Below are 57,671 nucleotides of genomic sequence, written 5' to 3'. Positions count from 1 at the left end.
AGGATCATCCGTGATACCGAGCACGCCGCGGTAACCCAGATTGGCGATGCGCAGCATCAAGGCCGAGATCGTCTCTTCGTCGACCGGCCGATTGCTGTCGGCGAGCGTCCAGACATCCGTCTCGTCCTTGCTCAGGATCCAATCGCGCGTGGCGATACGGTTGATCTGCTCGCCCTCCAATCGCAGGAGCCCGACCTCGATCCAGTCGTCGCGTCGTGCGGAGACGTCGGATAAGGCAAGCCTCAGCTCATGGACGCCCGGCTCCCCCGGAAGTCGCGCGAAGACACGCCGGAAGCCGGGCGAGTCACCGATCAGGAGCCCGCCGATCGGTCCCGTCTCGCTTTCGAGCGTCAGGCGCCGCTCGAAGGCGTCATCGGCGACCCTGAAGCGCTCGCGGGCCTCCTCGCTGGTGGCGATCGGAAGGGTGCGCTTCAGCGCGGCGAGCTCGCCTAGGAATTGCTCGACCTTGGCGCTTTGAACCGGCACGTCGGCCAGATCCGCAATGCGCCAGGTGTCGCCGCGGCGCACAAGGGTCACGGACTCGGTCCCGTCGCCGATCTCAATGTGCAGGCTTTGCACCTGATCGGACATCATGCCGAGCAGCGGTGTGTCTACGGCGCTCGGTGCGAGTGCGCGACCGCTGCCGAGATTCAGGCCGAGCGCGAGCAGAATCTGCAGGACCAGCAACCCGGCCAGCCCCAGGACGATCGGCGCGCGCAGGTCCGGGCGCCAGCCGGTGTCGGATTGAACAGTCATGTCGGTCATTCTCGTCTTAAACTTAAACCGCGCTCGGCGCGGTATGCGATGTTTTTGGATGGGAACGGCCCCGGCAGACTTGACGACCGCCGGAGCTGGCGCGGTTTAAGATATTAAAAATTTACTATGTTAAATCGCGTCCCCACTGAGTGCTGTCAATGCACCAAACGTCGAATTGACTCGTAAGTTAGCATTTTGCTCTGGACGCGGTTTAACCGTGGATCAAGGACGCGGAAGATCGCCCAGAATCGCCTCGTCGGTTCGCTCGCGCCGTGCTCTGGAGCGTTGGTACAGCCAATACACCAGGGCCAGACCGGCGAGCGCCAGGACATAGTTCAGGGTCTCCCAGAAGACGCGACCCTCGCGACCTACCGGCTCGAGCAACCGGTTGAACTGGCCGCGTCCGCGCAGAGTGAGCAGGCCGCGATCCTCCAACGACCAGTCGACCGCGTTCTGGATCAGCTCGAGCGGAGCCAGATAGCGGCTCTGAGTCGCCTCGGTCGCCAAACTGATCGCGGTGTCCGAGAGGAAGGTCGAAGAGCCGATCAGGATCAGGCGCGCCGAAGCGGGCGAGGTCTCCACGACGCCCGAGATGACCGGGGCCTTGTCCTCGACGGGTTCATCCGTCTCGGGGTCGATCGCCTGCGGGTCGGCGTCGTCAGGCCCGCTGTCTTCGGATGCGTCGACTTCGGCCGAATCGTCCAGGAGCGGCGAAGGACGCCCCGCGAAGGCCGAGCCGAAGCGTCCCTCGACCGCGACGGCCAGTACTCGGCTGCCGCGCTCCTCGCCGCGCGGGAAACCGAGACTGCCGTGCGTCTCGAAGTCGGGCTGCATGTCCTCCGAGTCGCTGGTCCATGACCCGGACGAGCTGCGGATCAGCTCGCTTACACGCCGCTCGGCATTCTTCTCGCCATCGACCTGAATCGGCGAGGACCAGTTCATGGTGATCTGGCCGAGGGCCGAGGTGATGCCGGAGTCCTGTGCGAGTCCGTCGCTGCGGACGTCCGGGAAATAGGGATAGTCGAGCGTTTGGATCTCCTCGACCACGAAGCCGCCCAGATCGCGCTGCACCGGGATCGGGAAGGGCGTGTTCTTGGGGTCGAGCACCAGGCTCGGCTCAAGTGTCAGCCCCTGATGGGCGAGCCAGTCCTCCAGCCCGGTCGGGGCGGCTTGCGCCGCGATGGAGCCCCCGGCCAGGTCGAGATCGAAGCTGGATGCGGCCAGGATGAGGGTCCCGCCCTGCATCAGGAACTGGTCGATGGCGAACTGCTGGCGCTCGTCCATGGCCTGGGGTCCGACGACCAGGAGCAGATCGGTATCCTCGGCGACCTGACCGGACGTGAGATCCGTTTCGCGCAGATTGAATCCGCTGCGCAGGGTCTCCTGCAACAATGCGTAGCCGGGTCCGGGGCTGGGCTCGCCGAACATCCCGGGCATCGACGGCGGCGTGTAGAGCGCGATGGTGCGCAAGACCCCCGGCGCGAACCGCTTGATGCCGGCCTCGATGGCGCGTGTCAGACCCGCTCGATCGAGCGATTCGGGGAGCGGAACCGGAACGGCCTGATCGCCGGACTCGAGCACCATGTAGAAGTAGAAGGGCGTGGGATCGAGCAGGCTGACCACCAGCGGCTCGAAGCCGAACTGCTCGGCAATCGTCTGGGCCAGTGTGCCGTCGCCGGCCGCAGGATCTTGGATCTCGGAGCTAAAGCGCTCGCCGCCGTTCGCGGCAAGCTCGGACAGGATCGACTCCAGATCGGCTCGCAGCTCGGGCAAGGGCTCGGGCAGGCGATCGGCCGCCGAGATGAAGCCGCGGAACCGCACCGGTTCGTTGAGATTGGCGAAGAGATCGCCGGCGCCCTGGTAACCGTAAAGAACCTTGCGGATGACGCGGGTCAGGTCGTACTCGGGGTTGCGCAGGCGCACGTCCAGATCGGTCTCGCCCTGGACCTTCACGTCGATCAGGTCCTGAAAGCCGAGCGTCTCGAACTGATCGCCGTACTTGATCAGGATGTCGAAATAGGAATTGACCACGGAGGCCTGATACTTGGTCGCGGTCTGGAAGGCGACCGGGCGAATCCCGTATTGCTCGCCGGCCTCGCGCTCGAACTCGGGCGAGCGCTCGGGGTCGACGAGCTCGACCAGGACCCGGCCGCCGCCGGCGATCTGATACTCACGCAGCAGATCGCGGATCTGGGGAACCAAAGGGGCCAACAAGGGGTGTGTCTCCGCGCTGAAATAGCCGCGGATCAGGAGTGGTTCCTGCAGCTGGCCCAGATAGGTCCGGGTCGCCTCCGAGATCGAGTAGACCCGACCCTCGGTGAGATCCACACGGGCGTTGCCGATGGCGCCGAGCCAGAGGTTCGCGGCCAGCAGGTTGGCGACCACAAGCCCGGTCACCAGGGTCCAGCGTCGATGGTGACGCCGGTTGGCGTCCGATTCGGCCCAGCGCAGGCGCTCCAGGCTGTAGAGGGTGAGGGCGAGGAAGGCGCCGACGATGCTCAGGTAGTAGTAAAGATCGCGCAGATCGATGACGCCTCGGGTGATGGACTCGAAGCGCGAGCCGCTACCGATGAGTCGGAGCAGTTCGCCGCCGTCATGCCCCACCAGATTGGTCAGCGCAGGGGTGCCGATCAGGTAGAGGAGGGCACCGACCAGGGTGGTCCCGATCAGGGCGACAATCGGGTTGTCGGTGCGCGAGGAGACGAAGAGTCCGATCGCCAGATAGGCCGAGGCCAGCAGCAGGGTCGCCAGATAGGCGCCGATCACCGGGCCCCAGTCCATCGGCCCCAGCAACGAGACGGTCAGCGGGATCGGCAGCGTCAGGGCCAAGGCGATCGCGACCAGGGCCAGAGCCGCGAGGAACTTGCCGAGGACCAGATTCAGGGTCGGCACCGGCAGGGTCATGAGTGTTTCGAGTGTCCCGGCGCGCCGCTCCTCGCTCCAGAGCCGCATGGTCAGGGCGGCGCAGAGAAAGATCAGCAATACCGGCATCCAGTCGAACAAGGGGCGCGCATCGGCGATGTTACGCGCGAAAAAGGCATCGACCCAGAAGAAGACGAAGAGCGAGACCGCCAAGAAGGCGCCGATAAAGAGATAGGCGACCGGCGAGCCGAAGAAGGCGCCGAGCTCGCGGCGTGCGACGCGCAGGATGTCAGACATGAGCCACCTCCATCTGCTCCAGGGTCACGGCTCCGAAGAGGTCTTCGAGGTCGCGCCGCTCGGGCGCGAGTCCGTAAAGGTTCCAGGGTTGTCCGCCGAGTGCCTTGGCGACGAGAGGCGCGAGCGCCTGCGGATCCGCGGCGCTCAGGGCGAAATGCCGCAGACCCGCGTCCCCGTCCCAAGTCTCCACGGCCGTCACCCCCTCGATCTCCGCGAGCACCGGACGCGCCTCCTCGGGCGAGCAGTCGAGCGTGACGAGCAGCCGTTTGGGTCGCCCGATGGCATCCAGTGCACTGTCGAGCGCCAGTTGGCCGCCGCGCATGATGAGTACCCGGCTGCACACCGCCTCGACCTCCTGCAGGACATGGGTCGAGATGATCAGGGTCGCGTCCTTGGCCAGCTCGCGGACCAGGCTACGCATCTGCTGGATCTGCGACGGGTCCAGGCCATTGGTCGGCTCGTCCAGGATGAGGATGGCCGGCTCATGCAGGATCGCCTGGGCCACGCCGACGCGTTGGCGATAGCCGCGCGACAGTGTGGCGATGGTCGCGGTCGCCTTGGGGCCGAGATCCGTGCGCTCGATCGCTTGGCGGATGGCGGCGGGACGCCGGTTGTCGGCCATCCCGTGCAGAGCCGCCTGGTAGTCCAGGTAGTCGATCACCCGCATCTCGGGATAGAGCGGGCAGTTCTCCGGCAGATAGCCGATGCGCCGCTGCGCCTCGCGCCGCTGCACGGCGATATCCAGCCCGTCGATCCGGATCGAGCCGCTGCTTGGCTCCAGATAACCGGTCATCATCTTCATGATAGTGGTCTTGCCGGCCCCGTTGTGGCCGAGCAGCCCGACGATCTCGCCGCGGCCGATGTCGAACGACACCGCTTGCACCGCCTTGAGCTCGCCGTAGCTGCGACACAGCTCGCGAACCTCGATCATGATGTCTCCTGCTGAACCGCGTCCTGTGCACTTCGGGCCGGCATCGCCCGGGATCGGCCCTCGGCGATTCCTGGTGTGTCGGAGCGGACGCGGTTCAGGACTTTGAATGGTTGGGAATGGAATCCGCGTCGAGGATCGAGCGATTCGGGACCGCCGAGTCCGGTTTCGGGGATAACCTCGGATCATCTGATCTTGGCGCGGTTGGACGTCCGCCGGGTCCCGGACGATTCTCGGGCGCGAATTTCACCCGAGGTGGGCGCAGGATGCAAGACCTGTCGAGACTGTTCGTTGTCGTTGTCGTAATCGACGATCGATCCGAAAACGACAACGATCTCGAAGGGTCTCGATACAGTTCCTGTCCTGCGTGAGCAAGGCGTTAATCACCGTCACGCTCCAGGGTGATGACTAGGTCGTCCTCCAGGTCCGGATCCATGGCGACTTCGACGACGATTGGGGCGCAACAAACCTGGCAGTCTTCGATGTAGGTCTGGGGAACGGCACTGACGTCGATCGTCAGCTCGATCGGAGCGTCACACCAGGGACAATGCGCGTCGCGGGTCTCAAGGGGGTTCATCGCGTTCCGGGTTCACCAATCTGGGCTGGCCTCTCCGTAGGTTGTGCTGACGATAGGCTGCACAACACCCGCCGGCGGTGCGTTGTGCCTCGCACGGCTCGGCACAACCTACTCGGGCGTCGTAATCCGCCGCCACAGCCGCCCGTCGTTCTTGAGCAGATTCCCCGCCGCGGGCGGGCCCCATGTGCCGGCCGCATAGTTGGGAAAGTCGCGGGCGGGTAGGGCCGACCAGACGTCCTGGACCGATTGGACGATCTCCCAGCCCTTCTCGACCGTGTCGGCGTGCTTGAAGAGCGTGGCGTCGCCACTCATGCAGTCGTAGATGAGTGTTTCGTAACCCGTTGCAGGGGCGTTGCCGAAGTAGTCGGCATAGCAGAAGTCCATGTTGACTGTGCCGACACGCATCCGCGGCCCGGGGATCTTGGCCCCGAAGCTGATCTGGATGCCTTCGTTCGGCTGGATGCGCAGCACCAGCATGTCCGGGTGCATCTGGGCGGTGTCGGCGTCCTTGAACATGATCTTGGGCGCCCGCTTGAACTGAATGACGACCTCCGTGTATTGCGCCGTCAGACGCTTGCCGGTGCGCAGGTAAAAGGGCACCCCGGCCCAACGCCAGTTGTCCATTGTCAGCTTGAGTGCGGCGAAGGTCTCGGTGCGCGAATTGGGATCGACCCCCGGGGAAGATCGGTAGGCGGGCACCTTCTCGCCGTTCGTCATCACACCCTCGCCGTATTGACCACGGACGGCATTGGTCAAAACCTGCTCGGGGGTGAGCGGATGGACGGCGTCCAACACCTTGTTGATCTCGTCGCGCACGGCTTGGGAGTCGAACGAGTTGGGCGGCTCCATCCCGAGAAACCCGAGCAGGACCAAGAGGTGGTTCGGGATCATGTCGCGCAAGGCGCCGGCCGAATCGTAGTAGGGGCCGCGATGCTCGACACCGACTGATTCTGCGACCGTGATCTGGACATGATCGATGTGTTGGCGATTCCAAAGCGGCTCGATGAAGCCGTTTGAAAACCGAAAGACCATGATGTTCTGGACGGTCTCTTTGCCCAGATAGTGGTCGATACGGTAGATCTGGTCCTCGTCCAGGGTCTCGTGGAGCATCCGGTTGAGCGCCTTGGCGCTGTCCAGATCGATGCCGAAGGGCTTTTCGATGATGACGCGACGCCAGTCGTTCTCGCACTCCGCGGTCAGTCCGACGGCGCCGAGCAGACGTGTGATGTCGCCGAAGAGCGATGGCGGAACAGCGAGATAGAAGAGATAGTTCCCGTCGGTTCCCCGCTCTGCATCGATCCCGGACAGGCGCTCGCAGAGATCGACGTAGGCCTCCGGCTCAGTAAAGTTGCCCGGCATGTAGTGAAGACGCTCACATAAACGCGCCCAGGTCTCTGCATCCCAAGCGTTTCCGACGTTTCGCTTCACCTCCTCGGCCATCATCGCCTGAAAGGTCGCGTCGTCCATCTCCAAGCGGTCCAGCCCTACGACCGCGAAGGTGTCCGGAAGCAGGTTCCCGTGGCACAGATGAAAGAGTGCGGGGATCAACTTGCGCTTAGTCAGATCGCCCGCGGCACCGAAGATGATCATGGCGTTCGGCGGGGCGGGCGGTGTGGTTTCGGCGCTCAGACGTTGGGTGGGCAAGGGATCTCTCCTTTTTTTCTTCAAGTTAAACCGCGCCGGCTCCAACGTTTGTCAAGTCTGCCGGGGCCGACCCCATCCAAAAACATCGCATACCCCGCTGGGCGCGGTTTAACGTTCGGGCTTCTCGTGATGACCGCCGAACTGATAGCGCATCGCCGAGAGGATCTGATTGGCGAAATCCGCCTCGCCGCGCGAGCTGAAGCGCTCGAAGAGTGCTGTGGTGAGCAAGGGCGCCGGTGTGCCGGTCTCGATCGCCGCGAGGCAGGTCCAACGGCCCTCGCCCGAGTCCGAGACGCGACCGCCGAATCCTTCGAGCTGCGGGTCCGCGCGCAGCGCCGTCGCCGTCAGATCCAGAAGCCAGGAGGCGACCACGCTGCCGCGACGCCAGACCTCGGCGACCTCGCCGACGTCAATGCGGTACTGATAATGCTCGGGATTGGCCAGCGGCGCGGTCTCGGCATCCACTGTGTGCTCATCCAGCCCGACCCCTGCGTGCTTGAGGATGTTGAAGCCTTCGGCGTACGCGGCCATCAGGGCATACTCGACGCCGTTGTGAACCATCTTCACGAAATGGCCTGCACCGTTGGGGCCGCAGTGCAGATAGCCTTGCTCGGAGCGGCTGAAGTCGCCGCTCCGACCGGCTGTGCGCTCGATCTCGCCCGGGCCGGGCGAGAGGGCGGCGAAGACGGGATCGAGCCGCTCGACCGCCTCGTCCTCCCCGCCGATCATCAGGCAGTAGCCGCGCTCCAGACCCCAGACGCCTCCGCTCGTCCCGCAGTCGACGAAGTGGATCCCCTTGGATGCGAGGCGCTTCGCGTGGGCGATGTCGTCGCGGTAGTTCGAGTTGCCGCCGTCGATGATGGTGTCGTCGGCGGCGAGATGGGGGATCAGGTCGTCGATAACGCGGTCCACGACGGCTGCCGGGACCATGATCCAAATATTGCGAGGTGCTTCGAGCTTGGCGCAGAGATCGGCCATGTCCTGCGCGCCGACAGCGCCTTCGGACACCAGCGCCGCGACTGCGGCGGGATCCCGATCATAGACGACACACCGATGTCCGGCGCGCATGAGTCGAAGCACCATGTTGGCGCCCATTCGGCCGAGGCCGATCATTGCGAGTTGCATGAGGCGTTTCCCCTGTTGGCGGATGAAGGGTCGGAGATTAAACCGCGCCCGGCGCGGTATGCGATGTTGTTGGATGGGATCGGCCCGAACAGACGTGACGACCGTCGGAGTCGGCGCGGTTTAAGATATTAAAAAATATGTTGTTTTAAACCGCGTCCCCGCTGAGGGGCGTGGATTCACCAAACGTCGAGCGCATTCGACAATGAGCATCTCGCTCCGGACGCGGTTTAGGCGGCGCGGCCTTCGAGCACCATCAGGCTGCGCTGTCCGACCGGGACACGCGACCCGGACGACAGGCTCGAATCGGAACGATCCATGATCGAGGGTTCGCGGTTCGTGTCGATCGCCAGGTGCCAGGACCAGCCGTCGATCCGCGGAACGGCAAACTCCAACGGCACCTTTCCCATGTTGAGCATGACGTGCAGAGGCGGCTCGTCGACGGTGATCCCGGCGAGCGTGAAGGCCAAGGATTGCGCTGCGGGATCGTCCCACTCCGGGGAAGCGAGTCCCACCCCATGCCAGGCGATATCCGGCCACGAATGACCGCTTGCGGGCTCGCCGGTCAAGAACCGGCTGCGATGCAGGGTCGGATGGCGCTGGCGAAAGGCGATCATGCGCCGGACGAAGTCGTGCATTCCGCAGTTGTCCTCGAGCAGGCTCCAGTCGAACCAGGAGATGGCATTATTCTGGCAGTAACTGTTGTTGTTGCCCTGTTTGCTCTGCAGCACCTCGTCGCCGGATCGCACCATGGGCACACCCTGGCTCAGCATCAGAATGGCGATGAAGTTGCGGGCCTGGCGTCGACGCAATGCGAGGATCGCGGGGTCGTCGGTCGGGCCTTCGACGCCGCAGTTCCAGCTCAGATTGTCGTTGTGGCCGTCGCGGTTGTCCTCGCCGTTGGCCTCGTTGTGCTTGCGGTTGTAGCTCACCAGATCCCAGAGGGTGAATCCGTCGTGGCAGGTGATGAAGTTGATTGAATTGCTCGGCAGCCGCCCGCGGTTCTGATACAAATCGCTCGAGCCGGCCATCCGAGTCGCCACCTCGGCGATCACGCCAAAATCGCCCTTGACGAAGCTGCGCATCAGATCGCGATAGCGTCCGTTCCACTCCGCCCACCGAAATCCGGGAAAGTCGCCGACCTGATACAGCCCCGCCGCGTCCCAAGCCTCGGCGATGATATGTGAACGACCGAGCGCAGGTGAAAGCTCGGTCGCCCAGAGGATCGGCGCGTGATACTGGGGATGGCCGTCCTCGCCGCGCGCCAAGGCGCTGGCCAGATCGAAACGGAAGCCGTCCACATGCATCTGCCGGACCCAGTAGAGTAGGGCATCGATGAGAAAACGCGTGACGATCGGATGGTTGCAGTTCACCGTGTTGCCGCAGCCGGTGTAGTCGCGATAGATGCGCCGATCGGAGAAATCCAGATGATAGAAGACCTCGTTGCCGATCCCTTTGAAACTGATCGTCGGGCCGCTGTTGCCGCCCTCGGCGGTGTGGTTGAAGACGACATCCAGGATCACGCCGATGCCGGCTCGGTGCAGGGCCTTGATCAGATCGCGAAACTCGTCGCGGGCGCGCGACGGATCGAGCGCGAAACCGGGATGCGGCGCAAAGAAACTGTGGGTGCTGTAGCCCCAATAGTTCTCGAGGCCCATGGCCGCAGTCTTCGGCGGGACGTCTTGGGGATCGAAGGCCATGATCGGCATCAGCTCGACATGGGTGATCCCGAGGTCCTTCAGATAGGGGATTTTTTCGATCACGGCACCGAAGGTGCCGGGATGTGCGACCCCGGACGAGGGATGGCGCGTAAAGCCGCCGGCGTGCATCTCGTAAATGACCGCGGCGTTCAGGGGGATGTGCAGGGGCGTGTCGCCCTCCCAGTCGTAGCGGTCGCGCACCACCTGTGCGCGGATCGCGGTGGCGACGTTGTCGCCGGGGCGGCAGGCGTTCTCGCGATTCCATAGCCGATCATCGACCGTGACGGCCCAGGGGTCGAGGAGCGCCTTCTCGCAATCGATTCGACACCCGATTTCGCGGGTGTCGCAGGCACCCTGGATGCGCCAGTTGTAGAAGACTCCCTCGCCCAGACCTTCGACGAAGATGTGCCAGAAGAAGAAGGTTCGATTGACCTGCCGATCCAGCGCGATGATCTCGTAGGGCTCGGGACTGGCTGCCGTCTCGAAGAGCAGCAGCTCGATCTGCTCGGCATAGCGCGAGAAGATGCAGAAGTTCACCCCGCCATCCGTCGCCCTGGCCCCGGCGTTGTCCCAGCCGCCGGGTTGAACCGAGTATCTTGCCATCGTCGTTCTCCTGACGTGAGGCCATCCGGACGTCGCCCGATGGGACGCCGATCGATGTCTAAACCGCGCCCAGCGCCGTATGCGATGTTTTTGGATGGGATCGGCCCCGGCAGATTTGACGACTGCTGGAGCCGGCGCGGTTTAAGACAATAAAAAATATACTATTTTAAACCGCGTCCCCGCAAAGGCCCGTAGATGCGCCAAACTCCGAGCTCACTCGAAAGTTAGCATGTCGCTCTGGACGCGGTTTAGCGCCGGTCGCTGCCGGGGATCATCTGCTGAATCACGCCCATCGGGTTGACTACGGGGAGCTGGTCGCCTCCGCCGACGATGCCCGAGAGACGCTCCATGCCGACGCGCATCCGACCCATATCCTCGGCGATCGCGGGCAGGGTGGCGACCTGTTGGCCCATGGTGGAAACGTCTCGGGCGAGCGAGGTCATGTCCTGACGCATCCGGCCCATGTCGGCCGACATGGATGCCATCTCGCCCGCCATCAGGGCGACATTCCCGGAGATGTCGTGCATCAGTTTCACCATGTACAGGAATGCGCCGCCGGCGACGAGTGCTGCGGCGAGGACCGCGAGGCGCGGTATGGCGGGGCTCGAATTGCGTGTCATGGCATGCTCCGGTGAGTCACCGAGGAGCCCCGATGATGCCATGCTCGGGCACCTGTTTGCACGGATTGCACGGGATTGGACGGGATGACGAGCGCGCCGCTCGCCCGCGGCGGAGGATATGTGCTCGGGCAGCGACGTCGTGGACGTGAATTGAAGGCCGGACTGTGGGATATTTCGAGCAATGGTCGGCCGCCGTTGCGCTCGACCCGAGTTGAGATTAGGGATAAGAATGACCGACCGGTCGCGTCCGAGCACTCCGTCAAGCTCGGTGCGTCGGCTCCAGGCGCCGGCAACAGGCCGCCGAAACACGCATCGAGGGGTGCCTGAAGAGCACCGAGGGACCAGCACCGAGGAGTCTTGACGCATCCCTATGGATTTCAAACATCATCCGGCCGATTCGACCCAAGTCCACGCGGCGTCCGATGAGGCGCGCGACTGGACGGTCGCCGATCTGATCGACTTCGAGTATTACTTGGATGCCGACGAGCGCGAGCTGCGCGAGCAGCCGTCGGCGCGCAAGACCCTAGCCGAGCGCGATCGCTCGCTCTACCTCGACGCGATCGCGCCCGAGATCGGCGATCAGCCGCCGCACACCCCTGCACATCGGCGCTTTAGCCTGCGCCGATGGCTGGCGGCACGCCGTAATGCAGAGCTTCCGGAGATGCGCGGGGTCCTGCCGGGAGCGGCGTTCGGTAGCGCCGAGCGTCTGGTCACCCTGCTGCTCGCGGTCGTCGGATTCATCCTCGGCATCGGCGTGGCCTCCGCGCTGCTCAGCTACGACGGAACCCGCCCGGTCAGCGTTTCCTGGTATCTGTTTCTGTTGGTCATCGTGCAGTTTCTGCTCGTGGCTTCGCTCGTCACGGCCTGGGGGCTGCGCAAGGCGCGCGGGCGCGGCGCGGGCGCGGCGCCGGGCATCCTGACGCACGTCGTACGTCCGCTCGTTGCCAAGGCTGCGAGCTGGCTTCAGCGCCAACGCATCGGTCATACTGCGGCCGAGATTCAGGATCAGGCGCGTGCCCGGCAGGGGCTTCTCAAATCGCAGTACGCGGTCTATGGCCCGGTCGCCTATCTGCCGTTGCTGATTCCGGCCCAGATCTTCGGGGTTGCCTTCAATATCGGTGTCATCCTGACCACCCTGCTGCTGGAATGGTTCACTGACCTGGCCTTCGGCTGGGGCTCGACCCTGAACGTCCATCCGCAGACGATCTTCGACATGACCCGACTGATCGCGCTGCCTTGGAGCTGGCTGCTCGGAGAGGGCATCGGCTACCCGAGCCTGGAGCAAGTGGCCGGCTCGCGCATCTTTCTCGAGCACTGGGCGAGCGCCACGCCCACCTTCAAACCTGATCCCGTGCATCTGCGATCCTGGGGCTCGTTCCTCGTCCTGGCCGTCACGACCTACGGGCTTCTGCCGAGGTTAATGCTGTGGGGTGGGTCCGTTCTGGCCCGGCGCCTGATCCTGGCGCGCCTGCCCTTCACGCACAGCCGCACCCAGGCGCTCTATGCCCGCATGCTCTCGCCGCGCCTCGATACGACGCCGAGCGGGGGACGCCCGGGCGGCGAGAGGGGCGCCGAGATGCCGATCCCGACCGTGTCGACCTCGCGCAAGCCGCGTCCCGCGGGACCGGATGGCCCGGCCGAGGCGACCCCGACCACCTCGGCGCGTCCTTGGCGCAATGGACTGGTTCGATGGGTCGAGCCGGGGGACGCGGCGCCGACCCCGGCTCCGCCACCTCCGCTCGCGCCTGCGCAGGTGTACGCGCCTGTCGATGCTGGGAAAGCGTCTCCTGCACCGGAGCCCAAGCAGCAACCGGCGCAGCCCCGCGAGGCCGAGGCGTCCTCGACGGTTCGCGACGACGCAATTTCGGTTGTTGCGGAGGGTGTCGTCGCGACGTCCGGTTCAAGTCAGACCGACCGCACTGCCGCGCCATCGGTTCGTCAGGCCAAGCCCGAGCCCGAGCCCGAGCCCGAGCGGCCAGCGGTGCCGGAGCTCGGGCCCGCTGCACCGGTGATCCCCGAGCCCGTGCCAACGGCCGAACAGGCCGAGCAAAAGTCCGCCGAGACGGAAGCCGGGCCCGCGGCGCCTGCGGTCCCCGCAACGCCGCGAGCCGAGCCGAAGCAGGCGAAGGCACAGCCTGCGGTTTCGAAGAGATCGGACTTGAAGGGTCCGGAGAGGCCGTCGGCTAAGCCGCCTGCGCACCCCACGGCCCAGCCACGGATCGCAGAGACGCCGACGCTACCCCCCGAGACGGCCCCGACGCCGGCGGTCGCCGCTCCGACACCACCGACGTCGACACTCGCGCACGTCGCCAGCTTTGCCCCCGACGCCTGTTTGCTTCTGCTGCACGTCGACGTCGACGACATCCTCGAGGACGAGGACCGCCCGCGTCTGGAGCAGATGCTGATGCACCTCTGCGGATGGCGGGTTGCGGCGACGGCGACCGTAGGCGCCGGCAGCGCAATGACCGACGATGCGCTCGGTCTCCTCGATCGCGGCGACTGGCAGGCGCCGCCGCCTCGGGTGGTCGTGATCGAGGACGGCTCGCAGCCCCCGATCACGGAGAGCCTGCGCTTCCTGCGCGAGCTGCGCGTCGCGGCGGGGACACGCGCCCAGATCATGCTCGCCTTGGTCGGCGATCCGACCGACGACGACCGTCTGCCGCCGATGCGCCCGTTCGACTACACGGACTGGCAACGCAAGATCGATCAGATGGCCGACCCCTATCTGCGCTTGGAGATGCTTGCGCCCCCGCACGAGGATGGAGACGACTGATGTCCGGGAAGATTCCAAGACTGGCGATCATGGGACACCCGAATGCCGGTAAGTCCTCCGTGGTCGCGACCCTCACCGAAAACGACCTGATTCAGATCGACAAACGTGCAGGCACCACGACCGAGTCGAACGTCTACCCGGTCATCATCGACGGGCGGCCGGTGATCGAGTTCATCGATACCCCTGGCTTTCAGAATCCCAACGCGATCCTGGAATGGTTTCAAGCCCAAAGCGGCAAGCGCGAGCTGGCGCGGGCATTCGTGGCCGCGCATCGGGCCGACCCCCTCTTTACGCACGACTGCGAGCTCCTCGAGCCGGTTGCCGAGGGTGCGGCCATCATCCTGGTGGTCGATGGCTCCAAGCGCATCAAGGAGAAGGATCGGGTCGAGATCGAGCTGCTGCGTCTGACCGCCCGCCCGCGCATGGCGATCCTCAACAACCTCACCAACAACACGCGCTACATGACCCAGTGGCGCGATGCGCTCGTTAAGGCGTTCAACTCGGTGCGCGACTTCAACGCCCATCGCGCCACCTACGGCGAGCGCGTGCGGTTGTTGCAGGCGCTCAAGAGCATCGATCAGCGTTGGGAGCCGCTCGTCGAGGAGGCCATCCATGCCTTCGAGCACGACTGGAACCGGCGCACCGATCAGGCCGTCACCACCATCCTGGATCTGCTCAAGGAGGCGCTCACCTACAAGGCGTCCAAGACCGTGAAGGAGGGCAAGCTGGTCTTCGAGAGCGGCCGCGAGCGTGTCAAGGAGGAGGTGACCAGGGCGTTCGAAGACGGGCTGCGCCAGCTCGAGACGAATGCGCAGGAGCAGATCCGCGCGAATTTTCGCCATCATGTCTGGCACATGCCCCCGGATTCGATCCTCGGCAAGGATCTGCTTTCGGAGGAGGTGAGTCAGGCGCTCGGTCTGTCCAAACGACAGCTTGCACTGGTCGGCATGGCGGCCGGCGCGGCCTCGGGAGCGACCATCGACCTCTCGACAGCCGGGCATACCTTCGGAGCCGGCGCGCTGATCGGTGCGGCAACCGGCGGCGTCCTGGGGTTCGTCGGGAGCAAGGCACTGGCCAAACTGAACATCGAGCGCGCCTCGGGGACGCAGCGTTTCACGGTCGGGCCCGTTCACAATCCACGCTTCCCCTTCGTCCTCCTGGATCGCATCGTGCTCTACAGTGCGCGGGCCATGAACTGGTCGCACGGTCGTCAGGCCGCGGAGGAAGACGCACCCGATAAGGTTCCCGAGAAGGAAATCCGCCGTGCCGGGTTCACCGAGGAGCTGCCCGCCGCGCAGCAGCGCGACCTGGCGCGGTTCTTCAACGCGGCCAGGAAGGGCAAGTCCGAGCGCGAGGAAGAATGTCGCGCCATTATCAGAGGCATCCTACACGGGCTGGCGGTGAGCGAGATCGACAGTCGTGCGGATCTTTAAACCGCGCCCGGTGCGATCCGCATCGTTCGTTGGGCTGGCTTGGCCGCGTCAGCTCCGACAACTGTTCGGAGCTGGCGCGGTTTAAAGTATTAAAAAATACTCAATTCTAAACCGCGTTACGACAAAGATCGGAAAGATCCTTGAGTCCGACACAACATGAAAATGACGCTGGTCGCTCTGGACGCGGTTTAGAATGACAGAGGACGAGCTGCTCGGGATCGACCGGGCCCACGCCTGGCATCCCTACACCTCCACGATCGATCGCGATCCGGTCTATGCGGTGCGCTCGGCTTTGGGTTGTCGGATCCGGCTCATGGACGGCCGCGAGCTGATCGACGGCATGTCCTCTTGGTGGTGCGCCATCCACGGCTACAACCATCCGGTCCTGAATCAGGCGGCGCGCGATCAGCTCGACGTCATGTCGCACATCATGTTCGGCGGGCTGACACACGAGCCGGCTGTGCGCTTGGTCGACACCCTGGTGAAGCTGACTCCGGAGTCGCTGCAGCACGTCTTTCTCTGCGACTCGGGATCCGTCTCGGTCGAGGTCGCCATCAAGATGGCTATCCAGTACCAGCAGGCCGCCGGGCGACCCGAGCGGCACCGGCTCATGACGATCCGCTCGGGCTATCACGGGGATACCCAAGGGGCCATGTCGGTCTGCGATCCCGTCACCGGGATGCACCACCTCTTCAGCCGGGTGTTGCCCGAGCAGGTCTTTGCTCCGGCTCCCGCGTGCCGGTTCGACGAACCCTGTCGGCCCGAGCAGATCGCCGAGTTTGCGGCCTTGATCGAGCGGTATCACGCGGAGCTGGCCGCGGTCATCCTTGAGCCGATCGTGCAGGGTGCCGGGGGCATGCGCTTCTACAGCGCGGACTATCTCGCGGAGGTTCGCCGGCTCTGCGACCGCTTCGAGGTGCTCCTGATCGCCGACGAGATCGCGACCGGCTTCGGCCGCACCGGCGCGCTCTTCGCCTGCGAGCATGCGGGCATCGCCCCGGACATCATGACACTCGGCAAGGCCCTGACCGGCGGTTATCTCACGCTCGCCGCGACGCTCGCGACCGATCGGGTCGCCCGGACTATCTCCTCGGGCGACCCCCGCGTCTTTATGCACGGCCCGACCTTCATGGGCAATCCGCTCGCCTGCGCGATCGCCAATGCCAGCATCGAGCTCCTGCTGGCCTCCGACTGGCGGGCCAACATCGCGCGGATCGAACGCGGTCTCGGCGCCGGACTGGCGGGCTGCCGGGACCTTCCGGGTGTGGCCGAGGTGCGCGTGCTCGGCGCGATCGGCGTGGTCGAGATGTGCGCGCCCGTGTCCATGCGCGAGATCCAGCGCCGTTTCGTCGCGCGCGGGGTTTGGGTGCGCCCGTTCGGCCGACTCGTCTATCTGATGCCGCCCTACATCGTCACCGACGAGGAGCTTGCGATGCTCTGCGCATCGGTCGTGTCCGTCCTCGGGGAGATGGCGGTGGAGTCATCTGGATAGTGCAGAACCGCAGCTGCTTCGGCCTGCGTTGCCGCCCGAACGTCCCCACGTGCAGGACAGAGCGACGAAACCGCGCCAGATTCGACATGCATCAGGAGCCGTGCCATGCAAGACCGCCCAGTCATCAAGACCGCCATCCCGAAACGCCGCTATCAGATCGGCAGCCACAGCGCCTCGCTGCTCGGCGAGATCGAGAGCGGCGACGGCCGTGCCTATCGATACATCCTTGCCTTTGTGCCCCAAGGGCAACGCGAGCCCGTCTTCTATGTCTGTGTCGAGCCAAGCCCGCCCGCCGAGCGTGCCGACGGCGCCTACCGGCTCGGTATCGTCGGCGAGGTCATGTCGGAGGTGGTGGATACGGACGATCGCTGGGGCGATCTGGACGCCTTCGCCGAGCAGGCACTCAAGCTGGGCCAGCAGGCGCTCGGGCTGCAGCAGGCATCCGTCGTCCGATTGATGTGATCCGGGCGCCTTTGAGGCGAATTCCGGAAACCGTTATGCCGAGCTGCGCACCGGAACGCTCCCTGCCGGCGGCCGTTGTGCTTCCTATCGTCAGTACAACCTACGGGTAGGGAATTTTTCGGAGATCGCCCGAAGTCCGTTCGCATGGCGTGGATCACACACCGCGGGCGACCGCGCAGATCGCCATCCGCGGCCGGAGATTCACAGCGTTTCCACCTCGAAGCCGACCAGTGCGCAGCGCTCGCGACTGAATTCGATCCCGATCTGGTGGATTGGCTGACCCAGGGCGCGGTATTTATCCGCGTAGCCGCGGTCCTTGATTTGTTGGAGCGCTCGCCCGTCCGGTACCAGCTCGACGACTTTGAATTCAAACAGCCAGATGCAGTCGTTGAACTTCAGGGTCAGGTCGATACGGCCTTGGCTGCTCGTCTCCTCCGGGGTTAGGTCCAAGCCCAGCGCGGCCAGATGGCTGTAGAAGACGCTCGCATAGTAGCCCTCGAAACGGGCGATCGGATTGCCGGTGTGCCAGGGATAGGGGATAGACGCGAAGAGGCTTTCGAGATGGGCGCGCAAGGCCGCGAAGTCGCCGGCGACGAGCACGTCGTAGAGCCGACTGACGGCCCGATCGGCCTGCATGGGGTCGCCCATCAAGCCTTTCAGGAGGGCGTCGTTGTCCTTGATGACCGAATAGAGATCGCGCAGTCCGTCGCGGAGCTCACGCGCGGTCTTCGCGTCGCTCAGGTTGTCGAGGATCGGCTTGTCGTATTCGTCCACCAGCACCACGGCGCGTTTGCCGGTGGCGGCATGGGCCAGCGCGAGCAACTCGGCAAAACAACCCACGACGTCCGTGTTGTCGCGACAGGCCAGGCCAAGCGCGCGTTGGTTGCGGGACAAGAGATCCAGGATCCGCTGATCGAGCTCGACGCGATCGCGCACCACACCCCCGCCGAAGCTGATCCGAATGACCGGATAAGGGGTTGTCCAGTCCCAATGCGGATGGATCGCGAGCCCTCGAAACAAGGGCTCGTTGCCGGCGAAGAGCTCCGCGAGGGTATCGATCAGCAGCGACTTGCCGAAGCGCCGCGGGCGCGACAGGAAATACTGGCTGCCCTCGTCGACCAACTGGCGGATGAAGGCGGTCTTGTCGACATAATAAAAATCATCCTCCCGAATCTTGGCGAAGGTCTGGATCCCGATCGGCAGTTTACGGCGGTGCATGGCGGACCTCGACGGCGCGAAACCGACTGGATTCTTAGCCGAACCATCTTCATAGATAAGGTGATTTCCAAGAATAGGCACCCCGACTGCGCATGCCTGGAAGGCATCGAGTCCCTTAAGCCGCAAGTTTTGAGCAAACCGTCCCAGAAATTTTTGTTGTCGTTGTCGTGTTCGTCCGGAATCCGATTGCGACAACGACAACGACAACGAGTAGAGCCTTCGACCACTTTTCTTGGTTTCGGCTCTGCCGGTAGATCCTTTCCCGGAAATCAACTAAGAACCCGCTTCGGCTTCGGCCTCGGACTCCAGACCGAGGATGAAGTCCCATTGCTCGGGCGTGACCGGCATGACGGAGAGCCGATTACCGTTGCGCACGAGCGGAAAGCCGGCGAGCGCACCCTCGGCGTGCGCCTTGAGCTCGGCGAGCGAGATGGTGCGTTTCAAATGGCGCACGTACCGGACCTCCACCAGATACCACCGCGGTTTTTCCGGATCGCTCTTGGGGTCGAAATACTTGGCCTCCGGATCGAAGGCGGTGCTGTCGGGATAGGCCTCGCTTGCCACCTCGGCGATTCCGACCACGCCCGGCACGGCACAGTTGGAGTGATAGAAGAGGATGTGGTCGCCCGGACGCATCGCGTCGCGCAGCATGTTGCGGGCCTGATAGTTGCGCACCCCGTCCCAGGGCTCGGTCCGGTCGGGGCGTGCGGCCAAGTCGTCGAGACCGAAGGCGTCCGGCTCGGATTTCATCAGCCAATAGCTCATCCTGTCGTGTCCTGATTGGGCATCGCGTGACGGGGCTTAAACCGCGTCCAGAGCGAGATGCTCACTTTCGCGTGAGTTCGACGTTTGGTGCATCCGCAGCTTGTAGCGGGGACGCGGTTCAAAACCATCCATTTTTTAATCTCTTAAACCGCGCAGGCTCCAGCGGTCGTCAAATCTGCCGGGGCCGACCCCACCCAAAAACATCGCATACCGCACCGGGCGCGGTTTAAGTGCGTGCCTGCTCCGCTTCCGCCAGCAGATGTTTGAAGTTGGCGAGTCGCCGCGGGTCGATTAGGCCCGCTGCGACGGCGCCGTGGATGGCGCAGTCGGGCTCCTGGTCATGTCGGCAGTCGGCGAATCGGCAGTGTCCGATGTAGGGGCGGAGGTCGCAAAACCCTTGTTGCAGGGCATCGCGGTCGAGCGGGCCGGTGCGGAAGCTGCGCACTCCGGGCGAGTCGATCAAGGCGCCGTCGGCGGGCAACCGATAGCAGGTGGCCGCCGAGGTGGTGTGGCGGCCGAGTCCGGTCGCCTTGGAAAGTCGACCGATCTGGATCTCGCGGTCCGGCAGCAGCACTTTGACCAAGGATGATTTGCCGACGCCGGACTGGCCCACCAGGATGCTCGTTTGCCCGCTGAGATGGCCGAAGAGTGCAGTCAGGGTGTCCGGTTCGCGCAGACTGGTCCAGAGGAGGGGATAACCGATCGCCGCATAGTGGGCGAAGCGCTCCTGAAACGCCGCACGCTCGGTCGCGTCGAGCAGGTCCATCTTGTTGGCCACGATGATGGCCTGGACACCCATGGTCTCCGCCGCAACCAGATACTGATCGATCAGATAGTCGCTCGGCTCCGGCCGCGGGGCGATCAGGATCACCAGGCGCGTCAGATTGGCCGCCAATGGCTTGTCGCGACCGCCGAAGTCGGGGCGACTCAGCAGGGTTTGCCGCGTCAGGATGGCGGTGACAACACCTTGGTTGTCCGCGGTGCGTTGCCAGACCACGCGATCCCCGCAGACCGGATGACCGATGTTCTGACGCGACAGACAATGGGTGATGTCGCCGTCGGCGTCCTCGACCGCCAGATTGGCACCGTGTCGGACGACCACCCGGCCCTCCGTAGGCAGCGGCTCGCCTTCGATCTCGGATAAGGCGTTGTCAACGCGCGAGGCGAGGCGCTGGCGGCGGCGGTCCTGGATGGTTTGGATCCGCTCGATCTGGCGTCCGGACAGCCGCCGTTTCGTCACCGGCTCAGCGCTCGAAACTGTAGAAGTGATGATTTAGATAGGCGGCCACGTCCTTGATGTCTTCATCGAACCACCGCAGCCCGAGCGCGGTCTCGCAGCGTTGTACCTGACGCTCGAGTCCGTCGATCGAGGTGACCATGCGCCCCTCGCGCGTGTAGATCTCGCTGCCGTGGCAGCTCAGACAGTTTTCTTCGTAGAGCTCCCCGGCGTTCTCGCTGGGTTGCGCCTGTGCCGCGACCGAACCGAGGCCGAGAAGCGCGGCTGTGGTCACGCCAAGGAGTATGGACTGGATCTTCATGAAAGAGACTCCGGAGGATTGTTGGAAAACAACAAGGCGATTTCGGCCGTCTGCGGCATTCTGCTCGATTCCGCCAATGTCTCGCCGGACAGGTTCAAGGGTCGCCAGCAGGCGGGAAGGCCGCTACCCTACCCGATCATGGTGTCGACCGCCGTGTTAGACCAGGCGGTCGGCTTACCCGTTGACGGATTGCAGGAGAGCAGGCATTTGACCAAGAACGAGAATAATCTGATCTGGCTCGATCTCGAGATGACGGGGCTCGACCCCGCGACCGATCGCATCCTCGAGATCGCGACCATGATCACCGACAGCGATCTTCGCATCCTGGCCGAGGGTCCCGTCGTTGCGATCCATCAGCCCGAGGCCGTTCTTGCGGGCATGGACGACTGGAATCGCGACCATCACGGCCGCTCCGGCCTGCTCGATCGGGTACGCGCGAGCACGCAGAGCGTATCCCATGCCGAATCGACGACCCTGCGCTTCCTCGCGGATTTCGTCCCGGCCGGCGCCTCGCCCTTGTGCGGAAACAGCATCTGTCAGGACCGGCGCTTCCTCGCGCTCTGGATGCCGAAGCTCGAGGCCTACTGCCACTATCGAAATCTGGACGTGAGCACGCTCAAGATCCTCGCGCAACGCTGGGCGCCCGACGTGGCGAGTGCCTTCAAGAAAGAATCGCGACACCTAGCCCTCGACGATATCCGCGAGTCGATCGACGAGCTGAAACATTATCGCACGCATCTTTTGCGGGCGGTTTAAATCGCGCCCGGTGCTGTATGCGTCATGTGGTGGAGTGGATTGGCCGCGTCAGCTCCGATGACTGTCGGAGCTGGCGCGGTTTAAAGTATTCAAAAAATCAAATTCTAAACCGCGTCTCACCGGGATCGAGGATATCTCCGAAGCCAAACGCACAATGAAAACGACGCATGTCGCTCTGGACGCGGTTTAACCGATCCACCGGAGCGCCCAGCCGACATGCTCCCGAATCAGGGCGTCGGGATGGTCTGCACGGGCGCTCAGGGCCTGTTTGACCTCGGGTGAGGAGGGTGCGTTGCCGAGCGCGACGGCGATGTTTCGCAGCCAGCGGATGTGGCCGATGCGACGGATCGCGGAGCCTTGCGTTCGGTCGAGAAAGGTCGACTCGTCCCAGCCGAAGACCTCGACCAGCGAGGCCGTATCCAGTCCGTGGCGTGCTTGAAAATCCGGCTCTGCGGCGAGCCGCGCGAAGCGATTCCAGGGACAGACCAACTGACAGTCGTCGCAGCCGTAGATGCGGTTGCCCATCAGCGGGCGGAGCGGCTCCGGGATGCTTCCGGCGTGCTCGATCGTCAGGTAGGAGATGCATAAGCGGGCATCCAGCGCGTAGGGCGCGACGATCGCACGGGTCGGACAGACCTCGATGCAGGCCCGACAGCGGCCGCAGTGATCGGCAATCGGGGTATCGATCGGCAGTGCGAGATCGGTGTAAATCTCGCCGAGGAAGAACCAGGAGCCGGCCTTGGGGTGGACGAGGTTGGTATGCTTGCCGATCCAGCCGAGCCCGGCCTTCGCGGCCAAGGGTTTCTCCAAGACGGGCGCGGAGTCGACGAAGACCCGGTAGCCGAAGGGGCCGATTTCGGCGAGGATATGCTCGGCGAGGCGTTGCAGTCGCCGTCTGAGCAGCTTGTGATAGTCGCGGCCCAGTGCGTAGCGCGAGATGAAGGCGCGCGGCGGCTCCTCGAGCGCGGCCTGCATCGCTTGGTGCGACTCGGGCAGATAGTCCATCCGCACCGAGATCACCCGAACCGTGCCGGGCACCAGCTCGGCCGGGCGCGAGCGCTTCAGCCCGTGTCGGGCCATGTAATCCATGGTGCCGTGACGGCCTTCGGCCAGCCAGCTCAGCAGGCGCGACTCGGCCGACGCAAGGTCGGTGTCGGTGATCCCGACCTGTTGGAAGCCGAGCTCCAAACCCCGGCGCTTGATGCGGGCGACAAGCTCGGCGGGCGGAATCATTCGGGATCGTCGTGCCTCGGCGATTGCGGATTCCCGAAGGATAGACCGCATCCTGAGCCGACTCGAACGCTTTGTTCGGGGATGGCGCCATCGAGCAAACCCATCAACCACATCGGGATCCATGAACGCCGATCGTCTGACGATATTCAGCTTTATCGACGTGATCCGCGTCCTGCGCGATGTCGCTTGCGTCGCCTGCAATCGAGCCCGCGCGGGAGCATCACATGTCATCCCCTACGCGGATTAACCCGATGCCCGACCGCGATCGCCTGCCGCATGCGCTCTATCGCGCCGAGCAGGTGCGTAGCCTCGACCGCTGCGCGATCGAGCAGCACGGCATCCCGGGTATCGCGCTGATGAACCGGGCCGGGGAGGTCGCCTATCGGATCCTGCGTGAACGTTGGCCCGATGCGCGCGATCTCACGGTGCTCGTCGGTGTCGGCAACAACGGCGGAGACGGCTATGTGATCGCGCGCTTGGCGCGGGCCGAAGGTCTGGGCGTGCGCCTGCTGCAGCTCGGAGATCCGCAGCGTGTGACGGGCGATGCGGCCATCAGTCGCGATGCCTGGCGCGACGCGGGTGGGACGATCGAGCCTTATCGGGGACTGCCGCGGCGCTCGGATGTCCTGGTCGATGCCGTTCTCGGGACCGGGCTGGAACGGCCGGTCGAGGGGCTCTGGGCCGAGGCGATTCAGGCCCTCGACCACCAGCGCGCGCCGGTGCTCGCCGTCGACATCCCGTCGGGTCTGCATGCCGATACCGGGCAGGTCATGGGAGGGGCGGTGCGTGCGGATGTCACGGTCAGCTTCATCGGACTCAAGCAAGGTCTCTTCATCGGGGCCGGACCCGAGTACTGCGGCGCGATCCGTTTCAGCGCGCTGTCGATCCCGGCCCGGGTCTATTCCGGCGAGGTGGCCTCGGCGCGGCGCATCGACTGGGAACAGCAGTCGGCGCGTTTCGGGCGACGTCCCCGCACCGCGCACAAGGGCACCTTCGGACACCTGCTGGTGATCGGCGGCGCACCCGGCCTGTCCGGTGCCGTGCGTCTCTCGGGCGAGGCCGCACTGCGGGCCGGTGCCGGATTGGTCACGATCGCCACGCATCCGGCACATGCCGCTTGGCTGAATCTCTCGCGTCCCGAGCTGATGGTGTCGTCGGTCGAGACCTCGGCCGACCTCGCTCCCCTAATCGCGCGGGCCGATGTCGTCGCGATCGGCCCCGGTTTGGGTCGCGAGGCGTGGGGCCGCAATCTTTGGACTGACGTGCTTGGCCTCGGCATGCCGACGGTCGTCGATGCCGACGCCTTGAACCTCCTCGCCGAGGCCCCCCGCTCGGGGCCGGATTGGGTGCTGACACCACACCCGGGCGAGGCGGCGCGCCTGCTCGGGACCGGCGTTGCGCAGATCGAGCAGGATCGTCCGGCCGCCGTGCACGCGCTGCAGGGTCGCTACGGCGGTGTCGTCGTCCTGAAAGGCGCGGGGACCCTGATCCGGAGCGATCCGGCGCGCCCGCTTGCGGTCTGCAGCGACGGCAACCCCGGGATGGCGACCGCCGGCTCCGGAGATGTCTTGACCGGGATCATCGGCGCCCTGCGCGCTCAGGGTCTCGATGCGGAGGAGGCCGCCTGTGCCGGCGTCTGTCTGCACGCGGCCGCAGGTGATCGGGCCGCGCGGATGGGCGAGCGCGGGCTCATTGCGAGCGATATCATCGACGCCCTTCGCCCGGTGGCCAATCGCGTGACCGCAGTGCAGGAGGACTCATGATCGAGCAATGGCTGCCCGATCCCGAGGCGCAACTCGCCTTCGGGGCGCGGCTCGCGGCGCTCTTGCCGCCGTGTCTGATCGTCTATCTCGAGGGTGATCTCGGGACCGGCAAAACGACCCTGACCCGGGGTGTTCTCGCGGGGCTCGGTCATGGCGGTGCCGTGCGTAGCCCGACCTACACCCTGCTCGAACCCTACGAGATCGGGGAGCGGCGGCTCTATCATCTTGATCTCTATCGCCTCGGAGATCCGCAGGAGCTCGAGTATCTGGGTCTGCGCGATCTGCTCGCCGAGGATGCCGTCTGGATGGTGGAGTGGCCCGAGCGCGGTCTCGGGATGCTGCCGCCGCCCGATCTCGTCATCGCGATCGCATACGTCCCGAACGGCCGACATCTGTTTCTCTCGGCCCGGACGGCGTCGGGAGAGTCCGTGCTGGAGGCGCTGGCCGGGCGCGGTTCCGCGGACTCGGCGCGTTGCGCATCGCCTGAGAAGTCGGATGTAATCCGATGATGCAGCATGGAAAGCCGTTGCTCGGTATGTTATCGTTCAACGCACGATCGATCGGATCGGGAGCAACCGGAAGGCCGTGCTCGTGAATAGGCTGATCTCTCCGCTTCTTCTCCTCTTGCTTACGGTTTCGGCGCAGTGCGTCTGCGCGGAGCAGGCGTCGGTGCAGGGTACGCGGGTCTGGACGGATCCGGAGAAGACCCGGTTGGTCTTCGAGACCTCCTCGGCGATCACACACCGGATCTTCCCGCTGGACGAGCCGGATCGTCTCGTCATCGACCTCGACGATGCCGCCATGCAGAGTCATCTACCGAAGGTCGATCTCGGGGATGCCGTCCTCATCGGCCTGCGCGGCGGCGTGCGGGGCGGATCGCATCTGCGTCTCGTCCTGGATCTCAAACAGCCGGTACAGGCCAAGAGCTTTGCGCTGAGCCCGAACGAGCGCTACGGACATCGGCTGGTGATCGATCTGACGCCGAAGGACGGTTCGAGTGTCCGACGCGTCGCGCTTCCCTCATTTCCGAATTCGGCTCTTCGCAAAGGGGAGAAGCGGCCTGGTCGCGGGTCGTCCATTATGATCGCCATCGACGCCGGTCACGGCGGCGAGGATCCCGGGGCCATCGGTGCTGCAGGAACCCTGGAGAAGGACGTTACCCTTGCGGTCGCGCGTGAGCTCGCCAAGCTCGTCGACCGCGAGCCGGGGCTCGAGGCGCTGATGATTCGCGACGGCGATTACTATGTCGGGCTGCGGGAACGCATCGCGATCGCGCGCGAGGGACAGGCCGATCTTTTCGTTTCGATCCATGCCGATGCCTTCTCCAACGCGAAAGCCAAAGGCTCCTCGGTCTACACCCTGTCCTACGGCGGGGCGAGCAGCGAGGCGGCGAAATGGCTGGCGAATCGCGAGAACAGTGCGGATCAGATCGGTGGCGTCGATTTCTCGACCGGCGACGATCTACTGGCAAACGTACTCATGGACATGACGCAGAACGCGACCATCGAGCACAGCACCGAGGCCGCGGCCATGGTCCTCGCCAATCTCGGTCGAGTGGGCGTGGTCCATCGCGGCGATGTCCAGCGCGGTGGGTTCGCTGTCCTCAAGGCGCCGGACGTGCCCTCGATCTTGGTCGAGACCGCCTTCATCAGCAACCCCGACGATGAAAAGCGGCTGCGCGATCGTGGTCACCAGCGGGAGCTCGCCGAGGCGATTTTGGCCGGCGTGCTGGGGTACTTTCGCAAGTATCCGCCTCGCGGGATGCTTGTCGATGCCTCTCCGCAGGGCGGCGGAGGCGGGCGCGAATACGTCATCGGTCCGGGCGATACCCTGTCCGGGATCGCCAAGCGGCACAGCGTGAGCATCTCGGCCTTGAGGGCCCGCAACGGCCTGAACGACGACATGATCCGGGTCGGGCAGGTGTTGGCGATTCCGGAGGATTCGTGAGCCGGGACCTTCCATCCGCCAGCCGCCAGCCTTTAGCTATCAGCTATCAGCCATCAACCATCAACTGTCCGCCGTAGGTTGTGCCGAGCCGTGCGAGGCACAATGAACAGTCGGCGCAAGTTGTGCCTCCTGTCGTCAGCACAACCTACGGCTAATAGCTGACAGCTGACAGCTGATAGCTGATAGCAGGAGGCAGGAGGCAGGAGGCAGGAGGCAGGAGGCACGCCGCAGGCTACCGGAAGCTCCCCTTGCTCGCGCCCCGCGCTTCTGTTCCCATCCGCGCATGTCCAAGCCGATCCGTATCCTCTCCAGTCATCTCGTCAACCAGATCGCCGCAGGCGAGGTCGTCGAGCGTCCGGCCTCGGTCGCCAAGGAGCTGATCGAGAACAGTCTCGATGCCGGGTGCACGCGCGTGGAGATCGACGTGGAGCGCGGGGGCATCAAGCGGCTGCGTGTGCGTGACGACGGGCGCGGCATCCCGCCGGATGAGTTGGTGCTGGCGCTCTCGCGTCATGCCACCAGCAAGGTCGCCGATTTGAGCGATCTGGAGGCGGTCTCTACCCTGGGGTTCCGTGGCGAGGCATTGCCGAGCATCGCCTCGGTGAGCCGCTTGCGTTTGATCTCGCGCAGCCGCGACGAGCCGACGGCCCTCGAGGTCACGGTCGGCAGCGACGGGGTCTTGGACGAGCCGCGTCCGGCGGCGCATCCGCCCGGGACCAGCGTGGATGTCCAGGATCTCTTCTACAACACCCCGGCACGTCGCAAGTTTCTGCGCACCGAGAAGACCGAGCTCGGCCATCTGGAGCAGGTGGTGAGGCGCATCGCCTTGGCGCGGCCCGAGATCGACTTCCAGTTGCGTCACAATGGCAGGACGGTCTACGACCTGCCGGCCGCGGCCGACGATGCGGGGCAGCGCGCCCGTCTCGCGACCTTGCTCGGAGGCGCCTTCGCCGAGCACGCCTTGACCCTGGACGAGGAGGCCGTGGATCTGCGCCTGTGGGGTTGGGTGGTGCGTCCGGCGTTCTCCCGTAGTCAGGCCGATCAGCAGTTCTTCTACGTCAACGGCCGCATGGTGCGCGACAAACTGGTGAGCCACGCGGTGCGCCAAGCCTTCAGCGATCTGCTCCATCACGGTCGGCATCCCGCCTATCTGTTGTTCCTGGAGTTGCCCGCACGAACGGTCGACTGCAATGTCCATCCGTCCAAGCACGAGGTGCGCTTCCGGGAAGGTCGGCAGGTCCACGACTTCATCTTTCGGGTGCTTCAGCGGCGTCTCTCGGCCGGGGTGCTCGGCGAGCCGCAGTCAACGGCCGAGATGGCGAGCGCGTTCGTGCCGGGTCGGCTGCCGCGGGCCGAGGACGAGCCGGAAGCCCGTCTCGGGGGCGTTTCGGGGCCCACCCTGCACCTGCCGCTGGGCGTCGGCGACGGGCGGGGCGGGTATGCCGAGCGTTTGCGTGCCGATCTGGCGTTTCAGCAACCGCCGCCTGCGGGGGACCGGATCGACGTCGCGGCGGACGGCGCAAACCGAGACGACGGCGGGGCGCACCCGCTCGGTTACGCCGTCGCACAGATCAACGGGGTCTATCTCTTGGCCCAAACCCCCGACGGCCTGATCATCGTCGATATGCATGCGGCCCACGAGCGGATCGGCTACGAGCGGTTAAAGGCGAGCTGGCGCTCCGGCGCGGTGATTCGCCAGCCGCTGCTGGTCCCGGTGCCCGTCTCGGTGGCTCCGCGCGAGGCCGAGCTGATCGCATCCCGGGCCGATGACCTGGCCGCGCTGGGCTTGGTCATCGACCGCATCGATTCCGGCACCTTGGTGGTGCGGGAGGTCCCGGCACTGTTGCGACAGGCCGATCACGAGGGCTTGGTGCGCGATCTTCTCTCGGATCTGGCCGTCCACGGCAGCAGCGCCCGACTCGACGAGGCCGTCAACGCGGTCCTTTCCACCATGGCCTGTCATGGTGCCGTGCGGGCCAATCGACGCCTGACCCTGGAGGAGATGAACGGATTGCTTCGCGACATGGAGCATGCCGAGCGGATCGACCAATGCAACCACGGCCGTCCGACCTGGATCCGCGTGGGTTACGACGAGCTCGATCGTTGGTTCTCGCGCGGGCGCTGATCGAGGGGCACATCTTTTGACCGACTCATCAGACGGACCCGCTGCCGCGGAATCGAAGGACGCGTCCGGGCAACGTCCCCTCGCCATCCTGCTCATGGGTCCGACCGCGTCCGGCAAGACGGATCTGGCCGTTGAGCTGGTGCAGCGTCTGCCGTGCGAGATCATCAGTGTCGATTCGGCGATGGTCTACCGCGGCATGGACATCGGCACGGCCAAGCCGACGCCGGACGTGTTGTCTCATGCGCCGCATCACTTGATCGATATCCTGGAGCCCACCGAGGCATACTCGACCGCGCGCTTCCGTGAAGACGCACTCGCGGCGATGGCGCAGATCAGCGCGCGGGGCCGGATTCCGCTTCTGGTCGGCGGCACCATGCTCTATTTCAGGGCTCTGCAGCAGGGCCTGGCCCGACTGCCGAGCGCGGATCCGCTGCTCCGCCAAGCCCTGTCCGACGAGGCCGCCGTCATCGGCTGGTCCGCGATGCACGCGCGACTGGGGCGACTGGACCCGCAGGCGGCGGCGCGGATTCACCCCAACGATCCGCAGCGCATTCAGCGTGCGTTGGAGGTTCACGCCCTGACGGGCCGATCGCTGAGCGCGCTGATCGCCTCGGCCACCGCGAGCGCCGATCTGCCGTATCGTCTCCTCAAAATGGTGCGCGCCCCGGCGGATCGCGAATCGCTGCGCGAGCGCATCGCCTGGCGCTTCCGCACGATGCTGGACCAGGGGTTGGTGGAGGAGGTCGCGCGTCTGCGGGCGCGCGGCGATCTTACCGCGGATCTGCCGTCGATGCGTTCGGTCGGGTATCGTCAGGTCTGGAGCTATCTCGACGGCGTGCTCGACGCCGAGGAGATGGGTCTGACAGGCATCGTCGCGTCCAGACAACTCGCCAAGCGTCAGCTGACCTGGCTGCGTGCCGAGACGGCGACTCATTGGCTCGCGGATGATCCGGATCCGCTCGACGCGGCGCTGCGTCTGATCCGGATGGTCCGATCAACGGCGCGTCATCGGTCCTGATACGCAACTCGGATGAGTCTTCGCAACGCATTGAACGCGCCGTGCGTTCCGCTGTCTCCATCCAGTCGGTCCGATCGCTGGGCTGTCTGGCGTTGGCGTCCGATGCATGGCACTCTATTTGCATTCCTTTGCGTTCAGAGACGTACGCGTGTTGCGGTGATCACCTCGACGTCGTGTTTTCTTCGGCGAGGATCGGAGCGATGCGCGGCGGTATGGTGTAAGTGCAGCGTTTCGACGACACTTAACCGCGTCCAGAGCGACATGCGTCGTTGTGATTGTGCGTTTGGCTTCGGAGATCTCTTCGATCCTGGTGAGACGCGGTTTAGAATTTAGTATTTTGTATACTTTAAACCGCGCCAACTCCGACATTCGTCGGAGCTGGCACAGCCAAACCAGTCCAGCAAATGACGCATACGGCACCTGGTGCGGTTTAAACGAGGCTTTTTCGGCGGGTCTGCCTGTCCCGGCTGCTGTCCTGCCTGCTCCACCCCCGGCTTGATTGGCAGCGATCACAGCCAGACACTTTTTGCCGGGCAACACTAGCCGACCACAACAATAAGGAGTTACTCCATGTCTAAAGGCCAAAGCCTCCAAGACCCTTTTCTGAACGCCTTGAGGAAGGAACGCGTACCCGTGTCCATCTTTCTGGTCAACGGGATCAAATTGCAGGGCCAGATCGAATCCTTCGATCAGTTCGTCGTGTTGTTGAAAAACAACGTCAGCCAGATGATTTACAAGCATGCGATATCCACCGTCGTGCCCGCGAGAAACGTCAAGCTCCCACCGGCCGAAGGGGTGCTGCCGGAGCCGGGCAACACATGAGCGCGAGGCAGCCGTAATCGGCCCGCGCGCGGACCTTCGTCGCCGCGAAGGAGGTTGCCGTGTTTGAGCGCCCGAGCGCCGGCGAGCGCGCTGTTTTGGTGCACCTGGACATCGGCTCGACCGCCGAGCCCGACGAGCGAGAGGAGTTTCGGCGCCTGGCGGTCGCCGCGGGTGCGGAGGTCGTCGGCACCTTGGGCGGCTCGCGCTCGGCGCCCGATCCGAAGCTTTTTATCGGAACCGGCAAGTGCGACGAGCTGATCGCGCTGGTCGCGGGCACGGGAGCGGAGCTGGTGATCTTCAACCATCCGCTCTCACCCGGCCAGGAGCGCAATCTAGAGCGCCTGCTCAAATGCCGTGTGGTGGATCGCTCGGGTCTGATTCTCGACATCTTCGCGCAGCGTGCGCGTTCTTTCGAGGGCAAGCTACAGGTCGAGCTTGCGCAGCTCAAGCACATGTCGACCCGGCTGGTGCGCGGATGGACGCACTTGGAGCGCCAAAAGGGCGGCATCGGTCTGCGCGGACCCGGCGAGACCCAGCTCGAGACCGACCGGCGGCTGCTGTCCAAACGGATGACCCTGCTCGATCGTCGCCTGGACCGTATTCAGGTGCAACGCGCCCAAGGGCGCAAGGCGCGCGACAAGGCCGAGCTGCCGGTGCTCTCGCTCGTAGGCTACACCAACGCGGGCAAGTCCACGCTCTTCAACTGTTTGACCGAGGCCGGCGTCTTTCAGGCCGATCAACTCTTCGCGACCTTGGACCCGACCTTGCGACGACTGACACTTCCCGATGGCGGTCGGGTGCTCGTGGCCGATACGGTCGGCTTCGTCGGTCGGCTCCCGCATGAGTTGGTGGCGGCGTTCCGCTCGACGCTCGAAGAGACGCGCAGTGCTGCGCTGTTGCTCCATGTCGTGGAGGCATCGGCGCCGCATCGGGCCCGTCTCGCGGCCGACGTGGAGCAGGTGCTCGCCGAGATCGGCAGCGACGAGATCCCGCGCCTGGATGTCTACAACAAGGTTGATCTGCTCCCCGACGAGGCGCCGCGAATCGAACGGGATTCGGTCGGATTGCCCAGCCGCGTCTGGCTGTCTGCGCAGACGGGCGCCGGGGTCGATCTGTTGTTGCAGGCGATCTCCGAGTGGCTGGGGCGCGACCGGATTCGCTGCTCGCTCGATCTCGAGCCGAGTGAAGGGCGCCTGCGCGCTTGGTTGTTCGAGCATGCGCAGATCATCTCGGACGTGCCCAAACAGGCGGGGGGTTGGTCGATGGATCTCATCATTGGGCGACCGGATCGGGAGCGTCTTGCAGCCAGGAATACGCGGTTTTCGGAGGACAAAGAAGATGCTTGACGGTCGATCCGGAAACTCCCGCGACAATGGTTTCGAATCGCCCCGGCGGCGCGATGCGGCCCGGCTCGCCCGCCCGAGCGCTGAGCGCCGTTTGCCCTCGGCCGCCTCGTTCACCTAAACTTGCACATCTTGCCGATCAGTCTCGGTTGCATCTTTGCTTGATATCGTTGCGCTTCGTCGGCACTCTGAAGAGAGCGTGCGAGGGCTCTGGCTTATGGACTGCGTAACGACGATCGTGCGCACATCATTCGCGGTCCGCAAATGCGTTGCGGGAGCGCCTCCCAAACCACTATCAACAGTCGAATTCGACAGACGGAGAAGCTATGGCCTGGAACGAGCCAGGTGGCGGTAACAAAGACCCTTGGAGCGGCAAGGGCGGCGGCGAGCAGGGTCCTCCCGATCTCGACGAGGTCGTGAGAAAACTTCAGGAGCGACTCGGCGGACTGTTCGGCGGCAATAAACCTTCAGGCGGCGGCGCCTCCGGCGGGGGCGGCGGATTCAATCTGCCGGGCGGGGATTTCAGCTCGCGGGCCGTCGGGATCATCGCCGGCATCCTGCTGGTCATCTGGCTGGCAACCGGCATCTACATCGTCGAGCCTGCCGAGCGAGGTGTCGTGACGCGCTTCGGCGCCTACGTCGACACGACCGGCCCCGGTCCACACTGGCATGTACCCTGGCCATTCGAATCGGTCGTCAAGGTCAATGTCGATGAAATCTCGACCTTCAGCCACTCCGCCTCGATGCTGACCCAGGACGAAAACATCGTCGATGTGGAGCTCACCGTTCAATCCCGCATCCAGGATGCGGGCGACTACCTGTTCCAAGTCGCCGACCCGGATCAGACCCTACGTGACGCCACCGTGACGGTCGTCCGTGTCACCGTCGGCGGGAGCAAGCTCGACTTCGTCATGACGGAAGGTCGCGGCGAGGTTGCCGTCACCATCCAGGAGCGCGTGCAGGCCCTGATGGACCAGTACCAAACCGGACTTCTGGTCACCTCCGTGAACATGCAGCCGGCAAAACCGCCGGAGCAGGTTAAGGCCGCGTTCGACGACGCCATCAAGGCGCGCGAGGACAAAGAGCGGTTGGAGAATCAGGCCGAGGCCTATGCCAACGAGGTCCTTCCGCAGGCCCGCGGCGAGGCCGCTCGGATCATCGCCGACGCTCGCGCCTACCGTGATCAGGTCATCGCGAGGTCCGAGGGTGAGACGGCGCGCTTCACAGCGATCCTGACCGAGTACCTGATGGCCCCGGAGGTCACGCGACAACGCCTCTACTTGGAAACGATGGAGCAGGTCTTAGGTGATAGCAACAAGGTCATCATCGATGTGGAAGACGGCGGCAATAGCCTCCTCTACCTGCCGATCGACCAACTGATGAAACAGCGGCCGGGTTCGGCAGCGCTCGCGAAGCCGGAGCCGTCGGCCCCTGCCGTTGCAGCGGAGGCAGCCGAGGGTCCGCAGCGCTCGGTCGACCGTGATCGGAGGGTGCGGTAATGAGTAAGCTGAAAACCTTTTTGCCGCTTGGTCTGGCTGGTCTCGTGATCGCAGTCTATGCGTTCACCTTCGTCGTGCAGCAGTACGAGGTGGCGATCAAGCTGCGCCTCGGTCAGATCGTCGGAGACGACTATCGGCCCGGGCTACACTTCAAGGTTCCCGTCCTCAACAACATCAAGATGTTCGATCGACGAATCCAAACGATGGATGCTCGCCCGGAACGTTTCCTGACGATCGAGAAGAAGGACGTTATCGTCGACTCCTACACCAAGTGGCGCATCTCCAACGCGGCGCAGTTCTTCCGTTCGACCGGCGGCAACGTGGCGCGAACCTCACGTCTCTTGTCGGAACGCGTCAACACGAGCCTGCGCAACGAGTTCGGCAAACGCACGATCCAGGAGGTCGTCTCGGACGATCGTCTTGCTCTGATGGCCTTGCTGACCAAGGAGGTGAACGAGAACGCTCAGGATCTCGGGATCGAGGTCGTCGACGTGCGTGTCAAGAAGATCGACCTGCCGCCCGAGGTCAGCGAATCCGTTTACTCGCGAATGCGTGCCGAGCGTGAGCGGGTCGCCAGGGATCTGCGGGCGCAGGGCGGCGAGGCTGCCGAGCGTATCCGCGCCGATGCGGATCGCCAGCGAACGGTCATCGTGGCCGAAGCCTTTCGCGAGTCCGAAGAGACGCGAGGCGAGGGTGACGCGCGGGCATCGCAGATCTTCGCCAACGCCTTCAACCAGGATCGCGAGTTCTACGCCTTCTTCCGCAGTTTAAGCGCGTATCGATCGTCACTCGGGCAGGAGCGCGACGTGATGGTGCTGGAACCGGACTCGGATTTCTTCCGGTTCTTCCGCGATCCAGCCGGGAATTGATCCCGGGCCTTCGGGTCTGACCGAACGCCTCGGATTTCCGAGGCGTTCTTGTCTGGATGCTCGTAAAATTTCCTGCAGGTCCGCGCGACGTCGATCGGAGCGCCGTCGCGCGACTCGCGTTGGACAAATGCGCCGTCGTCTGAAAAGATGCCCGCTTTTGACCGATGCGCACCTTCAAGGCGCACTCGGATCCGAATCGGGTGTTTCGGAGTCACGTGTTGCTGCATGATGTCTTGGTCGCGGTTGCGCTTGTGCTGGTCATCGAAGGCATTTGGCCCTTTCTGAGTCCGGACGGGTTTCGACGTGTTCTCCTGCTGCTCGCCGCCGAGGACAAACGCGCACTGCGGATTGCCGGCCTGGCCAGCATGCTGTCCGGTGTCGGCCTGCTGTATCTGGTCAACTGATGCCCTTCGTCCGAGGTGCGTCGCTGGTTGATCGAAGAAGTAACGTGTCAGAAATGAGTTGAGCACAGAATCGTTGTCGTTGTCGGACTCGCTCGTAACATCGGCCAACCAAAACTCCAGTCGCTCGTGACACCCGCTCTGCGGTGTCACGCATGCCCGGCGGCGCTCTGCGCCACGTGCCACGGTGGCCGGAGCTATGAGCAAGGCCGCGTTCTCGATTACGATTACGACAACGATCACCGTGGCAAGGGTATTCTCTCGTCGAGTTGTTTTGCTGATTTCTGAACCCTTCCCAACCGGGGCTACTGAACGCATGAACGAGGAACGCTGGCTGCTGCCGGCCGGGATCGACGAGGTACTGCCTGCGCAGGCGCGGGTCATGGAGACGCTGCGGCGCGAGCTGTTGGATCTCTATGCGAGCTGGGGCTACGAGCTCGTTATCCCGCCCTTCATCGACTATCTCGAGTCGCTCCTGACCGGAACCGGTCAGGATCTCGACCTTCAAACCTTCAAGCTGACCGACCAGCTCAGCGGGCGCCTGCTCGGCGTGCGTGCCGACATGACCCCGCAGGTCGCCCGGATCGACGCTCACCATCTCCGACGTGATGCACCGACTCGGTTGTGTTATCTCGGGACCGTTCTGCATACCCGCAGCGACGGATTCGCCGGCACGCGCAGCCCTTTGCAGATCGGCGCCGAGATCTACGGGCACTCGGGGATCGAGAGCGATACCGAGATCCTGCGTCTGATCATGCTGACCTTGCGGGCCGCCGGGATTCGCGAGACCTACCTGGATCTGGGGCACGTCGGCATCTATCGCGGTCTCGCCCGGCAAGCCGGATTGTCGCCGGCCGGGGAGCACGCGCTGTTCGATGCACTGCAGCGCAAGGCCGTCCCCGAGATCGAGAGACTGATCGCGGAGCTTGGCCTCGGCGGCGCTCCGGCGCGCATGCTGTCCGCCTTGGCCGAGCTCAACGGGTCGGATGCGCTCACGCGTGCCGAAATACTCTTGCGCGACGCCGATCGTCCGGTACGCGCGGCGGTCGACGACCTGCGCCGACTCGCCGACGAGCTCGGTCGCTGGCTCCCCGATGTTTCCATCCATTACGATCTGGCGGAGCTGCGCGGTTACCGGTATAAGACAGGAGCGGTTTTTGCCGCCTTCGTTCCCGGCTGGGGTCTGGAGATCGCGCGCGGCGGGCGTTACGACGACATCGGACGCGTCTTCGGCCGAGCACGTCCCGCGGTCGGGTTCAGTACGGATTTGAAGGAGTTGCTGCGCCACGGGCAACGCGCCGACACGAGCGACGCGGCGATCTACGCGCCTTGGTCGGCCGCGCCGGCGTTGCAGGAGGCCATCGATCGGCTCCGTGCCTCCGGGCGGCGCGTGATCCATGCGCTCCCCGGGCTCGCGCAGGATCTGCGCGATCCGGGCTGCCGGCAGGCGCTGGTCGAACGTGACGGGCGTTGGGAACTAGACGATATCCTCGCGGAGTAGATGACTAAAGATGGGCAACAACGTCGTTGTAATCGGCACCCAATGGGGTGATGAAGGGAAAGGTAAAGTGGTGGACCTGCTCACCGATCGGGCCTCGGTCGTGGTGCGGTTTCAAGGGGGCCACAATGCTGGGCACACCTTGGTCATCGACGGCGTGAAGACCGTGCTGCATCTGGTCCCGTCCGGCGTGCTGCGCGAGGGCGTGCGCTGCTTGATCGGCAACGGCGTGGTGCTCTCGCCCTCGGCGCTGCAGGAAGAGCTCGCCATGCTCGAAGCCTCCGGCGTGCCGGCCCGCGAGCGGCTCGGGATCAGTGCAGCCTGTCCACTGATCCTGCCCTACCACATCGCCCTCGACCAGGCGCGCGAGCTGGCGCGCGGCGCCAAGGCGATCGGGACCACCGGTCGAGGCATCGGCCCGGCCTATGAAGACAAGACCGCGCGGCGCGGCATCCGCCTCGGCGAGCTTCTCGACACCGAACACTTCAAAGAGCGCTTGCGCGAGGTCATGGAGTATCATAACTTCATGCTCGAGCATTACTTCAAGGCCCCCACGCTGTCCTATGACGCGGTCCTCGATGAGTACCTCGGTCATGCCGAGGTGCTGCGGCCACTCGTGATGGATGTGCCCGGCTATCTGCACAGCTGCCGGGCCGAAGGAAAAGATGTCCTCTTCGAGGGCGCCCAGGGTGCCCTGCTCGACATCGATCACGGCACCTATCCCTACGTGACCTCGTCCACGACGACCGCCGGCGGGGCAGCCAGCGGCAGCGGTGTCGGGCCTCGCGACCTGGATTATGTCCTGGGGATCGTCAAGGCCTACACTACGCGCGTCGGCGCCGGCCCTTTCCCGACGGAGCTGTTCGACGACGTTGGCGAGCTTCTGGGCAAGCGCGGCAACGAATTCGGTGCGACCACCGGGCGCAAGCGTCGCTGCGGTTGGCTCGATATGGTTGCGCTGAAACGATCGCTCGCCATCAACAGCGTCACCGGCATCTGTATCACCAAGCTCGACGTGCTCGACGGTATGGACACCCTCAAGATCTGCACGAGCTATGTCGTCGACGGCGAGGAGGTCGAGACACCTCCGGTCGGGTCCGACGCGTTCGAGCGGTGCGAGCCGCGCTACCTCGAGGTGCCGGGTTGGTCGGAATCCACTGTCGGCACGACCTCGTACGATGCGCTGCCCGCCACGGCGCGTGCCTATCTCGAGACCATCGAGCAGTTGGGCGGGGTTCCGATCGATCTCGTCTCCACGGGCCCTGACCGGGTCGAGACCCTGGTCCGTCGCAACCCCTTCGATGTCTGATGCCTGCCTGACGCTATGGACGCTGCCGTTGCGGATCTGTTGATCGAGGGCCTCTGGCTGATGGCCATCGGCTTGGGGATCGTCTTTACGTTCCTCTTGACGCTGGTCGGCCTGCTGGTGCTGATGTCGAAGGCGGTGGCACGCTGGGGTCCCGAGGATGCGCTCCCGGCGACCAGGGTCGCGGCCCATACGGCCGCACCCCCCCCGTCTGCGGACGACGAGCGGCTGGTTGCGGTCGTCGGCGCGGCGATCCGGGCGTATCGCCGACGTCATCGCCCTTGACGCAACGACCGAGCCGAGTCGTGCCGCGATCGGAGCCTTGCGCTCGTCTCCCGCATCGCGTCGTTTCAGTGCTCTACCGCCCGAGGATGACGGACCCCTTCGTCCCATGGGCAGCGATCGGCGCGTGCCTTGCCGATCGAGCATCACTCAACCCCAGATCGAGTCCCGCATGAAGCCATCCAACCGACTTGCGATCACCGAGGTCGTCCTGCGCGATTCTCACCAGTCGCTGCTCGCGACCCGTCTGCGCATCGAGGACATGCTCCCCATCGCGCCTAAGCTGGACGAGGTCGGCTATTGGTCGCTCGAGAGCTGGGGCGGGGCGACCTTCGACGCCTGCATCCGTTATCTCGGCGAAGACCCCTGGGAGCGGCTGCGCCTGATCAAGTCCGCGATGCCCAAAACGCCTCAGCAGATGCTGCTGAGAGGGCAGAACCTGCTCGGCTACCGACACTATGCCGACGATCTGGTCGAGACCTTCGTGGAGCGCGCCGCCCTCAACGGGATCGACGTCTTCCGCATCTTCGATGCCATGAACGACGTGCGCAACCTCGAGACCTCGGTGAAGGCCGTCTTGGCCACCGGCAAGCATGCTCAAGGCACCATGTCCTACACGGTCAGCCCGGTGCACGATCTGGGGTACTGGATCGACATGGGCCGTCGACTCGAGGACATGGGTTGCCATTCAATCTGCATCAAGGACATGGCGGGTCTGCTTAAACCTTATGTCGCCGAGGCCCTAGTCACCCGGTTGAAGGCGATCTGCAGCGTCCCGATCGCCATGCATAGCCATGCCACGACCGGTATGAGTACCGGCACGATCCTGAAGGCGGCCGAGGCGGGTATCGACATGGTCGATACCGCCATCTCCTCGATGAGTATGACCTATGGCCACTCGCCGACCGAGTCGGTGGTCGCCATCCTGGAAGACACGGATCGCTCGACCGGATTGAATCTCCCTCTGCTGGAAGAGATCGCGGCCTATTTCCGGGTGGTCCGTAAGAAGTACGCCAAGTTCGAGGGGGCGCTCAGGGGTGTGGACTCGCGCATCCTGGTCGCTCAAGTGCCCGGCGGCATGCTCACCAACATGGAGAACCAGCTCCGCGAGCAGGGGGCCACCGACCGTCTCGACGCCGTTCTTGCCGAGATCCCCAAGGTCCGCGAGGAGCTTGGGTATATCCCCTTGGTGACGCCGACATCTCAGATCGTCGGCAGCCAGGCCGTGCTCAACGTCTTGATGGGCGAGCGCTACAAGAGCATCACCAACGAGACCGCAGGGGTCCTCAAGGGCGAGTACGGTGCAACCCCGGCCCCGGTGAACGTCGAGCTTCAGCAGCGCGTCCTGGCCGCAGGCGAGACACCGATCACCTGCCGTCCGGCCGACAATCTCACGCCCGAGCTCGATGTGCTCACTACAGAGCTGCAACGCCTGGCCAAGGAGCGCTCCATCAGGCTTGCCTCGGATGTCGTGGATGATGTCCTGACTTATGCGCTGTTTCCCCAGGTCGGGCATAAGTTCCTGGAGAATCGCGGGAATCCGAGTGTCTTCGAGCCGCCGCCTTGGAATGAGCCGGTTCGTCCGGCCGTCGCGGAGACCACGCCGACACCGCCTGCGGTCGCCGCCTCCGTCGCCGAGCGCTATCGGGTGGAGGTCGACGGCCACAGCTACCATGTCCTGGTCTCCCCGGAAGGTGCGGTCGAGCAGCTCGCCGCCGTGCCGAGCGCCGCTTTGCCGCCCCCCGCTGCCGGCCGGGACGTGCCGGCCCCGCTTGCCGGGACCGTGATGGCGGTCAAGGTTAAACCGGGTCAGGTCATCGCCTCCGGGGAGCTGATCATGGTGCTCGAGGCCATGAAGATGGAGGCCGAGGTCCGCTCGCCCGAAGCCGGCACCGTGCTTGCGGTCTCGGTGAAGGAGGGCGACAGCCTTCAAGTCGGCCAGACGTTGCTGACCCTGGGCTAAGCGGGTATGGAGGCGCTTCTCACCCTCTGGCAGTCCACCGGTGTCGCCAACATCACCTGGCGCGAGCTACTTATGCTCCTGGTCGGCGTCGGTCTCATCTATTTGGCGATCGCCAAACGCTTCGAGCCGCTTCTGCTGCTGCCCATCGGCTTCGGTGCGATCCTCGCGAACATCCCGGTCGCCGGGATGGCCGGGCCGGACGGAATGATCGGGATGATCTATCACGTCGGGGTCGAAACCGGGATCTTTCCGCTGCTCATCTTCCTAGGCGTCGGTGCACTGACCGACTTCAGCGCCCTGATCGCCAGACCCTCGACCTTGATCCTCGGGGCTGCGGCGCAGTTCGGGATCTTTGCGACCCTGATCGGTGCACTTGCCCTCAACCTGCTGCCCGGGTTCGACTTCAGTCTGGCGGATGCCGCCGCCATCGGCATCATCGGCGGGGCGGACGGGCCGACCGCCATCTTTTTGGCTTCGCGCCTCGCCCCCGATCTCCTCGGCGCGATCGCGGTCGCTGCCTATTCCTACATGGCACTGGTGCCGATCATTCAGCCTCCGATCATGCGTGCCTTGACGACCAAGGCGGAGCGCGGTGTCGTCATGGAGCAGCTGCGCCCCGTCTCGCGCTTGGAGCGGATCCTCTTTCCCCTCGTCGTGCTCTTTCTCTGCGCCCTGCTGTTGCCCTCGGCAGCCCCGCTGATCGGAATGCTCACATTGGGTAATCTCCTGCGCGAAAGCGGGGTGGTGGAGCGTCTCAGTCGTGCGGCTCAGAACGAGATCATCAACGTCGTCACCATCCTCTTGGGTCTGGCGATCGGCTCCAAGCTCTCGGGCGAGCTCTTTCTGACGACGCAGACCTTGGGGATCCTGGTGCTCGGCGCCGTCGCCTTCAGCATCGGTACGGCGTCCGGAGTCATCATGGGCAAGATCATGTGTCGTCTCAGCGGGGGGAAGGTGAACCCCCTGATCGGTGCGGCAGGCGTCTCGGCAGTACCCATGGCTGCGCGGGTCGTGAACAAGGTCGGGCTGGACGAGAACCACCACAATTTTCTGCTGATGCATGCCATGGGTCCGAATGTTGCGGGTGTGATCGGGTCGGCGGTCGCCGCCGGCGTCTTGCTCGCCCTCGTGGGTGCCTAAACCGCGTCCAGAGCGACATGCGTCATTTTCACGTTGCTTTTGGCTTCGGAGTTGTCCTCGATCTCGGTGAGACGCGGTTTGAAATTTAGTATTCTTAATGCTTTAAACCGCGCCGGCTCCGACAGTCGTCGGAGCCGGCGCGGCCAAGCGACTTCACCAAACGACGCACACCGCACCGGGCGCGGTGCGGTTTAGGTTGACGCTGCGATCCAATTTGCGCTACTTTTGCGCGCTTATGTCGGGCACACCTCTTGATCCGATCGACCCTTGGCAGGCATGTCGCCGTGAGCTGGCCTTCAACGGTGATGTGTTGCTGAGTCAACTGCCGCGGCTTGCCGCCGCCACGGACGGTCTGGAGCGCGCTCTGCCGGAATCCGATTCGGCACTCGACGATTCCGCGACCGCCGACGCGGCTAGCTATGAGCTGCTGTTCGCTCGGGATCGAAAGGGTCGGTGCATCGTGACGGGGCGCGTGCGTGCGAGCTTACGGTTGCGTTGCCAACGCTGCCTCGACGAGGTCGAGGTTCCGGTCGAGGCTCCCATTGCGCTGGCGCTGATCCGCCGGGACGAAGACGCCCTCGATCTGCCCGAGGATCTCGACCCTTGGATGGTCACCGATGAGCGGCTCAATCCAATGGATTTCGTCGAGGACGAGCTGCTGTTGGCGCTCCCCGCGATCCCGCGCCATCCTCTCGGGTCCTGTGCAGCGCGCCCGATCGAGGGTGAGGAGACGGCAGCATCGGTAGGAGACGGGGCAGCGGGGTCGGACGCGAAACGCCGGCCCTTCGAGATCCTGGCGGCACTCAAGCGACCGCCGCAGACATGAGTCCATGGCACGATCCCGACGACGAGCTATGGGCGGACCATAAGCGGGTCCCGGGTGCGGCGCCCGACGGTATTGACGAATTGGATAACAGATCGCGCTCTCGCCCTAGCGGCGGCCGCGCTTCATTCGGAGACCAAAGATGGCCGTTCAGCAAAATCGAAAAACCCCGTCCAAGCGCGGTATGCGTCGCTCGCATGACGCCCTGAGCAAGCCGACCTTGTCGGTGGATCCGACCAGCGGCGAGACGCATCTTCGCCACCATGTGACGCCGGACGGTTTCTACCGGGGTCGCAAGGTTCTGGATCGCTCTGAGTGACCTCACGCGGTCGCCTCGGGGCTCTCGATCCAGCACACATCCGCAGCTCGAACCTTCCTGGGATGGGATCGGTGTCGACAATCGCGCTCGACGCCATGGGCGGTGACCACGGCCCCGGCGTAGTCGTGGCGGCCGCATTGCGTTTCCTCGCGGACTGCGAGCGCGTCGATCTGATCCTCGTCGGCGACGAGGCCAAGATCACCGCGCATCTCGGTAACGCCGATCGGACTCGACTGACGATTCGCCCGACGACTCAGGAAGTCGGAATGGACGAGTCGCCCTCCAAGGCACTCAGAGGAAAGAAGGATTCCTCGATGCGCGTCGCCATCGACTTGGTGAATGAGGGAGAGGCCGGCGCCTGCGTCAGCGCCGGAAACACCGGGGCGCTGATGGCGACCGCGCGTTTCGTCCTCAAGACCTTGCCGATGGTCGACCGCCCGGCAATCATCACAGCAGTGCCGTCCCTGCACGGGCATACCCACATGCTCGATCTGGGTGCGAATGTCGATTGCACGGCCGAGCATCTGTTCCAGTTTGCCGTGATGGGTAGCGAGTTGGTAACCGCCGTCGAAGGCGTCGCTGCACCGAGGGTCGCGCTCCTGAACATCGGTCAGGAAGAAATCAAGGGCAACGAACAAGTCAAGCAGGCCAACGAGCTGCTGCTGCGCAGCAGCCTGAACTATGTCGGTTACATCGAGGGCGACGGGATCTTTCTCGACGATATCGACGTGGTCGTCGCCGATGGGTTCGTCGGGAACGTGGCGCTCAAATGCAGCGAAGGGGTGGCCAAGTTTGTCCGACATTCCTTGAGCGCACAGTTCAAGCGCTCCTGGTTCGGCCGGGCCGCGGGGCTGGTCGCAATGCCGATTCTCAAGCAGTTTCGCCGCACGATGGACCCCCGCCGCTACAATGGTGCCAGCCTTCTCGGCCTACGGGGAATCGTGATCAAGAGTCACGGCGGTGCGGACGAGATCGCGTTCGAGAACGCGATCCATATTGCGCTGAAGGAGATTCACGCTAACATCCCCAAGCGGATCGGCGAGCAAGTCGGCCGACACCTCGACAGCGGACACTATAAGGCCATCGCCTGATGATTTACTCGCGCATCCTGGGGACCGGGAGTCATCTCCCGGTTCGGACGATGACGAATGCAGATCTTGAGGCGATCGTCGACACCACGGCGGCCTGGATCTTCGAGCGCACAGGCATCGAGAAGCGCCATCTGGTTTCCGAGGGCGAGACCTGTTGCGATCTCGCCGAGGCAGCCGCCCGACGAGCACTCGATGCGGCCGGTCTGCAACCGTCTGACATCGACCTGATCATCGTCGCCACCACCACGCCCGACCAGTTTTTTCCGAGCACAGCCTGTCTTTTGCAGCAGCGCCTCGGCGTGCACGGCTGTCCGGCCTTCGATCTTCAGGCGGTCTGCACGGGTTTTGTCTATGCTGTCGGGGTTGCCGATAAGTTTATCCGAACCGGCGCCGCGAAACGGGTTCTGGTGGTCGGGGCCGAGACACTCTCGCGCATCCTCAACTGGGAGGACCGTGGGACCTGCGTGCTCTTCGGAGACGGCGCAGGGGCGGTCGTTTTGGAGGCGGCGGACGAGCCGGGCATCGTTTCGACGCATCTGCATGCCGACGGTGCCTACAAGGACCTGCTTCAGGTCCCGGGCGGCCTCGGCAACGGGCGCCCCGATGCCCGATTCATGGAGATGAAGGGCAACGAGGTCTTCCGGGTCGCCGTCACGACGCTCGGTCGCATCGTCGACGAGACCCTCGAGGCCGCCGGTCTGGACAAGTCAGACATCGACTGGTTGATCCCGCACCAGGCGAATATCCGCATCATCCAGGCGACCGCGCGTAAACTGGATCTGCCGATGGAGCGTGTCGTGGTCACGGTGGCCGAGCACGGCAACACCTCGGCCGCATCGATTCCGCTGGCATTTGATCAAGCGGTGCGCGACGGTCGTATTCAACGCGGCGAGCTCGTCCTGATGGAAGCCTTCGGTGGCGGTTTCACCTGGGGTTCGGTCTTGGTTCGTTACTGATCGATGTGTTGCCCTTCGATGTGTTGCCCTTCGATGTGTTGCCCTTCGATGTGTTGCTTAGTCGTTGCCGATAAGGATGAAATGAATGATTGCCGCTTTTTTCCCCGGCCAAGGCTCCCAATCGATCGGGATGCTTGATGTACTGGCCGAATCCTATCCGGATGTGCGCCGGACCTTTGACGAGGCATCGGACGCCTTGGGTTTCGACCTTTGGCGTTTGCTCCACGAGGGCCCCAAGGAGGATCTCGATCTCACCCGGAATACCCAACCCGTCATGCTGAGCGCAGGGATCGCGGTTTGGCGCACTTGGCTGCAGGCCGGTGGGCCGCCTGCGGGCATAATGGCCGGTCACAGTCTGGGCGAATACTCGGCCTTGGTTGCCGCCGGCGCACTGAGTTTTGCCGACGGCGTGCGTTTGGCGGCCGAGCGTGCGCGCTTCATGCAGGAAGCGGTTCCGGCCGGAGAGGGTGCGATGGCCGCCGTGCTGGGTCTGAGCGACGCCGATGTCGTGGCACTTTGCGCGGCGCAGTCCGAAGGCGCGGTGCTCGAGGCCGTTAACTTCAATGCACCCGGTCAGGTCGTGATTGCGGGCGAGACCGCTGCCGTGAACCGTGCCCTCGGTGCCGCCAAGGCAGCGGGTGCGAAGCGGGCGATGACTTTGCCGGTCAGTGTCCCCTCGCATTGCTCCCTGATGCGCCCCGCCGCGGATCGTCTCGCCGAGCGGTTGGCCGCGATCGAGATCCGGATTCCGGAGGTTGCGGTCCTGCACAACGCTTGTGTGCAGAGCGCCGCCGACAGCGCCTTACTGCGCGATCAGCTGGTCCAGCAGCTCTATCGCCCGGTACGATGGGTGGAGACGGTGCGTGCCGTCGCCGCCGAAGGTTTTCGTATCGCGATCGAGTGCGGCCCGGGCAAGGTGTTGACCAGTCTGAACAAACGAATCGACGATAATCTGACGACGCTGCCGGTCTTCGACCCGAAGTCACTCGAAGCGGCACTAGAGGCTATAGCGAATGTTGAACGATGAGATCGCGCTCGTAACAGGCGCCTCGCGCGGGATCGGTCGCTCCATCGCAATGGCGTTGGCCGAGCAGGGTGCCGTCGTTGCCGGCACGGCAACGACGGCCGCCGGTGCGCGCTCGATCGAGGACGCCTTGATCCAGGCCGGATACCGTGGCATCGGGGTCGTGCTCGACGTCTCCGATCCGGCGTCGGTCAAGGCCGCCTTCGGGGAGATCGCCGAGCGCCTCGGTGCACCGGGGATTCTTGTGAACAATGCCGGAATTACGCGCGACAACCTTTTAATGCGCATGAAGGACGAGGAGTGGGATTCGGTTATCGAGACCAATCTCAGCTCGCTCTACCGCGTGACCAAGGCCTGTCTGCGTGCGATGACCAAGGCGCGCAAAGGCCGGATCATCAATATCGCCTCCGTCGTGGGCACCACGGGCAATGCCGGTCAGACGAACTATGCGGCGGCGAAAGCAGGCATGATGGGATTCACCAAGGCGTTGGCGCGGGAGGTTGGATCACGCGCGATCACCGTCAACTGTGTCGCCCCCGGGTTCATCGACACGGATATGACCCGTACTTTGCCGGAGGCGCAACGCCAAGCATTGATCGGTGGGATTCCCTTGGGTCGCCTCGGACAGCCCGAGGAGATTGCCGGAGCCGTGGTCTTTTTGGCCTCGCCTGCAGCGGCCTACATCACCGGCGAGACCCTGCACGTGAACGGCGGCATGCACATGGCATGAAAGGCTTCGTCGTCGATATGATTAAGATCAACTAAATCAGAGTCTTGTGCTTTTCGCCGAGGACTGATGCGGCTTTCATCGGTCGTCGATTGTCACTAGAATACCGCCTGGTCCAGCGAGGGCCACCTTTATCATCCGGAGGAATCAGTCCCATGAGCAGCGTTGAAGATCGAGTCCGCAAAATCGTTGTCGAACAACTCGGCGTGAAGGAAGAGGAAGTGACCTCGGAGGCGTCCTTCGTCGACGATCTGGGCGCGGACTCACTCGACACGGTTGAGTTGGTCATGGCCCTCGAAGAAGAGTTTGAAACCGAGATCCCGGACGAGGACGCGGAGAAGATCACCACCGTCCAACAGGCCATCAACTACATCAACCAGCACCAGGCATAGGCAGGTGTCCGGCACCCGGGCCGGGTGCTCCGAGGCTCGAGGGCCGTCGGCCGCAGCTGGATGCCGGTTCGGCGGCGGGTGTCGAATGTCGCGTTTCGAACGAAAGGGGTAGGCAATGTCAGGCAGAAGGGTCGTGGTCACCGGTTTGGGCCTGGTCGCGCCGGTCGGTTTGGACGTCGTGTCCTCCTGGGACAACATCCTCGCCGGCAAGAGCGGGATCAAACCCATCACCCATTTCGACATCGAGCCGTTCAGCACCCGCTTCGGTGGCCCGATCTATGGCTTCGAGATCAGCGATTACATCGCTGAAAAAGAAGCCAAGAAAATGGATAAGTTCATCCACTACGGCATGGCTGCCAGCTGTCAGGCGATTGTCGACGCCGGGCTTGAGATCGACGATTCCAACTGTCGCCGCATCGGTGTGGCGATCGGATCGGGGATCGGCGGGATTACGGGCATCGAGAACAACTACGAGGCTTATCGGACGAAGGGGCCGCGTCGGATCTCGCCCTTCTTTGTCCCCGCCAATATCATCAACATGGTTGCGGGTAACCTCTCGATCAAGTTTGGGCTCAAGGGGCCAAACTACTCGATCGTTTCCGCGTGCAGCACGGCGACGCACAACATCGGCGAGGCGGCGATCATGATCCGTCACGGCTATGTCGATGTGATGATCGCGGGTGGCGCCGAGATGGCGACCTCGCCGGTCGGGCTCGGCGGCTTCGCCGCGGCGCGCGCGCTCTCGACCCGCAACGATGCGCCGGAGGCCGCCAGCCGGCCCTTCGATCGCGATCGCGACGGCTTCGTCCTCAGCGACGGTGCAGGCGTCGTGGTGCTCGAGGAGTACGAGCGCGCCAAGGCACGCGGTGCCGTCATCTACGCCGAGCTGGTCGGCGTCGGGATGAACTCCGATGCCTATCACATGACCGCGCCGTCGGAGAACGGCGAAGGCGCCTGCGATTGTATGCTGCTCGCGCTCGCGGATGCCGGTCTGGACAAGGATCAGGTGAACTACATCAACGCCCATGGTACCTCGACACCCGCCGGCGATGCGGCCGAGACCATGGCCATCAAGCGTGCGTTCGGCCAGCACGCCTACGAGATTCCAGTCAGCTCGACCAAATCCATGACCGGCCACATGCTGGGCGCTGCCGGCGGGGCGGAGGCGATCTTCACGATCCTCGCCATTCGCGATCAGACCGCGCCACCGACCATCAACTACGAGACGCCGGATCCGGACTGCGATCTCGATTACGTCCCCAATACCGCCCGAGAGATGCGCATCGATGTCGCATTGACCAACTCCTTCGGATTCGGCGGTACTAACGGGACACTGGCCTTCCGTCGGCCTTAGGTCGGGTCTCGGATCGGGTTCGACGTCAGATTGTTCGATTGGCCGCCTTCCGCGCCGGTTGCAGATCCGTCGGATGACGATGGCGTCTCGGGGGCGGCAGGGATCAGACGCGTCCTGGTGGATGGGCGCGAGCAGGATCGGCTCTCGGTTGGAGATCGTGGCCTGCACTACGGCGATGGTCTGTTCGAGACCATTCTGATCCGTGACGGCTTGCCTTGTCTGTGGGACCGCCACTTGGCGCGTCTCGCGCTTGGCGCCGATCGGCTCGGTCTCCCGCTCCCCTCACGATCGGTTTTGCGCGAAGAGACTGCTCGGATATGCGCCGAGCTTGATGATGGCCTTCTGAAGCTGATCATCACCCGCGGCGTCGGCGGTCGCGGTTATCGACCTCCTGTCTCACCGCACCCCCGGCGCATCCTGTTGTCCTATGCCCCATTTCCGAACGCCGATCCGCTTGCGAACGGCGGTGTCGCCATCCGGTATTGCGAAACCCCCGCATCCGTGAATCCGTGCCTGGCCGGGATCAAACATCTCAACCGCTTGGACGCGGTGCTTGCCCGGCAGGAATGGGATGACCCGGGGATCGCCGAGGGTCTGATGTGTGACGAGGCCGGCGACCTAGTCGGCGGCACGATGACGAATCTGTTTGTCTGGGACGGTGTTGCGCTCGCCACCCCACCGGTGACGCGCAGCGGCATTGCCGGGACGGTGCGTGCGGTCGCAATCGAAGCGGCCGCGCGGGCCGGGCTTGCCTGTGTCGAGCGCCCAGTTACCCGACGGATGCTCGAGGAGGCGGCCGGACTCTTCTTGACGAATGCGCGGATCGGCGTCTGGCCGGTTTCCCGTCTTGAAGATCGGCTGTTCGACCCCGGCGGCCTTCCGCTCGATTTTTTGAGCGCCGTCCGTCGAACGGCGCATACACCTGAATGGCCGGATCCATGATCGCACGTGTCTTTTTCGTTCTGGTGCTCGCTGCAGGTGCGATGGGTGCCGGTCTTTGGCTCGATTACGGTGCCTTCATCAAGGGGCCCGTGCCCTTGCCCGAGGAGGGTACGATACTCGACATCCCGCGCGGGACATCGCTGCGTGGATTGGCGCGCCGGATGACCGACGAGGGTATTCTGCGACACCCTTACTACTTCATCGCCTTGGCCTACCGACAAAGTGATCAGGCGCGAATCAAGGCGGGCGAGTTCGAGCTGACCGCCGGGATGACCCCGGTCGATGTCTTGGCGCGTATCACCTCGGGCCAGGTCGTACAGCATCCCGTCACCTTGGTCGAGGGCTGGACTTTTCGGCAGGCCGTCGCAGCGATCGAGGCGCAGGATCGTTTCACGGGTGACCTGTCGGATCTGTCCGACGAGGCCCTGATGGCCAAGCTCGGCCGCCCCGGCGAGCATCCCGAAGGGCGCCTCTTTCCGGACACCTACCGTTTCCCGCGCGACACGCCGCGCCTGTCGGTCCTGCAGCGTGCCTTCGAGCGCATGGAGCAGGTTCTGGCCGAGGAGTGGGCGGAGCGCCGCGAGGGGCTACCGATCGACAGTTCCTATGAGGCCCTGATCCTCGCCTCGATCGTCGAGAAGGAGACGGGCGCCGCGCATGAACGGCCGGAGATCGCGGGAGTCTTCGTACGCCGCCTGCGCAAAGGGATGCGCCTGCAAACCGATCCGACCGTGATCTACGGCATGGGCGAGCGTTACGAGGGTCGCATCCGCCGCGCCGATCTACGCGAGGCCACCGCCTACAACACCTATGTCATCAACGGCCTGCCGCCGACACCCATCGCCTTGCCCGGGCGCGCAGCCATCCATGCCGTCCTCAACCCCGCGGACGGGGACAGCCTCTATTTCGTCTCGCGCGGCGACGGTACGCATGTTTTCTCGGCCACGCTCGACGCGCACAACCAAGCGGTTCGTCGCTATATCCTGGGTGATCCATGATCCTTTCGACTGCGGTGAGTCCGAAGCCGAGGCGAGGCTGCTTCGTCACGCTGGAAGGCATCGAGGGGGCGGGCAAGTCGACACACATCGCCTCGCTTGCGGCGCTCCTGTCGTCGCTGGGTATCGCGGTCGTGACGACGCGCGAGCCCGGAGGATCGCCGATTGCCGAGCGGATCCGCACCTTGCTGCTCGATTCGGCCAACACCGGGATGGACGAGACCGCCGAGCTGCTTCTCATGTTCGCGGCACGCGCCGAGCATCTGGCCAAGAGGATCCGTCCCGCGCTGGGAACCGGCGCCTGGGTGCTTTGCGATCGCTTTACCGACGCGACCTACGCCTATCAAGGCGGGGGGCGCGGGTTGAATCCGGAGCGCATTGCGGTGCTCGAGACGCTGGTTCAGGGCGATCTACGGCCGGATCTGACCCTCCTTTTCGATCTTGCGCCCACGCTTGGACTTGAGCGCGCACGCGGTCGCGGGGCCGCCGATCGATTCGAGTCCGAGACCCTGCACTTCTTCGAGGCGGTGCGCGCTGTCTATCTCGAACGGGCGCATGCGAGCCCGGGGCGCTATCGCCTGATCGATGCCGCTGCGCCCTTGAACGTCGTCGGCGAGCAGGCGGGACGAGCCTTGCGTGCCCTCGTCGAGACCCGTCGGGGCGAGACCGCCGAGGCGTCCGGCGGCGGAGCCGAGGCGTGACCGACCCGACACCGCTCGCATTCGATGCCCCTCTGCCTTGGTTGGCCGAGGATTGGATGCGCCTGGATCGTGCCAGAGGAGACGGGCGACTCGCACATGGCCTCTTGATCAGCGGTCCGCGCGGCATCGGCAAGCGCCATCTCGTCGAGCTGTTGGCCCGATCGATGCTTTGCGGCGCGCCAACGGCGGACGGACTGGCCTGTGGACGCTGCGCGGATTGCACCTTGATCGCCGCCGAGAGCCATCCCGATCTGTTGCGTGTCGGCCCGGATCCCGAGGCGAAATCCGAAGAGATCCCGGTCGCGGCGGTTCGCGCCCTAGTGGAGCGGGGCGCACTGACCCCGAGCCGGGCCGGGTGGAAGGTCACCCTCGTGGATCCTGCGGATCATCTCAACGCAGCGGCCGCCAACGCCCTGCTCAAGACCCTCGAGGAGCCGCCGGGGGCGGCTCTCATCGTCCTGGTGACGGAACAGCCCGGACGCCTGCCGGCGACCATTCGCAGCCGTTGCGGCCAGATCCGCATCCCGACGCCGTCTACGGCGGATGCGCTCGCATGGCTTGCCGGGCGGATCCCTCAAGAGACGGCCGTATTGCGCCTCTGCCTAGCGCATGGCGGACCGCTGCGCGCATTGAGCGAGCTCGACGACGCCCGGCTCGAGCAGCGGCGCGAGCGGATCGCCGGGTTCCTCGCGATCGCCCGCGGCGAGCGCGACCCGCTCGCGGAGGCGTCGGCTTGGAACAGCCTCGGACCACGGCTATGCTTGGATTGGTTGTCCGGCTGGCTGGTCGACCTAGTGCGTCTGGCCGCAAGCGAGTATCCGGTCCGGCTCGATAATCCCGATCAACGCGAGGCCTTGCGTACGCTCGCACGGCGCCTGGAGCCGGCCTCCCTGCATCGGCTCCTGCAACGCGTCCTGCGCGCGCGGGCCCTGGTGGAAACCAGGGCAAACCCCCAGCTGGTGCTGGAATCCTTGTCGATCGAATGGCTCCGCGTCGGTGCGGGGCAAGGCCTCAGGAGATCTTGACCCATGGCGATACCGGGCGCGTCCACCGGGTCCCTCGCGGGACAGCAGCGTATCCTCAGCTTCGCGATCAAAGACAAGGCCGCGCTCTATGCCGCCTTCATGCCCTTCGTCAAAAACGGCGGGCTCTTTATCCCGACGACGAAACGCTATCAGCTCGGCGACGAGATCTTTCTTCTGCTGCAGTTGATGGAGGAGACCGAGCGCATCCCGGTTGCCGGCAAGGTGGTCTGGGTCACGCCGCCGGGTGCCGAGGGCAGCCGTGCGATCGGGGTCGGTGTGCAGTTCAGCGATCAGGATAAGGGTATGGCGCGCCGCAAGATCGAGGACTATCTCGTTGGTGCCCTCAACTCGGATCGCCCCACACACACTATGTAGGCCACACCATGTAGCGTAGCGGTGCAGCGATTCCGAGACCGTCCGAGATCATCTTCGTTGTCGTTGTCGTAATCGTGGTCGTAGTCTTATCGATGGGCGATTACGACAACGACAACGACAGGTCTCGATACATCTGCGGTGCTGGACTAGGAGAGTGCATGCTCGTCGATTCCCATTGTCACCTCGATCGGGTGGATCTTCGCCGATACGAGGGCGACTTCACCGGGCTCATGCAGGCGACCGCCGACGCCGGGGTCACCCATATGCTCTGCGTCTCGATCGATCTGGAGCACTATCCGGACATGAGACGTCTGGTCGATCCCTTTGAGCAGGTCGCCGTCTCGGTCGGCGTGCATCCGAACCAGGAGCACGGCGAAGAACCGACCGTGGAACGGTTGGTGTCTTTGGCGGCTGATCCGCGAAACGTCGCGATCGGTGAGACCGGACTGGACTTTTTCCATCGCGATCTGGATCCGGCTCGGCAGCGCGAGCGTTTCCGCGTCCATATTGCCGCGGCACGCGCGTGCTGCAAGCCTTTGATTATCCATACGAGGGATGCGCGCGAGGATACCATTGCGATCCTGCGCGAGGAGCGCGCAGACGCCGTCGGCGGGGTGCTGCACTGCTTCACCGAGAATTGGGAGATGGCGAAGGCCGGCATGGATCTGGGTTTTTATGTCTCCTTTTCCGGGATCGTCACCTTCAAGAACGCCGAGGAGCTGCGCAACGTGGCGCGCCGCGTCCCGCTCGATCGCCTGCTCATCGAAACCGATTCGCCTTATCTCGCACCCATGCCCCATCGCGGCAAACCCAACGAGCCCAAGTTGGTCGCCCATGTCGCGAACCGTATTGCCGAGCTGCGCGGGATGGATCCGGCAGAGGTTGCTACGGTCACACGCGAGAATTATTTCCGATTGTTCTCCATCGCGTAGGCACAACAAACCGTCGGCGCAAGTTGTGCCTCCTATCGTTAGCACAACCTACGAGTATGGAAACTCCCGGATCGCCTAAGGCGCCTATCTCAAGACTCGGACTTACCGTTCGACGCCTTCTTTGTTTGCTCGGGCTTCATCTGCTCGGGCCGTTTGTCGCCGCAGGGTAGATAACCGGCCGTCGGTTCCGGGTCGCGTTTGAGCGCCTCCCGAACGGTGTCGCATACCGTCCTGAGCACCTTGATCCGCGCATAGGGTTTGTCGTTGCCCTCCACCAGAGTCCAAGCCGCATGCTTGGTGCTGGTGCGCACCACCATCTCGTTGATCGCATCCTTGTACTGGGGCCATTTCTCGCGGTTGCGCCAGTCATCGTCGGTGATCTTGTATTGCTTGTACGGGACACTCTCGCGATCCTTGAAGCGCTTCAGCTGCTCGTCCTGACTGATGTGGATCCAGAATTTGAGCAGGATCACGCCGCTGTCCACCAGCTGCTCCTCGAAGCGATTGATCTCCGAGTAGGCGCGCCGCCATTCGGCATCGCCGGCAAAACCCTCGACCCGCTCGACCAGGACACGTCCGTACCAGGATCGATCGTAGAGTGTGATGTAGCCCGCCCGTGGGACGTGACGCCAGAACCGCCACAGATAGTGGTGTGACTTCTCCTCGTCGGTGGGCGCAGCGACCGGGATGGCGCGATAGAGGCGCGCATCGATGGCGGCCGTGATCCGGCGGATCGCGCCGCCCTTGCCGCCGGCATCGACGCCCTCGAACATCAGGACGGTCGATCGTTTCTTGTTGTAGGCGCTCCAGGCCAGCTCGTTGATCTCGGTCTGCAGGCGCTTCATCTCCGCCCTGTAGGTGTCCTTGTCCAAGGCGAGTGAGAGATCCATTTGATCGAGGAGCGTGATCTGGGCATTCGCACCGCTCGGCAGCTCAGGACTGCCGCCGCCGGACTTGCGCTCGTCCGGATGGGGCTCGCCCAAGCGCGAACGGATGGCGTGCAGGAGGGTCTTACCGACGGTCAGATCGCGGTAGCGCCTGTCCTCGGCCTCCACCAGATACCAAGGGCAGACACCCCGGTCGGTGTAGCGGATGACCCGCTCTGCGACCTGCTCGAACGCGGCGTACTGCTCGGAGAACTTGCTCTTGTCCGGGAGCATCTTCCAACGGCTCTTGTCGTCGCGCGAGAGCTCCTTCAGGCGGGCCTTCTGATCCTCTTCGGACATGTGAAACCAGAATTTCAAGATGAGCGCACCGTCCTGGATGAGCATGCGCTCGAAATCGACGATGCGGTTGAGCTCCCCGTCGAGCTCTGCATCGCTGCAATGCCCCTCGAAGCGATGCTCGATCGGGGTCTGATACCAGCCGCCGAAGAGGATCGAGATCTCCCCGCGGGGCGGCATGGAGCGCCAAAAACGCCAATAGCGTGGACGTGCGCGCTCCTCGTCGGTCTCGTCCCAGAAGGCAAAGGTCTGAACGCCGCGGGTATCCAGCCATTCGTTCAGCCGGTTCACCACCTCGCCCTTGCCGGCCGCCTCGACGCCCGAGATGAGCACGATTACCGGGATATCGGAGTCCTTCAGATCGCGTTGCGCCGTGAGCAGCTCGGTGCGCAGCTCTTCCTGCTGCTCTTTGAAGTCGTCCTTGCTGACCGAGCGGCCTATTTTTGTCGATTCGAACATGCGTCATATCCCCTGGACTTGAACCGGAATTCGTCAGTTGCTTCGCGTAAAGCGTGCTTCATGCGAAGGATTAGACAGCCTTAACGATCGCACCCACGCGATGGCTCGCCGGCCAGGTGAAGACCGCATTGACCCTACTATAAATTCCTGAATCGCGTCAGCTCCGACCATGAGGGTCGGACGCACACGCGCACCGAGCCGACAACCCAACGTACCGCGCCGAAGACGCGCTTCAGCAACGCTCGAACAGGGCCATCGACTCGACATGGGCCGTCTGCGGGAACATATCCATCACCCCCGCCGAAACAAGCCGGTAACCAAGCGCATTCACGAGACGATCGGCGTCGCGCGCAAGGGTCGTCGGATAGCAGGACACGTAGAGCACCTTCTCCACCCCGAGCCGCGGCAGCCAGTCGAGCACGGCGAGCGCGCCGCTGCGGGGCGGATCCAGCAGTGCCTTGGTGAAACCCTCGCGCGACCATGGCTCCTGATCGAGCGCGCCATCGAGATCAGCCGTATAGAAACGTGCGTTCCCGATCTTGTTCAAGTCCGAGTTCGCCTGCGCGCGGGCGACCAAACCGGGATCGCCTTCCACCCCGACCACAACCTCGGCTTGACGAGCAAGCGGCAAGGTGAAGTTGCCCACGCCGCAGAAGAGGTCCAAAACGCGCTCGTCGGCCTGGACATCCAGGAGCGCAAGCGCCTGGTCAAGCATCGATCGGTTCAGCTCCAGGTTGACCTGGGTGAAGTCGGTCGGCTCGAACTCGATCCGCAGATCGTAGCGCGGCAGCTCGTAATGCAGCGTGATCCCCTGGCCGGGCAGCGGCCGGATGCTCTCCGGGCCGGCCTCCTGAAGATAGATGTGGAAACCCTCGCTCTCGCCGAGCGCCTCGAGCACGCCCAGGTCAGCGGCACTCGGCGGGCTTAAGGCGCGGAACACCAAGACCGGCGGCGTATCGCCCATCGCCACCTCGATCTGCGGCACCTGCTCGCGGATGCTCAGGGCATCCACCGCGGCCCCGATCGCCTGCAGATGTGCACCGACACTCGGATGGAGCACCTCGCAGCGGCCGATGTCGGTGATGAAGGCATTGCCCCGCTCTCGGAAACCCACGAGTGTTCGGCCCTTCTTCGATACATAGCGCACACCGAGCCGGGCCTTGCGCCGGTACCCCCAAGCACCCGCCGTCAATGGCGCGAGCCAAGTCTGCGGAGTCACCTTCCCGATGCGCGAGAGCACGTCCGCAAGGCTGTCCTGCTTTGCGCGAATCTGGGCGCCCGCCGTCATATGCTGCAGGCTGCAGCCCCCGCAGACGCCGAAATGGCTGCACATGGGCGCCACACGCTCCGGCGACGGCCTCAGCACCTCAACGACGACACCTTCGTCGAAGCGACGCTGGATGCGTGTATACCGGAAACGCACCCGCTCCCCCGCCATTGCGCCGTCGATAAAGACCGCCTTGCCGTCGAAATGCGCCAATCCGCGACCCTCGTGTGTGAGGCCCTCGATCTCGGCCTCGACAGGCTCTTGCGGAAGTAGTTTGCGTTTTCTCGACACGGACTCCGTCCTCGCCACTCAGGCTGTAAAACGAAACACCGAGGGTCGCCCTAGGCCGGAAAGACCCCGGTCGACAGATAGCGGTCGCCGCGGTCGCACACGATCGCCACGATGACCGCCTCATCCACCTCTCGGGAGAGCTTCAATGCCGCGGCGATACAACCGCCGGACGAGACTCCCGCGAAGATCCCTTCCCGTGCGGCGAGCTCCCGAGCGGTCTGCTCGGCAAGCTCTTGAGAGATGTCGATCACGCGGTCCACGCCGGCAGGATCGAAGATCTTCGGCAGATAGGCCTCAGGCCACCGCCGAATCCCCGGAATGCTGGAACCCTCCTCGGGTTGGACGCCGACGATCCGGATCGCCGGATTTTGCTCCTTGAGATACCGGCCTGTCCCCATGATCGTTCCCGTCGTGCCCATCGCGCTGACGAAATGGGTGACCTGTCCGTCGGTATCACGCCAGATCTCCGGACCTGTCGACTCGTAGTGAGCGGCCGGATTGTCGGGATTCGAGAACTGATCGAGCCGGATCCCCTCCCCGCGCGCTTCCATCGCGTTGGCCAGATCGATGGCCGCCTCCATACTCCCTGCCTTGGGCGTCAGGACGATCTCGGCGCCGAAGCTGCGCATGACGCCGCGCCGCTCGGCACTCATGTGCTCGGGCATGATCAGCACCATCCGGTAACCCTTGATCGCCGCCGCCATGGCGAGCGCGATGCCCGTGTTGCCGCTGGTCGCCTCGATGAGCGTGTCGCCGGGTTTGATGGTCCCGCGCTCCTCGGCGCGACGGATCATGTTCACGGCGGGGCGGTCTTTAACGGATCCGGCGGGATTGTTGCCCTCGAGCTTGGCTAAAATGAGGTTGTCGGTGGCGCCGGGAAGGCGCTGGAGTCTGACGAGCGGCGTCTGGCCTACGAAGTCTTCGATCGTTGGATAGGGCATCTTCTGCTCACATCGGCGTCGCGCCGGGGGATGAGGTTGGCTGTGTTCATTCTGCACCAGCATCGAGCATCGACCAAGCTGCAACAGCACGCGTCCGTCTCTGACTGGACGTCGCGGGCGGAAAACCTTTAGAGTATTGGGATGGATGCGACCTTTTTGAACGGCGATACGCATGATCGATCAACGCTCCAAGCTTGACGGCCTGCCGGCACGAGACGATGCCGCTGCACTCGCGAGCGCGGGTGGGGACGCAGATCTTGCTCGCGAGTTGCTGGAGGTCTTGTTGGCGGGGTTGCACGAAGAGATCGAGGAGCTTCGTGCCTGCGTTGCGGAGGCGGATTGGAGCAAGCTGGCAGAGCACGCGCATCAGGTGCGTGGGGCAACCCGATATTGCGGCGTCCCTGCGTTGGACGAAGCGATCGAAGCATTGGAGCGCACGGCACGGCGGGGCGATCCGGTGCTTGTATCGGACGATTTCGCCGCTGTCGAGTCGCAGGCGAGCCGACTCCTCGAAGCCTTACGTGGTTGACAGCCCCCTCAGGCCGGATGCCTGCCGAGGACGGAGCCGCGATCCGATCACGGAACAACGCCGTTCGGGAACATTCCGACGCTTTTTGACGATCTCCATTGCCGTATCGAACCGTCACGGTCACCAACGCAACCCATCAGGCGCGAGCTCGACGGACTTGCGGCAAGCCATTGCGTTTCAAAGCCGTCGCGCAACGTTAAAAAACAGTGCATAAACTAGGTGCGTTGATGTGCAGCGTCTCGAATTTGCGTTTTGGTGCAAAGTTTGCTCTCACAGCTGCATCCTTTCGATCAAGTCGATAGTCGCCCGATCCGAGGCCGATCATGTTTCCCGAAGAACTCGCTGCGAGGTTGCTGAAAAGTGTGACTGAGGTCGATCTGAGCGCGAAAGAGCAAGGGATTTCGAAGGACGCCGACCTGGGCCGGAGGACCCGAGAACTCTCCGATCAAGCTCTGGCGGTAGCAGAAAGTCTCAGGGCATCCACGATCTCCGCATCTGTCTTGACCGGAGTCGTCCGTGCTGTCGATGCGGTGATCGTTGCATCGCTCGG

At 64.2% G+C, this 57,671-nt stretch carries 52 protein-coding genes (2 of these 52 cut by a window edge); 36 read left to right on the top strand and 16 right to left on the bottom strand.

Features of this window, described 5'->3' with window-relative positions:
* The 8 genes from AADX97_RS04345 to AADX97_RS04310 all read right to left on the bottom strand — a co-directional run.
* Positions 1–756 carry the 5' portion of a DUF4340 domain-containing protein gene (locus AADX97_RS04345; protein ID WP_374232176.1) on the bottom strand. 300 nt of this gene lie to the left of the window's left edge, so the window shows 756 of its 1,056 coding nt (coding positions 1–756); the start codon lies at positions 754–756; its stop codon lies off the left edge, out of view.
* A gap of 222 nt (positions 757–978) precedes the next feature.
* Positions 979–3,915, bottom strand: coding sequence for a Gldg family protein (locus AADX97_RS04340; protein WP_374232175.1), 2,937 nt, complete (start codon positions 3,913–3,915; stop codon positions 979–981).
* Positions 3,908–4,846 (bottom strand): ABC transporter ATP-binding protein, encoded by a 939-nt coding sequence (locus AADX97_RS04335; protein WP_374232174.1) that lies wholly within the window; start codon positions 4,844–4,846, stop codon positions 3,908–3,910. Before AADX97_RS04335 ends, AADX97_RS04340 begins: the two co-directional genes overlap by 8 nt.
* 376 nt (positions 4,847–5,222) lie before the next feature.
* Positions 5,223–5,420 (bottom strand): CPXCG motif-containing cysteine-rich protein, encoded by a 198-nt coding sequence (locus tag AADX97_RS04330; RefSeq protein WP_374232173.1) that lies wholly within the window; start codon positions 5,418–5,420, stop codon positions 5,223–5,225.
* Positions 5,421–5,528: 108 nt separating this feature from the next.
* Positions 5,529–7,010 (bottom strand): glucose-6-phosphate dehydrogenase, encoded by a 1,482-nt coding sequence (gene zwf, locus AADX97_RS04325; RefSeq protein WP_374232267.1) that lies wholly within the window; start codon positions 7,008–7,010, stop codon positions 5,529–5,531.
* 162 nt (positions 7,011–7,172) lie between these two features.
* Positions 7,173–8,189, bottom strand: a complete 1,017-nt coding sequence (gnd, locus tag AADX97_RS04320; protein WP_374232172.1) for a phosphogluconate dehydrogenase (NAD(+)-dependent, decarboxylating) — start codon at positions 8,187–8,189, stop codon at positions 7,173–7,175.
* Positions 8,190–8,416: 227 nt separating this feature from the next.
* Positions 8,417–10,489 (bottom strand): glycogen debranching protein GlgX, encoded by a 2,073-nt coding sequence (gene glgX / locus AADX97_RS04315; RefSeq protein ID WP_374232171.1) that lies wholly within the window; start codon positions 10,487–10,489, stop codon positions 8,417–8,419.
* Between the two features lie 248 nt (positions 10,490–10,737).
* A complete protein-coding gene (locus AADX97_RS04310; protein WP_374232170.1) occupies positions 10,738–11,109 on the bottom strand; it encodes a hypothetical protein in 372 nt (123 codons plus the stop codon).
* Between the two features lie 370 nt (positions 11,110–11,479).
* On the opposite strand from AADX97_RS04310, the gene AADX97_RS04305 reads away from it, so the two are divergent.
* The 4 genes from AADX97_RS04305 to AADX97_RS04290 all read left to right on the top strand — a co-directional run bounded on the left by AADX97_RS04305 (position 11,480) and on the right by AADX97_RS04290 (position 17,269).
* Positions 11,480–13,882, top strand: a complete 2,403-nt coding sequence (locus tag AADX97_RS04305; protein WP_374232169.1) for a DUF2868 domain-containing protein — start codon at positions 11,480–11,482, stop codon at positions 13,880–13,882.
* The gene (locus AADX97_RS04300) at positions 13,882–15,315 is read left to right on the top strand and encodes a GTPase/DUF3482 domain-containing protein (protein WP_374232168.1); all 1,434 of its coding nucleotides are present in this window, start codon (positions 13,882–13,884) and stop codon (positions 15,313–15,315) included. Before AADX97_RS04305 ends, AADX97_RS04300 begins: the two co-directional genes overlap by 1 nt.
* Positions 15,316–15,508: 193 nt before the next feature.
* A complete protein-coding gene (gene bioA, locus AADX97_RS04295; protein WP_374232167.1) occupies positions 15,509–16,807 on the top strand; it encodes an adenosylmethionine--8-amino-7-oxononanoate transaminase in 1,299 nt (432 codons plus the stop codon).
* A gap of 105 nt (positions 16,808–16,912) precedes the next feature.
* Positions 16,913–17,269: a hypothetical protein gene (locus AADX97_RS04290; RefSeq protein WP_374232166.1), complete on the top strand. Its 357-nt coding sequence runs from the start codon at positions 16,913–16,915 to the stop codon at positions 17,267–17,269.
* Between the two features lie 201 nt (positions 17,270–17,470).
* Here AADX97_RS04290 and AADX97_RS04285 read toward each other — a convergent pair whose 3' ends face one another.
* The 4 genes from AADX97_RS04285 to AADX97_RS04270 all read right to left on the bottom strand — a co-directional run bounded on the left by AADX97_RS04285 (position 17,471) and on the right by AADX97_RS04270 (position 20,790).
* Positions 17,471–18,487: an AAA family ATPase gene (locus tag AADX97_RS04285; protein WP_374232165.1), complete on the bottom strand. Its 1,017-nt coding sequence runs from the start codon at positions 18,485–18,487 to the stop codon at positions 17,471–17,473.
* 273 nt (positions 18,488–18,760) lie between these two features.
* Entirely contained in the window at positions 18,761–19,252 is a 492-nt protein-coding gene (locus AADX97_RS04280; RefSeq protein WP_374232164.1) for an EVE domain-containing protein, read from the bottom strand.
* Positions 19,253–19,478: 226 nt separating this feature from the next.
* Complete coding sequence (gene rsgA / locus AADX97_RS04275; RefSeq protein ID WP_374232163.1) at positions 19,479–20,492, bottom strand: ribosome small subunit-dependent GTPase A; 1,014 nt, start codon at positions 20,490–20,492, stop codon at positions 19,479–19,481.
* A gap of 4 nt (positions 20,493–20,496) precedes the next feature.
* Positions 20,497–20,790 (bottom strand): cytochrome c, encoded by a 294-nt coding sequence (locus tag AADX97_RS04270; protein WP_374232162.1) that lies wholly within the window; start codon positions 20,788–20,790, stop codon positions 20,497–20,499.
* A gap of 207 nt (positions 20,791–20,997) precedes the next feature.
* On the opposite strand from AADX97_RS04270, the gene orn reads away from it, so the two are divergent.
* Positions 20,998–21,546: an oligoribonuclease gene (gene orn, locus AADX97_RS04265; protein WP_374232266.1), complete on the top strand. Its 549-nt coding sequence runs from the start codon at positions 20,998–21,000 to the stop codon at positions 21,544–21,546.
* Positions 21,547–21,732: 186 nt separating this feature from the next.
* Here the strand turns inward: orn and queG are convergent, their stop codons facing one another.
* Entirely contained in the window at positions 21,733–22,779 is a 1,047-nt protein-coding gene (queG, locus tag AADX97_RS04260; RefSeq protein ID WP_374232161.1) for a tRNA epoxyqueuosine(34) reductase QueG, read from the bottom strand.
* A 251-nt stretch (positions 22,780–23,030) separates the two neighbouring features.
* Here queG and AADX97_RS04255 point away from each other — a divergent pair, with 251 nt between their 5' ends.
* The 29 genes from AADX97_RS04255 to AADX97_RS04115 all read left to right on the top strand — a co-directional run bounded on the left by AADX97_RS04255 (position 23,031) and on the right by AADX97_RS04115 (position 52,411).
* Positions 23,031–24,542, top strand: a complete 1,512-nt coding sequence (locus AADX97_RS04255) for an NAD(P)H-hydrate dehydratase (protein ID WP_374232160.1) — start codon at positions 23,031–23,033, stop codon at positions 24,540–24,542.
* A complete protein-coding gene (gene tsaE, locus AADX97_RS04250) occupies positions 24,539–25,051 on the top strand; it encodes a tRNA (adenosine(37)-N6)-threonylcarbamoyltransferase complex ATPase subunit type 1 TsaE (protein ID WP_374232159.1) in 513 nt (170 codons plus the stop codon). Before AADX97_RS04255 ends, tsaE begins: the two co-directional genes overlap by 4 nt.
* 76 nt (positions 25,052–25,127) lie before the next feature.
* Positions 25,128–26,489 carry an N-acetylmuramoyl-L-alanine amidase gene (locus tag AADX97_RS04245; RefSeq protein WP_374232158.1) on the top strand — a complete coding sequence of 454 codons (1,362 nt, stop codon included), beginning with the start codon at positions 25,128–25,130 and terminating at the stop codon, positions 26,487–26,489.
* Positions 26,490–26,772: 283 nt separating this feature from the next.
* Positions 26,773–28,614 (top strand): DNA mismatch repair endonuclease MutL, encoded by a 1,842-nt coding sequence (mutL, locus tag AADX97_RS04240; RefSeq protein WP_374232157.1) that lies wholly within the window; start codon positions 26,773–26,775, stop codon positions 28,612–28,614.
* Positions 28,615–28,708: 94 nt separating this feature from the next.
* Positions 28,709–29,632: a tRNA (adenosine(37)-N6)-dimethylallyltransferase MiaA gene (gene miaA, locus AADX97_RS04235; protein ID WP_374232265.1), complete on the top strand. Its 924-nt coding sequence runs from the start codon at positions 28,709–28,711 to the stop codon at positions 29,630–29,632.
* Positions 29,633–30,202: 570 nt separating this feature from the next.
* A complete protein-coding gene (gene hfq / locus AADX97_RS04230; protein WP_120798804.1) occupies positions 30,203–30,454 on the top strand; it encodes an RNA chaperone Hfq in 252 nt (83 codons plus the stop codon).
* 59 nt (positions 30,455–30,513) lie between these two features.
* On the top strand, positions 30,514–31,800 hold the full coding sequence (hflX, locus tag AADX97_RS04225) for a ribosome rescue GTPase HflX (RefSeq protein WP_374232156.1): 1,287 nt from the start codon (positions 30,514–30,516) through the stop codon (positions 31,798–31,800).
* Between the two features lie 323 nt (positions 31,801–32,123).
* Positions 32,124–33,296: an FtsH protease activity modulator HflK gene (gene hflK / locus AADX97_RS04220; RefSeq protein WP_374232155.1), complete on the top strand. Its 1,173-nt coding sequence runs from the start codon at positions 32,124–32,126 to the stop codon at positions 33,294–33,296.
* Positions 33,296–34,165: a protease modulator HflC gene (gene hflC / locus AADX97_RS04215; RefSeq protein ID WP_374232154.1), complete on the top strand. Its 870-nt coding sequence runs from the start codon at positions 33,296–33,298 to the stop codon at positions 34,163–34,165. Before hflK ends, hflC begins: the two co-directional genes overlap by 1 nt.
* 164 nt (positions 34,166–34,329) lie before the next feature.
* The gene (locus AADX97_RS04210) at positions 34,330–34,569 is read left to right on the top strand and encodes a DUF2065 domain-containing protein (RefSeq protein ID WP_374232153.1); all 240 of its coding nucleotides are present in this window, start codon (positions 34,330–34,332) and stop codon (positions 34,567–34,569) included.
* Positions 34,570–34,882: 313 nt separating this feature from the next.
* A complete protein-coding gene (locus AADX97_RS04205; protein WP_374232152.1) occupies positions 34,883–36,067 on the top strand; it encodes an ATP phosphoribosyltransferase regulatory subunit in 1,185 nt (394 codons plus the stop codon).
* A 10-nt stretch (positions 36,068–36,077) separates the two neighbouring features.
* Positions 36,078–37,373, top strand: coding sequence for an adenylosuccinate synthase (locus tag AADX97_RS04200; protein ID WP_374232151.1), 1,296 nt, complete (start codon positions 36,078–36,080; stop codon positions 37,371–37,373).
* Positions 37,374–37,388: 15 nt separating this feature from the next.
* Positions 37,389–37,655 carry an OadG family protein gene (locus AADX97_RS04195; protein WP_374232150.1) on the top strand — a complete coding sequence of 89 codons (267 nt, stop codon included), beginning with the start codon at positions 37,389–37,391 and terminating at the stop codon, positions 37,653–37,655.
* 169 nt (positions 37,656–37,824) lie between these two features.
* The gene (gene oadA / locus AADX97_RS04190; RefSeq protein ID WP_374232149.1) at positions 37,825–39,615 is read left to right on the top strand and encodes a sodium-extruding oxaloacetate decarboxylase subunit alpha; all 1,791 of its coding nucleotides are present in this window, start codon (positions 37,825–37,827) and stop codon (positions 39,613–39,615) included.
* Positions 39,616–39,621: 6 nt separating this feature from the next.
* Positions 39,622–40,755, top strand: coding sequence for a sodium ion-translocating decarboxylase subunit beta (locus AADX97_RS04185; RefSeq protein ID WP_374232148.1), 1,134 nt, complete (start codon positions 39,622–39,624; stop codon positions 40,753–40,755).
* Positions 40,756–40,990: 235 nt separating this feature from the next.
* The gene (locus AADX97_RS04180; RefSeq protein ID WP_374232147.1) at positions 40,991–41,581 is read left to right on the top strand and encodes a DUF177 domain-containing protein; all 591 of its coding nucleotides are present in this window, start codon (positions 40,991–40,993) and stop codon (positions 41,579–41,581) included.
* Positions 41,582–41,720: 139 nt separating this feature from the next.
* Complete coding sequence (gene rpmF, locus AADX97_RS04175; protein WP_007194663.1) at positions 41,721–41,897, top strand: 50S ribosomal protein L32; 177 nt, start codon at positions 41,721–41,723, stop codon at positions 41,895–41,897.
* A gap of 62 nt (positions 41,898–41,959) precedes the next feature.
* Positions 41,960–42,988, top strand: coding sequence for a phosphate acyltransferase PlsX (gene plsX / locus AADX97_RS04170; RefSeq protein ID WP_374232146.1), 1,029 nt, complete (start codon positions 41,960–41,962; stop codon positions 42,986–42,988).
* Entirely contained in the window at positions 42,988–43,944 is a 957-nt protein-coding gene (locus tag AADX97_RS04165; RefSeq protein WP_374232145.1) for a beta-ketoacyl-ACP synthase III, read from the top strand. Before plsX ends, AADX97_RS04165 begins: the two co-directional genes overlap by 1 nt.
* An 85-nt stretch (positions 43,945–44,029) precedes the next feature.
* The gene (gene fabD, locus AADX97_RS04160) at positions 44,030–44,971 is read left to right on the top strand and encodes an ACP S-malonyltransferase (RefSeq protein WP_374232144.1); all 942 of its coding nucleotides are present in this window, start codon (positions 44,030–44,032) and stop codon (positions 44,969–44,971) included.
* Positions 44,958–45,698, top strand: a complete 741-nt coding sequence (fabG, locus tag AADX97_RS04155) for a 3-oxoacyl-ACP reductase FabG (protein ID WP_374232143.1) — start codon at positions 44,958–44,960, stop codon at positions 45,696–45,698. The genes fabD and fabG overlap by 14 nt, the downstream gene beginning before the upstream one ends.
* Positions 45,699–45,850: 152 nt before the next feature.
* Entirely contained in the window at positions 45,851–46,087 is a 237-nt protein-coding gene (acpP, locus tag AADX97_RS04150; protein ID WP_007194668.1) for an acyl carrier protein, read from the top strand.
* A gap of 115 nt (positions 46,088–46,202) precedes the next feature.
* Complete coding sequence (gene fabF / locus AADX97_RS04145) at positions 46,203–47,441, top strand: beta-ketoacyl-ACP synthase II (protein ID WP_374232142.1); 1,239 nt, start codon at positions 46,203–46,205, stop codon at positions 47,439–47,441.
* Between the two features lie 30 nt (positions 47,442–47,471).
* Complete coding sequence (pabC, locus tag AADX97_RS04140) at positions 47,472–48,383, top strand: aminodeoxychorismate lyase (RefSeq protein WP_374232141.1); 912 nt, start codon at positions 47,472–47,474, stop codon at positions 48,381–48,383.
* Positions 48,368–49,381, top strand: a complete 1,014-nt coding sequence (mltG, locus tag AADX97_RS04135; RefSeq protein WP_374232140.1) for an endolytic transglycosylase MltG — start codon at positions 48,368–48,370, stop codon at positions 49,379–49,381. Before pabC ends, mltG begins: the two co-directional genes overlap by 16 nt.
* Positions 49,378–50,079, top strand: coding sequence for a dTMP kinase (gene tmk / locus AADX97_RS04130; RefSeq protein ID WP_374232139.1), 702 nt, complete (start codon positions 49,378–49,380; stop codon positions 50,077–50,079). Before mltG ends, tmk begins: the two co-directional genes overlap by 4 nt.
* The gene (holB, locus tag AADX97_RS04125) at positions 50,076–51,104 is read left to right on the top strand and encodes a DNA polymerase III subunit delta' (protein ID WP_374232138.1); all 1,029 of its coding nucleotides are present in this window, start codon (positions 50,076–50,078) and stop codon (positions 51,102–51,104) included. Before tmk ends, holB begins: the two co-directional genes overlap by 4 nt.
* Positions 51,105–51,107: 3 nt before the next feature.
* On the top strand, positions 51,108–51,479 hold the full coding sequence (locus AADX97_RS04120) for a PilZ domain-containing protein (RefSeq protein ID WP_120798786.1): 372 nt from the start codon (positions 51,108–51,110) through the stop codon (positions 51,477–51,479).
* Positions 51,480–51,637: 158 nt separating this feature from the next.
* A complete protein-coding gene (locus AADX97_RS04115) occupies positions 51,638–52,411 on the top strand; it encodes a TatD family hydrolase (protein ID WP_374232137.1) in 774 nt (257 codons plus the stop codon).
* Positions 52,412–52,500: 89 nt separating this feature from the next.
* On the opposite strand, the gene pap is transcribed toward AADX97_RS04115, so the two are convergent.
* From pap to cysM, 3 genes are all read right to left on the bottom strand, one after another.
* Positions 52,501–54,093 (bottom strand): polyphosphate:AMP phosphotransferase, encoded by a 1,593-nt coding sequence (gene pap, locus AADX97_RS04110; protein ID WP_374232136.1) that lies wholly within the window; start codon positions 54,091–54,093, stop codon positions 52,501–52,503.
* Between the two features lie 232 nt (positions 54,094–54,325).
* Positions 54,326–55,651, bottom strand: coding sequence for a 23S rRNA (uracil(1939)-C(5))-methyltransferase RlmD (gene rlmD / locus AADX97_RS04105; RefSeq protein ID WP_374232135.1), 1,326 nt, complete (start codon positions 55,649–55,651; stop codon positions 54,326–54,328).
* 50 nt (positions 55,652–55,701) lie between these two features.
* Positions 55,702–56,592 carry a cysteine synthase CysM gene (gene cysM, locus AADX97_RS04100; RefSeq protein WP_374232134.1) on the bottom strand — a complete coding sequence of 297 codons (891 nt, stop codon included), beginning with the start codon at positions 56,590–56,592 and terminating at the stop codon, positions 55,702–55,704.
* A gap of 172 nt (positions 56,593–56,764) precedes the next feature.
* Here cysM and AADX97_RS04095 point away from each other — a divergent pair, with 172 nt between their 5' ends.
* Positions 56,765–57,121 (top strand): Hpt domain-containing protein, encoded by a 357-nt coding sequence (locus AADX97_RS04095; protein WP_374232133.1) that lies wholly within the window; start codon positions 56,765–56,767, stop codon positions 57,119–57,121.
* Positions 57,122–57,621: 500 nt separating this feature from the next.
* Positions 57,622–57,671 carry the start of an undecaprenyl-phosphate glucose phosphotransferase gene (locus AADX97_RS04090; protein ID WP_374232132.1) on the top strand. 1,333 nt of this gene lie beyond the right edge of the window, so only the first 50 of its 1,383 coding nucleotides appear in the window; its start codon is at positions 57,622–57,624; its stop codon lies off the right edge, out of view.

Origin of the sequence: Thiocapsa sp. C2-2m (assembly GCF_041903745.1) — a bacterium.
GTDB classification, from domain to species: Bacteria; Pseudomonadota; Gammaproteobacteria; order Chromatiales; family Chromatiaceae; genus Thiocapsa; species Thiocapsa roseilacustris.
The sequence above is the reverse complement of the archived record's forward strand: the minus strand, read 5'-3'. Positions and strand labels throughout refer to the sequence as shown.

Excerpts from the sequence above, each read along its gene's own strand:
- hflK (WP_374232155.1), top strand. The coding sequence starts at position 32,124 with ATGGCCTGGAACGAGCCAGGTGGCGGTAACAAAGACCCTTGGAGCGGC.
- cysM (WP_374232134.1), bottom strand. The coding sequence starts at position 56,592 with ATGCCCTATCCAACGATCGAAGACTTCGTAGGCCAGACGCCGCTCGTC.
- AADX97_RS04095 (WP_374232133.1), top strand. The coding sequence starts at position 56,765 with ATGATCGATCAACGCTCCAAGCTTGACGGCCTGCCGGCACGAGACGAT.
- AADX97_RS04165 (WP_374232145.1), top strand. The coding sequence starts at position 42,988 with ATGATTTACTCGCGCATCCTGGGGACCGGGAGTCATCTCCCGGTTCGG.
- acpP (WP_007194668.1), top strand. The coding sequence starts at position 45,851 with ATGAGCAGCGTTGAAGATCGAGTCCGCAAAATCGTTGTCGAACAACTC.
- fabD (WP_374232144.1), top strand. The coding sequence starts at position 44,030 with ATGATTGCCGCTTTTTTCCCCGGCCAAGGCTCCCAATCGATCGGGATG.
- hfq (WP_120798804.1), top strand. The coding sequence starts at position 30,203 with ATGTCTAAAGGCCAAAGCCTCCAAGACCCTTTTCTGAACGCCTTGAGG.
- AADX97_RS04270 (WP_374232162.1), bottom strand. The coding sequence starts at position 20,790 with ATGAAGATCCAGTCCATACTCCTTGGCGTGACCACAGCCGCGCTTCTC.
- fabG (WP_374232143.1), top strand. The coding sequence starts at position 44,958 with ATGTTGAACGATGAGATCGCGCTCGTAACAGGCGCCTCGCGCGGGATC.
- bioA (WP_374232167.1), top strand. The coding sequence starts at position 15,509 with ATGACAGAGGACGAGCTGCTCGGGATCGACCGGGCCCACGCCTGGCAT.
- AADX97_RS04195 (WP_374232150.1), top strand. The coding sequence starts at position 37,389 with ATGGACGCTGCCGTTGCGGATCTGTTGATCGAGGGCCTCTGGCTGATG.
- AADX97_RS04305 (WP_374232169.1), top strand. The coding sequence starts at position 11,480 with ATGGATTTCAAACATCATCCGGCCGATTCGACCCAAGTCCACGCGGCG.
- hflC (WP_374232154.1), top strand. The coding sequence starts at position 33,296 with ATGAGTAAGCTGAAAACCTTTTTGCCGCTTGGTCTGGCTGGTCTCGTG.
- glgX (WP_374232171.1), bottom strand. The coding sequence starts at position 10,489 with ATGGCAAGATACTCGGTTCAACCCGGCGGCTGGGACAACGCCGGGGCC.
- AADX97_RS04310 (WP_374232170.1), bottom strand. The coding sequence starts at position 11,109 with ATGACACGCAATTCGAGCCCCGCCATACCGCGCCTCGCGGTCCTCGCC.
- rpmF (WP_007194663.1), top strand. The coding sequence starts at position 41,721 with ATGGCCGTTCAGCAAAATCGAAAAACCCCGTCCAAGCGCGGTATGCGT.
- AADX97_RS04280 (WP_374232164.1), bottom strand. The coding sequence starts at position 19,252 with ATGAGCTATTGGCTGATGAAATCCGAGCCGGACGCCTTCGGTCTCGAC.
- AADX97_RS04285 (WP_374232165.1), bottom strand. The coding sequence starts at position 18,487 with ATGCACCGCCGTAAACTGCCGATCGGGATCCAGACCTTCGCCAAGATT.
- AADX97_RS04340 (WP_374232175.1), bottom strand. The coding sequence starts at position 3,915 with ATGTCTGACATCCTGCGCGTCGCACGCCGCGAGCTCGGCGCCTTCTTC.
- AADX97_RS04210 (WP_374232153.1), top strand. The coding sequence starts at position 34,330 with ATGCGCACCTTCAAGGCGCACTCGGATCCGAATCGGGTGTTTCGGAGT.
- tsaE (WP_374232159.1), top strand. The coding sequence starts at position 24,539 with ATGATCGAGCAATGGCTGCCCGATCCCGAGGCGCAACTCGCCTTCGGG.
- oadA (WP_374232149.1), top strand. The coding sequence starts at position 37,825 with ATGAAGCCATCCAACCGACTTGCGATCACCGAGGTCGTCCTGCGCGAT.
- plsX (WP_374232146.1), top strand. The coding sequence starts at position 41,960 with ATGGGATCGGTGTCGACAATCGCGCTCGACGCCATGGGCGGTGACCAC.
- AADX97_RS04290 (WP_374232166.1), top strand. The coding sequence starts at position 16,913 with ATGCAAGACCGCCCAGTCATCAAGACCGCCATCCCGAAACGCCGCTAT.
- AADX97_RS04185 (WP_374232148.1), top strand. The coding sequence starts at position 39,622 with ATGGAGGCGCTTCTCACCCTCTGGCAGTCCACCGGTGTCGCCAACATC.
- gnd (WP_374232172.1), bottom strand. The coding sequence starts at position 8,189 with ATGCAACTCGCAATGATCGGCCTCGGCCGAATGGGCGCCAACATGGTG.
- mltG (WP_374232140.1), top strand. The coding sequence starts at position 48,368 with ATGGCCGGATCCATGATCGCACGTGTCTTTTTCGTTCTGGTGCTCGCT.
- AADX97_RS04300 (WP_374232168.1), top strand. The coding sequence starts at position 13,882 with ATGTCCGGGAAGATTCCAAGACTGGCGATCATGGGACACCCGAATGCC.
- AADX97_RS04205 (WP_374232152.1), top strand. The coding sequence starts at position 34,883 with ATGAACGAGGAACGCTGGCTGCTGCCGGCCGGGATCGACGAGGTACTG.
- miaA (WP_374232265.1), top strand. The coding sequence starts at position 28,709 with ATGGGTCCGACCGCGTCCGGCAAGACGGATCTGGCCGTTGAGCTGGTG.
- tmk (WP_374232139.1), top strand. The coding sequence starts at position 49,378 with ATGATCCTTTCGACTGCGGTGAGTCCGAAGCCGAGGCGAGGCTGCTTC.
- AADX97_RS04335 (WP_374232174.1), bottom strand. The coding sequence starts at position 4,846 with ATGATCGAGGTTCGCGAGCTGTGTCGCAGCTACGGCGAGCTCAAGGCG.
- fabF (WP_374232142.1), top strand. The coding sequence starts at position 46,203 with ATGTCAGGCAGAAGGGTCGTGGTCACCGGTTTGGGCCTGGTCGCGCCG.
- queG (WP_374232161.1), bottom strand. The coding sequence starts at position 22,779 with ATGATTCCGCCCGCCGAGCTTGTCGCCCGCATCAAGCGCCGGGGTTTG.
- AADX97_RS04200 (WP_374232151.1), top strand. The coding sequence starts at position 36,078 with ATGGGCAACAACGTCGTTGTAATCGGCACCCAATGGGGTGATGAAGGG.
- pap (WP_374232136.1), bottom strand. The coding sequence starts at position 54,093 with ATGTTCGAATCGACAAAAATAGGCCGCTCGGTCAGCAAGGACGACTTC.
- AADX97_RS04115 (WP_374232137.1), top strand. The coding sequence starts at position 51,638 with ATGCTCGTCGATTCCCATTGTCACCTCGATCGGGTGGATCTTCGCCGA.
- zwf (WP_374232267.1), bottom strand. The coding sequence starts at position 7,010 with ATGATCATCTTCGGTGCCGCGGGCGATCTGACTAAGCGCAAGTTGATC.
- AADX97_RS04255 (WP_374232160.1), top strand. The coding sequence starts at position 23,031 with ATGCCCGACCGCGATCGCCTGCCGCATGCGCTCTATCGCGCCGAGCAG.
- AADX97_RS04180 (WP_374232147.1), top strand. The coding sequence starts at position 40,991 with ATGTCGGGCACACCTCTTGATCCGATCGACCCTTGGCAGGCATGTCGC.
- mutL (WP_374232157.1), top strand. The coding sequence starts at position 26,773 with ATGTCCAAGCCGATCCGTATCCTCTCCAGTCATCTCGTCAACCAGATC.
- AADX97_RS04330 (WP_374232173.1), bottom strand. The coding sequence starts at position 5,420 with ATGAACCCCCTTGAGACCCGCGACGCGCATTGTCCCTGGTGTGACGCT.
- AADX97_RS04120 (WP_120798786.1), top strand. The coding sequence starts at position 51,108 with ATGGCGATACCGGGCGCGTCCACCGGGTCCCTCGCGGGACAGCAGCGT.